54 protein-coding genes, 1 other RNA gene and 2 pseudogenes (2 of these 57 running past the window's edge) are annotated in these 54,819 nt (G+C 63.7%); 18 read left to right on the plus strand and 39 right to left on the minus strand.

Translation table 11 applies throughout. The features are described from left to right. Positions 1-797, minus strand: partial view of a PhzF family phenazine biosynthesis protein gene (locus ACVMIM_RS25610; RefSeq protein ID WP_476115293.1) — the 5' portion only. The gene continues 106 nt to the left of window position 1, outside the view; 797 of the gene's 903 nt are visible here — the first part of the coding sequence; its start codon is at positions 795-797; its stop codon lies beyond the left edge, outside the window. 132 nt (positions 798-929) lie between these two features. Between ACVMIM_RS25610 and ACVMIM_RS25615 the strand changes: the two genes are divergently transcribed. Genes ACVMIM_RS25615 through ACVMIM_RS25625 form a run of 3 tightly spaced genes read left to right on the plus strand, consistent with a single transcriptional unit; the run spans position 930 to position 4,142 of the window. Beyond that, on the plus strand, positions 930-2,216 hold the full coding sequence (locus ACVMIM_RS25615) for an efflux RND transporter periplasmic adaptor subunit (RefSeq protein ID WP_476115295.1): 1,287 nt from the start codon (positions 930-932) through the stop codon (positions 2,214-2,216). A gap of 4 nt (positions 2,217-2,220) precedes the next feature. Continuing rightward, positions 2,221-2,928 (plus strand): ABC transporter ATP-binding protein, encoded by a 708-nt coding sequence (locus tag ACVMIM_RS25620; protein WP_476115296.1) that lies wholly within the window; start codon positions 2,221-2,223, stop codon positions 2,926-2,928. Continuing rightward, positions 2,925-4,142 carry an ABC transporter permease gene (locus tag ACVMIM_RS25625; RefSeq protein ID WP_476115298.1) on the plus strand — a complete coding sequence of 406 codons (1,218 nt, stop codon included), beginning with the start codon at positions 2,925-2,927 and terminating at the stop codon, positions 4,140-4,142. The genes ACVMIM_RS25620 and ACVMIM_RS25625 overlap by 4 nt, the downstream gene beginning before the upstream one ends. A 73-nt stretch (positions 4,143-4,215) precedes the next feature. On the opposite strand, the gene ACVMIM_RS25630 is transcribed toward ACVMIM_RS25625, so the two are convergent. Further along, positions 4,216-4,932, minus strand: a complete 717-nt coding sequence (locus tag ACVMIM_RS25630; RefSeq protein WP_476117360.1) for a hypothetical protein — start codon at positions 4,930-4,932, stop codon at positions 4,216-4,218. A 5-nt stretch (positions 4,933-4,937) separates the two neighbouring features. Then, positions 4,938-6,050, minus strand: coding sequence for an endonuclease/exonuclease/phosphatase family protein (locus tag ACVMIM_RS25635; RefSeq protein WP_476115300.1), 1,113 nt, complete (start codon positions 6,048-6,050; stop codon positions 4,938-4,940). A gap of 164 nt (positions 6,051-6,214) precedes the next feature. Here ACVMIM_RS25635 and ACVMIM_RS25640 point away from each other — a divergent pair, with 164 nt between their 5' ends. Both ACVMIM_RS25640 and ACVMIM_RS25645 read left to right on the plus strand, forming a co-directional pair. Next, the gene (locus tag ACVMIM_RS25640; protein ID WP_476115301.1) at positions 6,215-6,802 is read left to right on the plus strand and encodes a BA14K family protein; all 588 of its coding nucleotides are present in this window, start codon (positions 6,215-6,217) and stop codon (positions 6,800-6,802) included. Positions 6,803-6,967: 165 nt separating this feature from the next. After that, a complete protein-coding gene (locus tag ACVMIM_RS25645) occupies positions 6,968-7,252 on the plus strand; it encodes a PilZ domain-containing protein (protein ID WP_476115302.1) in 285 nt (94 codons plus the stop codon). Positions 7,253-7,431: 179 nt separating this feature from the next. On the opposite strand, the gene ilvC is transcribed toward ACVMIM_RS25645, so the two are convergent. The 3 genes from ilvC to ACVMIM_RS25660 form a co-directional block, all read right to left on the minus strand. After that, on the minus strand, positions 7,432-8,451 hold the full coding sequence (gene ilvC / locus ACVMIM_RS25650; RefSeq protein WP_320289510.1) for a ketol-acid reductoisomerase: 1,020 nt from the start codon (positions 8,449-8,451) through the stop codon (positions 7,432-7,434). A 36-nt stretch (positions 8,452-8,487) separates the two neighbouring features. Further along, on the minus strand, positions 8,488-9,129 hold the full coding sequence (locus ACVMIM_RS25655) for a TetR/AcrR family transcriptional regulator (RefSeq protein ID WP_476117362.1): 642 nt from the start codon (positions 9,127-9,129) through the stop codon (positions 8,488-8,490). A gap of 131 nt (positions 9,130-9,260) precedes the next feature. Continuing rightward, positions 9,261-9,716 carry a MarR family winged helix-turn-helix transcriptional regulator gene (locus ACVMIM_RS25660; RefSeq protein ID WP_476115304.1) on the minus strand — a complete coding sequence of 152 codons (456 nt, stop codon included), beginning with the start codon at positions 9,714-9,716 and terminating at the stop codon, positions 9,261-9,263. Between the two features lie 96 nt (positions 9,717-9,812). Between ACVMIM_RS25660 and ACVMIM_RS25665 the strand changes: the two genes are divergently transcribed. Both ACVMIM_RS25665 and ACVMIM_RS25670 read left to right on the plus strand, forming a co-directional pair. Next, positions 9,813-10,118 (plus strand): Rieske (2Fe-2S) protein, encoded by a 306-nt coding sequence (locus ACVMIM_RS25665; protein ID WP_040999064.1) that lies wholly within the window; start codon positions 9,813-9,815, stop codon positions 10,116-10,118. Position 10,119: 1 nt separating this feature from the next. After that, a complete protein-coding gene (locus tag ACVMIM_RS25670) occupies positions 10,120-10,839 on the plus strand; it encodes a glutathione S-transferase family protein (RefSeq protein ID WP_476115305.1) in 720 nt (239 codons plus the stop codon). Here the strand turns inward: ACVMIM_RS25670 and ACVMIM_RS25675 are convergent. Both ACVMIM_RS25675 and ACVMIM_RS25680 read right to left on the minus strand, forming a co-directional pair. Then, a pseudogene (locus ACVMIM_RS25675) lies at positions 10,793-12,021 on the minus strand (FAD-dependent oxidoreductase). The gene ACVMIM_RS25670 and the pseudogene ACVMIM_RS25675 overlap by 47 nt on opposite strands. 83 nt (positions 12,022-12,104) lie before the next feature. Beyond that, positions 12,105-12,515 carry a winged helix-turn-helix transcriptional regulator gene (locus ACVMIM_RS25680; RefSeq protein ID WP_476115307.1) on the minus strand — a complete coding sequence of 137 codons (411 nt, stop codon included), beginning with the start codon at positions 12,513-12,515 and terminating at the stop codon, positions 12,105-12,107. A 259-nt stretch (positions 12,516-12,774) separates the two neighbouring features. On the opposite strand from ACVMIM_RS25680, the gene ACVMIM_RS25685 reads away from it, so the two are divergent. Beyond that, positions 12,775-13,668 carry an SDR family oxidoreductase gene (locus ACVMIM_RS25685; protein ID WP_476115308.1) on the plus strand — a complete coding sequence of 298 codons (894 nt, stop codon included), beginning with the start codon at positions 12,775-12,777 and terminating at the stop codon, positions 13,666-13,668. A 40-nt stretch (positions 13,669-13,708) separates the two neighbouring features. Here ACVMIM_RS25685 and ACVMIM_RS25690 read toward each other — a convergent pair whose 3' ends face one another. The 4 genes from ACVMIM_RS25690 to ACVMIM_RS25705 form a co-directional block, all read right to left on the minus strand. After that, on the minus strand, positions 13,709-14,749 hold the full coding sequence (locus tag ACVMIM_RS25690) for an SDR family oxidoreductase (RefSeq protein WP_476115309.1): 1,041 nt from the start codon (positions 14,747-14,749) through the stop codon (positions 13,709-13,711). Between the two features lie 83 nt (positions 14,750-14,832). Further along, positions 14,833-16,752 carry a potassium transporter Kup gene (locus tag ACVMIM_RS25695; RefSeq protein WP_278048104.1) on the minus strand — a complete coding sequence of 640 codons (1,920 nt, stop codon included), beginning with the start codon at positions 16,750-16,752 and terminating at the stop codon, positions 14,833-14,835. A gap of 148 nt (positions 16,753-16,900) precedes the next feature. Continuing rightward, positions 16,901-18,814 (minus strand): potassium transporter Kup, encoded by a 1,914-nt coding sequence (locus tag ACVMIM_RS25700; protein WP_040999050.1) that lies wholly within the window; start codon positions 18,812-18,814, stop codon positions 16,901-16,903. Between the two features lie 85 nt (positions 18,815-18,899). Continuing rightward, positions 18,900-19,640 carry a pyridoxine 5'-phosphate synthase gene (locus tag ACVMIM_RS25705; protein WP_040999048.1) on the minus strand — a complete coding sequence of 247 codons (741 nt, stop codon included), beginning with the start codon at positions 19,638-19,640 and terminating at the stop codon, positions 18,900-18,902. Positions 19,641-19,749: 109 nt separating this feature from the next. Between ACVMIM_RS25705 and ACVMIM_RS25710 the strand changes: the two genes are divergently transcribed. Then, entirely contained in the window at positions 19,750-20,145 is a 396-nt protein-coding gene (locus ACVMIM_RS25710) for a SpoIIAA family protein (protein WP_040999046.1), read from the plus strand. Positions 20,146-20,251: 106 nt separating this feature from the next. On the opposite strand, the gene ACVMIM_RS25715 is transcribed toward ACVMIM_RS25710, so the two are convergent. From ACVMIM_RS25715 to ACVMIM_RS25755, 9 genes and pseudogenes are all read right to left on the minus strand, one after another. After that, positions 20,252-21,379, minus strand: a complete 1,128-nt coding sequence (locus ACVMIM_RS25715) for an ATP-dependent DNA helicase (RefSeq protein WP_476115311.1) — start codon at positions 21,377-21,379, stop codon at positions 20,252-20,254. A 136-nt stretch (positions 21,380-21,515) separates the two neighbouring features. Further along, a complete protein-coding gene (locus tag ACVMIM_RS25720; RefSeq protein ID WP_476115312.1) occupies positions 21,516-21,866 on the minus strand; it encodes a nitrile hydratase accessory protein in 351 nt (116 codons plus the stop codon). Beyond that, on the minus strand, positions 21,853-22,512 hold the full coding sequence (nthB, locus tag ACVMIM_RS25725) for a nitrile hydratase subunit beta (protein ID WP_476115313.1): 660 nt from the start codon (positions 22,510-22,512) through the stop codon (positions 21,853-21,855). The genes ACVMIM_RS25720 and nthB overlap by 14 nt, the downstream gene beginning before the upstream one ends. Continuing rightward, entirely contained in the window at positions 22,509-23,126 is a 618-nt protein-coding gene (nthA, locus tag ACVMIM_RS25730) for a nitrile hydratase subunit alpha (RefSeq protein WP_040999041.1), read from the minus strand. The genes nthB and nthA overlap by 4 nt, the downstream gene beginning before the upstream one ends. 64 nt (positions 23,127-23,190) lie before the next feature. Beyond that, positions 23,191-26,343, minus strand: a complete 3,153-nt coding sequence (locus tag ACVMIM_RS25735) for an efflux RND transporter permease subunit (RefSeq protein WP_476115315.1) — start codon at positions 26,341-26,343, stop codon at positions 23,191-23,193. Further along, positions 26,340-27,645, minus strand: a pseudogene (locus ACVMIM_RS25740) (efflux RND transporter periplasmic adaptor subunit). The gene ACVMIM_RS25735 and the pseudogene ACVMIM_RS25740 overlap by 4 nt, the downstream one beginning before the upstream one ends. Positions 27,646-27,925: 280 nt before the next feature. Further along, a complete protein-coding gene (locus ACVMIM_RS25745; RefSeq protein WP_476115317.1) occupies positions 27,926-28,522 on the minus strand; it encodes a LysE family translocator in 597 nt (198 codons plus the stop codon). Between the two features lie 105 nt (positions 28,523-28,627). Next, positions 28,628-29,203 carry an acetolactate synthase small subunit gene (gene ilvN / locus ACVMIM_RS25750; RefSeq protein WP_041007722.1) on the minus strand — a complete coding sequence of 192 codons (576 nt, stop codon included), beginning with the start codon at positions 29,201-29,203 and terminating at the stop codon, positions 28,628-28,630. An 82-nt stretch (positions 29,204-29,285) separates the two neighbouring features. After that, positions 29,286-31,067, minus strand: a complete 1,782-nt coding sequence (locus ACVMIM_RS25755) for an acetolactate synthase 3 large subunit (RefSeq protein ID WP_476115318.1) — start codon at positions 31,065-31,067, stop codon at positions 29,286-29,288. A 375-nt stretch (positions 31,068-31,442) separates the two neighbouring features. Here ACVMIM_RS25755 and ACVMIM_RS25760 point away from each other — a divergent pair, with 375 nt between their 5' ends. Further along, positions 31,443-33,251 (plus strand): NAD(P)-binding domain-containing protein, encoded by a 1,809-nt coding sequence (locus ACVMIM_RS25760; RefSeq protein ID WP_476115320.1) that lies wholly within the window; start codon positions 31,443-31,445, stop codon positions 33,249-33,251. Positions 33,252-33,338: 87 nt separating this feature from the next. Here the strand turns inward: ACVMIM_RS25760 and ACVMIM_RS25765 are convergent, their stop codons facing one another. Genes ACVMIM_RS25765 through ACVMIM_RS25775 form a run of 3 tightly spaced genes read right to left on the minus strand, consistent with a single transcriptional unit; the run spans position 33,339 to position 34,800 of the window. Then, positions 33,339-33,887, minus strand: coding sequence for an N-acetyltransferase family protein (locus tag ACVMIM_RS25765; protein WP_476115321.1), 549 nt, complete (start codon positions 33,885-33,887; stop codon positions 33,339-33,341). 32 nt (positions 33,888-33,919) lie between these two features. Continuing rightward, complete coding sequence (locus ACVMIM_RS25770) at positions 33,920-34,228, minus strand: hypothetical protein (RefSeq protein WP_476115323.1); 309 nt, start codon at positions 34,226-34,228, stop codon at positions 33,920-33,922. Between the two features lie 5 nt (positions 34,229-34,233). After that, positions 34,234-34,800, minus strand: coding sequence for a helix-turn-helix domain-containing protein (locus tag ACVMIM_RS25775; RefSeq protein ID WP_476115324.1), 567 nt, complete (start codon positions 34,798-34,800; stop codon positions 34,234-34,236). A 153-nt stretch (positions 34,801-34,953) separates the two neighbouring features. Here ACVMIM_RS25775 and ACVMIM_RS25780 point away from each other — a divergent pair, with 153 nt between their 5' ends. Further along, positions 34,954-36,789 carry an ATP-binding protein gene (locus ACVMIM_RS25780; RefSeq protein ID WP_476115326.1) on the plus strand — a complete coding sequence of 612 codons (1,836 nt, stop codon included), beginning with the start codon at positions 34,954-34,956 and terminating at the stop codon, positions 36,787-36,789. A 166-nt stretch (positions 36,790-36,955) separates the two neighbouring features. On the opposite strand, the gene ACVMIM_RS25785 is transcribed toward ACVMIM_RS25780, so the two are convergent. Then, the gene (locus ACVMIM_RS25785; protein ID WP_476115327.1) at positions 36,956-37,747 is read right to left on the minus strand and encodes a GGDEF domain-containing protein; all 792 of its coding nucleotides are present in this window, start codon (positions 37,745-37,747) and stop codon (positions 36,956-36,958) included. Between the two features lie 126 nt (positions 37,748-37,873). Further along, a complete protein-coding gene (miaA, locus tag ACVMIM_RS25790) occupies positions 37,874-38,818 on the minus strand; it encodes a tRNA (adenosine(37)-N6)-dimethylallyltransferase MiaA (RefSeq protein WP_476117364.1) in 945 nt (314 codons plus the stop codon). On the opposite strand from miaA, the gene serB reads away from it, so the two are divergent. Both serB and ACVMIM_RS25800 read left to right on the plus strand, forming a co-directional pair. Then, positions 38,808-39,695: a phosphoserine phosphatase SerB gene (gene serB, locus ACVMIM_RS25795; protein WP_476115328.1), complete on the plus strand. Its 888-nt coding sequence runs from the start codon at positions 38,808-38,810 to the stop codon at positions 39,693-39,695. The genes miaA and serB overlap by 11 nt on opposite strands. 8 nt (positions 39,696-39,703) lie before the next feature. Beyond that, entirely contained in the window at positions 39,704-40,276 is a 573-nt protein-coding gene (locus tag ACVMIM_RS25800; protein WP_476115330.1) for a GNAT family N-acetyltransferase, read from the plus strand. Between the two features lie 31 nt (positions 40,277-40,307). Here ACVMIM_RS25800 and ACVMIM_RS25805 read toward each other — a convergent pair whose 3' ends face one another. The 6 genes from ACVMIM_RS25805 to ACVMIM_RS25830 form a co-directional block, all read right to left on the minus strand. Beyond that, complete coding sequence (locus ACVMIM_RS25805) at positions 40,308-41,828, minus strand: DegQ family serine endoprotease (RefSeq protein ID WP_476115331.1); 1,521 nt, start codon at positions 41,826-41,828, stop codon at positions 40,308-40,310. A 230-nt stretch (positions 41,829-42,058) separates the two neighbouring features. Next, a complete protein-coding gene (locus ACVMIM_RS25810; protein ID WP_040999016.1) occupies positions 42,059-42,244 on the minus strand; it encodes a DUF2065 domain-containing protein in 186 nt (61 codons plus the stop codon). Between the two features lie 6 nt (positions 42,245-42,250). After that, positions 42,251-43,243, minus strand: coding sequence for a protease modulator HflC (gene hflC, locus ACVMIM_RS25815; protein WP_476115333.1), 993 nt, complete (start codon positions 43,241-43,243; stop codon positions 42,251-42,253). Continuing rightward, complete coding sequence (gene hflK, locus ACVMIM_RS25820) at positions 43,243-44,355, minus strand: FtsH protease activity modulator HflK (RefSeq protein WP_278048125.1); 1,113 nt, start codon at positions 44,353-44,355, stop codon at positions 43,243-43,245. Before hflK ends, hflC begins: the two co-directional genes overlap by 1 nt. A gap of 248 nt (positions 44,356-44,603) precedes the next feature. Beyond that, the gene (locus tag ACVMIM_RS25825) at positions 44,604-45,122 is read right to left on the minus strand and encodes a dihydrofolate reductase (protein ID WP_476115334.1); all 519 of its coding nucleotides are present in this window, start codon (positions 45,120-45,122) and stop codon (positions 44,604-44,606) included. After that, positions 45,122-46,138, minus strand: a complete 1,017-nt coding sequence (locus ACVMIM_RS25830; protein WP_476115335.1) for a DUF4424 domain-containing protein — start codon at positions 46,136-46,138, stop codon at positions 45,122-45,124. Before ACVMIM_RS25830 ends, ACVMIM_RS25825 begins: the two co-directional genes overlap by 1 nt. A 121-nt stretch (positions 46,139-46,259) precedes the next feature. Here ACVMIM_RS25830 and cobF point away from each other — a divergent pair, with 121 nt between their 5' ends. Further along, positions 46,260-47,024, plus strand: coding sequence for a precorrin-6A synthase (deacetylating) (gene cobF / locus ACVMIM_RS25835; RefSeq protein ID WP_476115337.1), 765 nt, complete (start codon positions 46,260-46,262; stop codon positions 47,022-47,024). 135 nt (positions 47,025-47,159) lie between these two features. Here the strand turns inward: cobF and ACVMIM_RS25840 are convergent, their stop codons facing one another. The 4 genes from ACVMIM_RS25840 to modA all read right to left on the minus strand — a co-directional run bounded on the left by ACVMIM_RS25840 (position 47,160) and on the right by modA (position 50,218). Then, positions 47,160-47,501, minus strand: a complete 342-nt coding sequence (locus ACVMIM_RS25840; RefSeq protein WP_040995698.1) for a winged helix-turn-helix domain-containing protein — start codon at positions 47,499-47,501, stop codon at positions 47,160-47,162. A gap of 86 nt (positions 47,502-47,587) precedes the next feature. Further along, the gene (gene modC, locus ACVMIM_RS25845; RefSeq protein ID WP_476115338.1) at positions 47,588-48,700 is read right to left on the minus strand and encodes a molybdenum ABC transporter ATP-binding protein; all 1,113 of its coding nucleotides are present in this window, start codon (positions 48,698-48,700) and stop codon (positions 47,588-47,590) included. Next, positions 48,697-49,401, minus strand: a complete 705-nt coding sequence (modB, locus tag ACVMIM_RS25850) for a molybdate ABC transporter permease subunit (RefSeq protein WP_476115340.1) — start codon at positions 49,399-49,401, stop codon at positions 48,697-48,699. Before modB ends, modC begins: the two co-directional genes overlap by 4 nt. A gap of 22 nt (positions 49,402-49,423) precedes the next feature. Beyond that, positions 49,424-50,218, minus strand: coding sequence for a molybdate ABC transporter substrate-binding protein (gene modA, locus ACVMIM_RS25855; RefSeq protein WP_476115341.1), 795 nt, complete (start codon positions 50,216-50,218; stop codon positions 49,424-49,426). Between the two features lie 160 nt (positions 50,219-50,378). Between modA and ACVMIM_RS25860 the strand changes: the two genes are divergently transcribed. Beyond that, entirely contained in the window at positions 50,379-50,588 is a 210-nt protein-coding gene (locus ACVMIM_RS25860) for a TOBE domain-containing protein (protein ID WP_040995706.1), read from the plus strand. A gap of 3 nt (positions 50,589-50,591) precedes the next feature. On the opposite strand, the gene ACVMIM_RS25865 is transcribed toward ACVMIM_RS25860, so the two are convergent. Further along, entirely contained in the window at positions 50,592-51,386 is a 795-nt protein-coding gene (locus ACVMIM_RS25865) for a thymidylate synthase (RefSeq protein WP_476115343.1), read from the minus strand. A 143-nt stretch (positions 51,387-51,529) separates the two neighbouring features. Then, the gene (locus ACVMIM_RS25870; protein WP_278048133.1) at positions 51,530-51,841 is read right to left on the minus strand and encodes a DUF2853 family protein; all 312 of its coding nucleotides are present in this window, start codon (positions 51,839-51,841) and stop codon (positions 51,530-51,532) included. Between the two features lie 168 nt (positions 51,842-52,009). Here ACVMIM_RS25870 and ssrA point away from each other — a divergent pair. Further along, positions 52,010-52,370, plus strand: a transfer-messenger RNA (tmRNA) gene (gene ssrA / locus ACVMIM_RS25875). 103 nt (positions 52,371-52,473) lie between these two features. Next, the gene (locus ACVMIM_RS25880) at positions 52,474-53,025 is read left to right on the plus strand and encodes an AAA family ATPase (protein WP_476115344.1); all 552 of its coding nucleotides are present in this window, start codon (positions 52,474-52,476) and stop codon (positions 53,023-53,025) included. A 44-nt stretch (positions 53,026-53,069) separates the two neighbouring features. Here the strand turns inward: ACVMIM_RS25880 and ACVMIM_RS25885 are convergent, their stop codons facing one another. Next, positions 53,070-54,275, minus strand: a complete 1,206-nt coding sequence (locus ACVMIM_RS25885) for a multidrug effflux MFS transporter (protein WP_476115346.1) — start codon at positions 54,273-54,275, stop codon at positions 53,070-53,072. 204 nt (positions 54,276-54,479) lie between these two features. Between ACVMIM_RS25885 and ACVMIM_RS25890 the strand changes: the two genes are divergently transcribed. Beyond that, positions 54,480-54,819: the start of a TetR/AcrR family transcriptional regulator gene (locus ACVMIM_RS25890; RefSeq protein WP_476115347.1), read on the plus strand. It continues 344 nt past the right edge of the window; the window shows 340 of its 684 coding nt (coding positions 1-340); it begins with the start codon at positions 54,480-54,482; the stop codon falls past the right edge of the window.

Raw genomic sequence — 54,819 nt, forward strand, 5'->3', positions numbered from 1 at the left:
CGGCCCATTTCCAGCCCCTGTTCGATCCAAAGCTGCGAGACACCGTCGATCGGGGCGTCGAAATGCATGATGGCGCCGGCAAAGGCGGCCGCGGCCGAACCGGTCGCCGGGTCCTCATAGGAAGGCGTGCCGGGCACGATCATGCGCACATGGAAGGCGCTGTCGTGATGCACCGTCTCGCGGCAATAGACATATGGGCTGGCGAAGGCCCAGTCGCTCTTGCGGGGCGCCAATTCCGACCACGCCTGGTTGTCGAGCCTGATCTTGGCCGCCTCCTCCAACCCGGCAACGGGAATCGTCACATAAGGCACGCCGGCCGACCAGAAGGCAACGCGGTGATTCTCGAAGCCGATCTCGTGCGGGCCAAGGCCAAGCGCCGCGCCGATCGCTTCCGGATCGGCCTTGAGCTCCAACCGTTCCGGCAACTTCGCCAGGTCGAACTCGGCGAAGGTCGAGCCGTCATGCTTGCTTACCGCGCAACGCACCGGCCCGATGTTCTCCTCCAGCACGAAAATGCCGGCGGCCTCCCCGGCGAGTTCCGTCAGCGCAATCGCCGAGCCGACAGTCGGATGTCCTGCGAAAGGCATTTCATAGTCGGGCGTGAAGATGCGGATGCGGTTGCGATGCTTTGGATTGTCCGGAGGCAGCACGAACACCGTCTCGGAAAGATTGAACTCGCGGGCGATCGCCTGCATGCCGGCAGTGTCGAGCCCATCGCTGTCCAGCACCACCGCAAGCGGATTTCCGGCGAGCCTTTCGGTGGTAAACACATCGTAGAGCAAGTAATTGCGCGCCATTGAGAAAACCTTTCGCCTCACCCCGAATTTCTGCCTCAATCCCAACATGAGGGAAATTTAATTTGAAATTCGAACCTTAAGCCCTGATTTGTGCACGGATAGGGACATCGATTTTCAGCATAGGGGTCCGGCGTGGACCAGCTTGTCAATCCGCCAAATGCGGAATCCGGTACTTCCATAGAGGCAGCGCTCGGGCTCGACCGCAAGGGCATGGCCCGCAAACGACGGCGCTTCTGGCTCTACGGCCTGCTGGCGATCGCCATCGCCGCGGCTGGCGTAGGGGTTTACCAATGGTATGCGGGGGCGCCACCTAGGATCGAGTATACCACCGTGCCGGCGGCGATCGCCGACCTCACGGTCGAGGTATCGGCCACCGGCACGCTGCAGCCGCTGACCCAGGTCGATATCTCCAGCGAGCTTTCCGGCATCGTCCGCTCGGTCACGGTCAATGAAAACCAGCAGGTCAAGAAGGGCGACGTGCTAGCGACGCTCGACACCGCCAAGCTGGAGGTCCAGATCGAGCGCGCCACCGCTTCAGCGAAAGCGGCCGCCGCCGCCGTCGAGGACGCCAAGGTGACCTTGCAGGAGAACGAGAACGCGGTTGCGCGCGCCAGCGCGCTGACCAAGCGCGGCATGGCGACGGACCAGTCGCTCGAAGCGGCGACCGCGACGCGCGACCGCTCGAAGGCCGCTCTCGACAGCGCCGAAGCCAATCTCGCCATCGCCCAGGCTGATCTGAAGGCCCAGCAGACCGATCTCGCGAAAAGCACCATCTATGCGCCGATCGACGGCATCGTGCTGACGCGCTCGGTCGATCCCGGCCAGACCGTCGCGTCCTCGCTGCAGGCGCCGGTGCTCTTCGTCATCGCCGCCGACCTGAGGAACATGGAATTGCAGGCCGCGGTCGACGAGGCCGATATCGGCCAGGTCAAGCCCGGCCAGCACGCCCGCTTCACCGTCGACGCTTTCCCGGACCGGCCCTTCGACGCCGAGATCCGCGACATCTCCTACGCCTCGGTCACCACCGACGGCGTCGTCACCTACAATGCGCGCCTCGAAGTGGACAATGGCGAGATTCTCTTGCGGCCCGGCATGACGGCCACGGTTTCGGTCGTGACGCGACAGGCCAAGGGCGTGCTCACCGTTCCCTCGACGGCCTTCCGCTATCGTCCGATGCAGCAGCAGGCGCGCGGCTGGAGCTTCAACGACCTTTTCACCGGCCGCATGGGCCGCCCCAACCGGCAGCGCGAGGTGACGAAGGCGCCGACCGACGGCTCGCGCACGCTCTATGTGCTGGAGAACGGACGCCCGCATCCGGTCAACGTCAGGATCGGCTCGACCGACGGCGAGCTGACCGAGATCACGTCCGGCCTCGACGAGGGCGCTGCGGTCATCACCGGCGCGCAGCAGCGGAGCTGACGACATGTCGGCTTCCCGGCTCATCACCTTCGATAAGGTCTGGAAAAGCTATGGCGAGGGCGAGGCCCGCGTGCACGCGCTGGTCGGCGTCGATCTCGCCATTCGGCGCGGCGAGTTCGTCGCCATCATGGGCCCCTCGGGATCCGGCAAGTCGACGGCGATGAACATCATCGGCTGCCTCGATACGCCGACGGCCGGGACCTATTCCTTCATGGGTGTCGATGCGGGCCGCCTCGACCGCAACCGCCGCGCGCTTTTGCGCAACCTCTATGTCGGCTTCGTCTTCCAAGGCTACAATCTTCTGCCGCGCACCACGGCGGCGGAAAATGTCGAGCTGCCGCTGATCTATCGCGGCGTCGCCGCGCGCCAACGCCGCGATCTCGCCATGCAGGCGCTGGCGGAAGTCGGGCTTGTCGGGCGCGAGCACCACACCCCGGCCGAGCTTTCGGGCGGCCAGCAGCAGCGCGTGGCCATCGCCCGCGCCATCGTCACCAGGCCGACGCTGCTCGTCGCCGACGAGCCGACCGGCAATCTCGACACCGCGCGCACGCACGAGATCATGGAACTGCTGACCAGGCTCAACGCCGAACTCGGCCTTTCCATCGTCATGGTGACCCATGAGGCCGACGTCGCGGACTATGCCGGCCGCACCATCCGCTTCCTCGACGGCCATGTCGCCTCCGATGTGTTGAAAGCGGAGGAAGCGGCATGATCTGGGAGACCGTCCGCCTCTCGCTGCGTTCGATCCGCCGCAACGTATTGCGCTCCTTTCTGACATTGCTTGGCATCGTCATCGGCGTCGCGGCCGTCATCGCCATGCTTACCATCGGCTCCGGCACCACGGAGAAGGTGAAGGCCGATATTTCCAAGCTCGGCAGCAACCTGCTCGTCGTTCGCGCCGGCCGTCCTGCCGGCCCTGGCGGACCGGGAGGGCTCGACCAGGCGGTGCGGCCGCTGGCTGAAAAGGACGTCGCCGCGCTCGTTGCGCATCTCAGCGGTGCGCGCGCGATTTCGCCTGCGTCGCAAAAGCAGGTCCGCGTCATCTTCGGCACCGAAAGCCTGACCTCCGGCGTGACCGGCACCGACAGCGCCTATCTCGACGCCCGCGATTGGAAATTGGTGTCAGGCCGTCCGTTCAGCGACTCCGAAACGCGCGCCGGGGCAGGTGTGTGCCTGATCGGCGAAACCGTGCGCCAGCAGTTCTTCGGCGCCGGCGACCCGGAAGGCGAGATCATCCGCGTCAACCGCACCTCCTGCAAGATCATCGGTCTGCTCGAGCCCAAGGGCTATACCGGCTTCGGCCAGGACCAGGACAATGTCGTGCTGATGCCGCTGCACGCCTATCAGCGCCGCATCGCCGGCAACCACGACATCGACAACATCTATATCGCCGCCGACGACCGCACCCCGACCACCGAGCTGCAGCCGCGCGTCGAGGACATTTTGCGCGACACGCGCCGCATCACGCCGGACCGCGATCCCGATTTCGCCATCCGCGACATGACCCAGATCGCCGATGCGATGACCAGTGCCACCACCACAATGACCGGCATGCTCGGCGCCGTCGCCGGCGTCAGTCTTCTGGTCGGCGGCATCGGCATCATGAACATCATGCTGGTGTCCGTCACCGAGCGCACGCGCGAAATCGGCATCAGGCTGGCGATCGGCGCGCATGAAAAGCACATCCTTATCCAGTTCCTGGTCGAAGCGACGGTGCTGTCGCTCTTTGGCGGCATCATCGGCATCCTGATCGGCCTGTCGCTCGCCGGCCTCGCTTCGGTGACGTTGACGATACCCTTCGCGCCGAGCCCCGCCGTCATCCTGCTCGCCGTCGGCTTTTCGGCGCTGATCGGCATGGTGTTCGGCTTCTTCCCGGCGCTGCGCGGCGCCCGCCTCGACCCGATCGACGCGCTGCGGCACGAATAGTCGGAGGCAGCGTTCCGGCCTGCGCTCCGCTCCTGCGGTGACACGGCGCTGAAGCAGCAGGGTGGATTGGGTGCTAACGATCGCCGCCGAAATGCCACTCGATCAGCGGCTTCATGTGAGGCATCAAGCCATCCGGCAGATCGCCGGCGCTACGGATGATGACCGGCCCTTCGATTTCCGGATCGGTCTCGGCCGCGACGAAGGCGCTGATGCGCCGCGCCAGTTCGTCGGCGGATTCGTCCACACGGTAGCGGCGGAAGATCACGGTGCCGCTAGCCGTCGACAGCGCGTGATAGCGCAGTCCGCGTTCGGCCGCCGAAAGATCGAGCCCGGTCTCCTCGCCCACCTCGCGGATCATGTTGAAATCGACATCGACCAGCCCGTCGCGGAAATCGATCGGCTCGAACGAGCCGGCGGCGAAATAGACGCGGCCGGCATTGACCGTGTGACGGCCCATGCGGATCGCCACCAGCGCATTGTCGCCGGCAACCAGCACGGCATGCGCATAAGCATGCTCGGCGCCGGAATTCTCGCGTCGCTTGCGCCACAGCAGGAACGTCGAATAGTTGACCGCATGGCAGCGTCCGACAAGGCGGCCATCGCGGTACGCAAGCTCGGAAAGCAGCACTACGGCGCCGTCGAACAATGCCGGATTGGCCGCTGTTTCCTGCCGCCAGTTCTCGGCGATCGCCGCCGCATTGCTGAGCGCGAAGGGGTGCGGGCCGGGGTCGAGGCGGACATCGACCGCATCGACAGGCAGGATGACGTTGCGGGGCAGATCGAAGCTCAAGAGGGTCACGCCATATCCAGTGCGATCACCACCGGGCAGTGATCCGACGCTTTCGGCCGGTCCCAGCCGGCGCGCGGAAAACGCTCGACCTCCTGTCCGGGCGGAAAGATGGTGCGCCAGGGCTGGCCGTTGCGGACGATATCGGGAACGGCGGTGGCATTCTTCGCGGCCAGCGCCTTCGACAGCAGGATGTAATCGAGCTGGCACAGATGCCGCTCCTCCGGGCCGCGCGTATGATAAAAACTCCAGCGATCCATCTCCGGCCGCCGCTCGACGACATTCTCGCAAAAGCCGCATGCGGTAAGCACATCGATCGAGGATCGCGCTTCGTCGACGACCTCGAAACGATAGCCGTCGATGGAGTCGCCATCGATCTTCACGCGCTGCCGGTAGTCGTTCAGGTCGCCGCAGATCGCCCAGCGCTTGTCGGCGGCGTGAGCCTTGCCGAAACGCTCCTCGATGATGCGCCGCACCGCCTGCGCCTCAGCGATGCGCAGCGGCATCGACGCCTCGCGGCCGTCCAGCCCGTTGCGCGGCGGACCCATCGATTTGAAATGCACGAGATAAAGCGTCAGCGGCGCGCCGCCGATCCTCAGGTCTATCTCCAGGCAATCGCGGCGAAAGATACGTTCACTGGCGAGATGGCCGAGCGTGGCGAGTTCCGGTGTGAACAGCCCGAACTCCTCGAAGGTGACATAGGCGTGGCTGGTCATGCGCACGAATTCGATCGGCTGCCCTTGCGCGGTCTCGTTGCGCATCATCACGGCGACATCGATGCCGCGCGTGTCGTTGCCGGCGGCGGTGTATTTCTGCCGATAGCCCTCCCCGACCATCTTGAACAGGTAGCCATATTCGAACGCCTTCAGCGCCTCGATATTGTCGACCTCCTGCATGCAGATGATGTCGGCGCGGGTGGCCGCGATGGCGAGCGCCGTCAACTGGCGGGTGTCGTCGGATTGGGCGATCGTGCGGGCCTGTTCGAGGATCCGGTATTCGGCCTCGGTCTGTATGTCGAACAGCGCCAGCGTGCGGTCTTCATTGAGCTGGTTGCGATAGCCGGAGAAATCGAACCTGTTCATCAGGTTCTCGACATTGAAGGTGGCGAGGCGCAGCGACATGGCCGTGACTTTTGCCCGCAAGCGCGAGCGAAGACAAGGGCCAGGCCGATGCTCGTCATGGTTGACGGAACCTTTCTGTTCATCTTCCGTTCAGATGGAAAGTCCCATCAATAGGCCTATTCCCCAAGTGTTCTGGGCGTGGGGCCTTACTCGTGGAGAGTGAAATGAAACCGCTCTTGTCTTCCCTCGGATCCGGGCTTGTGGCTTTGGGTCTCTTTGCTGGGCTGACGGTGCCATCGATTGCCGGCCCGGTCCTCCAGCCCGATATGTCGACCGTGACCAGCACGGCCGCATCCAAGATCATCCCTGTTCGCGATAGCTGGGCCGGCGGCAACAATCGGCAGCAGATGTTTGATTGGCGCTGGCGGCGCGGTGGTGACTGGCGCGGCCGCGATTTCAGATGGCGCGACGGCGACTTCCGCGGTCGTCATTTCTCCCGCAACTGGGATGGCGACGACTGGCGCTGGCGACATCACCGCCATCATCGGCACTTCGACAATGGTGGCGCCGCCCTTCTGGGGCTGGGCCTAGGCCTGGGCCTGGGTAGCCTCGCCTATAACAACTACTACGATCCCTACTATTACGATCCCTATCCGCGCTACTATCAGCCGCGGCGCATTTACCGGACCGAGCGGCTTTCCAGGGCCCATGTCCGCTGGTGCTATGATCGCTACCGGTCGTATCGCGCTTGGGACAACACGTTCCAGCCCAACTACGGCCCGCGCCGGCAGTGCATTTCGCCTTATATCTGAGCCCGTCGGCAGGAGGATGAGACGGCGCCCGTCGCGGCGCCGTTTCTTTTTCGGCAAAAGCAACCGCGTGCGGGACAATAACCTTAAATTTAGCAGCGGCGTCTATCCGTGCTGCAGTGCCCCATATGACGATCGCCCTGCCGCGATCCGCTAGGACGAGCCGCCATGGCTGAACACGAGTTGAGAGGCAAGCACCGGCAACGCGTGCTCAAAGGCGCGGCGATCCTGACCGGCATTAACAATTCCGAGGTGAGATGCACGGTGCGCAACATGCATTCGAACGGCGCGGAGCTGAAAGTGCCGATCGATGCGCGCGTGCCGGACGAATTCCTGCTTTATGTGCCGGTCGACGGCATCGGCTACAAGGCAGTGGTGCGTTGGCGCCGCGAGGATCGCATCGGCGTCGAGTTCACCGGCACCGAGCCCAAGCCGCACTGGCACTACGGGTGAAGAGCGACGATCGGCATGCTGGCAAAGAAAAGGCCGGCGGATCGCACCGCCGGCCCCGTCGGGTAAACAAGGAAGTCGAGAATTAATTCTTCGTCTTGTCGACCAGCTTGTTCTTGGCGATTACCCGCGCGACCGCAGGGCAAAGCCCGAGGACGCGCAGACAAAAAACGTGGATCGCCTCAGTTCTTGGCCTTGTCGACCAGCTTGTTCTTGGCGATCCACGGCATCATGGCGCGCAGCTTGGCGCCAACCTCTTCGATCTGGTGGCCGTCATTCATGCGGCGGATGCCCTTGAAGCGCGATAGGCCGGCCCGGTATTCCTGCATCCACTCCGAGGTGAACTTGCCGGTCTGGATGTCCTTCAGGATGCGCTTCATCTCGGCCTTGGTGTCGGCGGTGATGATGCGCGGGCCCGAGACATATTCGCCCCATTCGGCGGTGTTCGAGATCGAGTAGTTCATGTTGGCGATGCCGCCTTCATAGATCAGGTCGACGATCAGCTTCACTTCGTGCAGGCATTCGAAATAGGCCATTTCCGGGGCGTAGCCGGCTTCCACCAGCGTCTCGAAGCCGGCGCGGATCAGTTCGACCAACCCGCCGCACAGCACAACCTGCTCGCCGAAGAGGTCGGTCTCGCACTCCTCGCGGAAATTGGTCTCGATGATGCCCGAACGGCCGCCGCCGACGCCGCAGGCATAGGAGAGCGCCAGATCAAGCGCATTGCCCGAAGCGTCCTGGTTGACGGCAACTAGGCACGGCACGCCGCCCCCCTTCTGGTATTCGCCGCGCACCGTGTGGCCCGGGCCTTTCGGCGCGATCATGACGACGTCGACCGAAGCCTTCGGCTCGATCAGGCCGAAATGCACGTTGAGACCGTGCGCGAAAGCGATCGCGGCGCCGTCGCGGATGTTCGGCGCAATCTCGTTCTTGTAGATGTCGGCCTGCAATTCGTCGGGCGTCGCCATCATCATCAGGTCGGCCCATTTGGCGGCGTCCGCCACGCTCATCACCTTGAGCCCGTCCGCCTCGACCTTCTTGGCGGTCGCCGAGCCGGCCTTGAGACCGATGGCGATCTCCTTGACGCCGGAATCCTTCAGGTTGAGCGCATGCGCCCGGCCTTGGCTGCCATAGCCGATGATAGCGACCTTCTTGCCCTTGATCAGATTGAGATCGGCGTCACGATCGTAATAGACACGCATTTTGGTGTTTCCTTCCCGTTTTGAACATCAGAAGCCTTACGGCCGGTTGTTTGCTCCGAAAAGAGCGAGAAACTGCCGCGTCGCGCGGCGGGCATCGCCGCCGATCGTCGCCTCAGTCAATTCCACTTGGTCGCCGAGCAGCAGACGGATCTGCACGTCGCGGCCGACCAAGCCGAAAAAAGTCCGGAACGCCGTCTCGGCGTCCTCGAAATCGAGCAGCCCGGCCTGCCGGCCGGCTTCAAGCACCGGCTTCAGCCGCCTGGCGAGCGCGAAGCGGCCATTCTGTAGCACGATGGCGCCGAGGTCATCCTTACCGGAGCCGGCATGGCCGACCGCCACCCGGTTGAGGGCAATCGACGTATCGCTGGAGATCACCTTGAGCCAGTCGGAGGCGAAGCGTTCGAGGCTTGCCGTCAGCGATGCGAGATCCAGACCCTTGCGATCGACCGGTGTCACACGCACCTTGGAGGCCTGCCACTGCACCGTCGCCGTCAGCAGGCCGTCGCGGTCGCCGAACCATTTGTAGAGCGTTTCCTTGGAACAACTGGCCCGCCGCGCCACTGCGGTCATGGTGAGGTTGTCCCCCTCCTCCACCAGCAGACGAAGCGCTGCATCGAGAACGGCCTGCTGGCGCTCGGTCAGCGTTTCGCTGTTGTCGATCTCGGCGCCTGCCTGCAGCACGTTCTTTTCCGCTTCTGCGGTCGCCCAATGGCGTACCGTACGTTACGGTTCGGCTTATTGCGCATTCCGGTTTCCGATGCAAGGGCCCTCGACGAAAATGAGCCAGCGGAACCGCGAAGGCTCGCCAGCTAATCGCTGGTCGGCGGATGCCGCAGCCGTCCGAGCAGTGCCGCCAGCGTCCTGAGTTCTTCGGCCGAGAGCCTCGCTCCCAACAGCTCGGCGATGGAAGCGCCATAGATCGCCCAGATGCGGCGGCGCATCTCTCGGCCGTTTGCGGTGATGCGAACGGTCTGCCCGCGGCCATCGTCGGAGACCGGCAGCTTTTCGACCAGGCCATCCGCTTCCAGCCGCGCCAGCAGCCGCGAGACATTGTACTGCGCCAGCAGCACGCGATCGATCAGCTCGAACGGCCTGAGCCCTCCCTCGCCCGCTTCGGCGAGTTCGTGGAGCACGTCATACCAGGCGAGCGGCGGCAGGGCGTTTGCCTTCAGCGCGTCCTCGGTCCTCTCGACCAGTTGGCGCGAGACGCGCACGAGACGCGCCCAGGCGGCGATAGCTTCCGGCGATGGGGATTTCTTGGTCATCGGCACAACCTAGCGGATAGATGCAATTGCATCAAGCTTGACGATCGATGCAGATGCATCTATATAGACGCAATTGCATCGATAAGGAGTTCTCCGATGAAACATGAAATCTGCAAGATCGCCGATATCCCGCAGATCGGCAGCCTGATCGCGCCCTTCTTCGGCCGCGAGGTCCATGTCTGGCGCAGCGGCGAGCGCATCCGCGCCGCAGCCAATGTCTGCCTGCATTTCGGCGGACCGCTGGAGTGCAAGGACGGCTCACTCGTCTGCCAATGGCATGGCGCGAAGTTCGACATGGATAACGGCGAGCGTCTCGAAGGGCCGGCGCCGAAGGGCTCGCGCCTGATGTTCCTGTCGACCCGCGTCGAAGATGGCGCGCTGAACTATGTCTGGGGAGAGTGAGATGACCGCCAGCCTCACCCTCGTCAGCCATCATTTGTGCCCCTACGTCCAGCGGGCGGCGATCTCGCTGGCCGAAAAAGCCGTGCCGTTCGAGCGGATCTATGTCGACCTTTCCGACAAGCCGGATTGGTTCAAAGCCATCTCGCCGCTCGGCAAGGTGCCGCTGCTCCGCGTCCGGCACGGCAGTGCGGAAGATGTGATTTTCGAGTCCGCCGTGATCCTCGAATTTCTCGAGGAGACCGAGGCCAATCCCTTGCACCCGACCGATCCGCTGGCGCGAGCCAGGCATCGCGCCTGGATCGAATTCGGCTCGGCCATCCTCAATGCCATCGGCCGCTGCTATTGCGCTCCCGACGAAGCCGCTTTCCTCCATGAAAGCAGAGGCTTGTCCGAGATGTTCGCGCGTGTGGAGGCGGAACTGTCCGCAAGGCAAAGCGGCCCGTGGTTCGCCGGCGAGCGCTTCTCGCTGGTCGATGCCGTCTATGGGCCGGTCTTCCGCTATATCGACACGTTCGACCGCATCGGCGATTTCGGCATTCTCGACGGCAAGCCGCTCGTTCAGGCATGGCGCGCGGCCTTGAGCAGGCGGCAATCAGTCAAGGAGGCGGTCGGCGCGGACTATCCGCAGCGTCTGCACGCCTTCCTTCGGGCAAAGGGATCTTACCTGTCCGGGATCATCCGGCGGCAGGCCATTGCAGCTCCGCAAGCCCTATCCGCCTGAACGGGTCGATCACGGTTCCGGTGACCATGGCGGCAAGGAATTGCGGCCCCGGCGGAATCCTCGCCAGCGCCGCCACCATGCGGTCCCGGACAAAAGGCAAGGCCGCGGAGTCGGACTGGTAGAACGGCGTCAGCGACAACGATAGCGCCTGGAAGACGCGCACATGCCAACGGCGTGCGCTGGCATAAGTCGCCAGCGCATCATCGATGCTGTTCGCCCGCGCCAGCGCGTGGCTGAGCGCTGCGGCGTCGAGCAGCGCCATATTCGCGCCTTGCCCCAGTTGCGGGCTGGTCGATGCGCGGCATCGCCGATGACGGCAAGCCTCCGGCTGGCAGGCAGCCTCATCGTGTGGTGGCCGTAGCGGGCGAGCGAGAGCTGCTCGAAACTGTCGATCTGGCCGGTGAAGGCTTCGCACTCAGGCCATACCGCAACCACTCTCGCCTTCCACGCTTCGAGCCCCTCGGCCTTTACCCGTTCGGCATCGGCCGGCTTGAGGCTCCAGAAGAAGGCCGCCATGTCTTCTGCGCCAGGCTCCGGCCGGCCGATCGGCAGCACGCCGACCATGATGCTTGCCTTGTCGTAGCGCTGCAGCAGTGCGCTCCTGTCAAAGCCGCCCCACCAGCCGAGCGACGCCCAGAAGGCGCCATAGGCGAGCGGCCGCGGCATGGCGGAACCGCCGAGATGGTGCCGCAGTTTCGAGTGTGCGCCGCTGGCATCGACGATGAGGTCGAACGGTCCGAGCCGCCTGCCGTTGCCGCAGACCAGCGTCGCGCGCTCGGCCGTCTCCGGGATCTCGACCTCGACATTGGTTTCGATGGCGATCGTCTCGCGCAAGGCGGCGCGGAAGAGCACGCCGAACAGCGCGGCCCGGTGGACCGCGAGGCCGAAACGGCGGCCGCGCCGGGCGTCGTAGCGGACCTCAAGCACCGTGCGCCCGCTCCTGGCGTCGGTGCCGTGCAGCCGCTCGATGCGGCTGCCAAGCGAAAGGATCTCATCGAGCAAGCCGAGATCAGCGAGCACGGTCAGCCCCGTCGGCTGCAGGATGAGGCCGGAACCGACCGGCTTCGGCTCGTCGAAGCGCTCGAAGATGGTGACCTTGTGCCCTGCCCGCCTGAGGTAAAGAGCTGCCGCCAGCCCGGCCGGACCAGCGCCGGCAATCGCGATCTCGTAAGACTTGCGCATCGTCCCCCAACCCGAACCGAGGGGGAGAATCCCGCCTGGAACGCGCCGGATCAAGCGGGCGCTTTGACGCTTATATCGAGAAATCAGCCTTGGGTGGCGTCGAAGGCAGCGCGCGCGTCCCGCACCGCGTCATGATTGAGTTCGGCCCATTGAATGAGTTGCTGCAGGGGCAGGAACATCGAGCGCCCAAGATCGGTCAAGCTGTATTCGACGCTTGGCGGCTTGGTCGGGAAAACCTCGCGATGCACATAGCCGTCGCGCTGCAGGTCATAGAGCGTCTGCGTCAGCATGCGCTGCGAGATGTCGGGAACCAGCCGGCGCAGCTCGCCGAAGCGGTAGGGCTTCTCGGCCAACGCCATCACCAGCAGCGAGCTCCATTTGCCGCTGATGCCCTGGATCACGTCGCGGACCGGACAGTCGGCGAAATTGGCGCCGTTCGTCATGGCCTTGTAGACCTCGAGCTTGGCTTTCAGGTTGAAGATTTTGCTGTCCATGCGACATCCGCTGATCGAAACTAAAGCATGTCTCCCGAGGGAACCGGTTTCGGGACATGCGTGAAGTCAAAACCTAAAGCGCATGGAGCGACGCTGAAAGATCGCGACGCGCTTTTAGGCCGGCCGGGGTGGTTCCCTGGCTGTGCCTACCTCCCGCAAAACTGCCTTCTTTACGGCTTGGGGTCAATTCTTATTTTAGTGCTGGTCTCTTTATGAGACCACTAAACTCGACCCGCCTCTTGCAATCAAGGGATTGCCAATGTCCGAAACCCTTCTCGTCACCGGCGCTTCCGGTCATCTTGGCCGCGCCGTTATCAATCACCTGCTGGGCGAACAGAAAATTGCGCCCTCAAGCATCATCGCCACCACGCGCAACCCCGAAAATCTCGCCGATCTGGCCGCCAAGGGCATCACGGTCAGGGTGGCCGACTTCGACGATCCGGCTTCGCTGGAAAAGGCGTTCAGCGGCGCCGACCGGGTGCTGATCATCTCGACCAGCGACCTCGACCTTAAGACAGGCCGGCGCCTGAAGCAGCATCAGACGGCGGTGGCCGCCGCCAAGGCGGCAGGCGTTTCGCACCTGCTTTACACTTCGATGCCAAATCCCGAGCCGGGCTCGCCGGTGCTGTTTGCCGGCGACCATTACGGCACCGAGCAGGCGATCGAGGCAAGCGGCATCCCCTACACCATCTTCCGCAACGGCTGGTATCAGGAGAACCTGTTCATGTCGCTGCCTCACGCCATTTCATCGGGCAAGTGGTACACGTCGGCCGCCGACGGGCGCGTCGCCCACGGCGCGCGCGACGATATGGCGGCCGCAATCGCCGCCGGCCTCGCATCCGGCTCCAAGGAAAGCCATATCTACACGCTGACCGGCCCGCAGGCCTACACCACGAACGAAATTGCAGCGCTGGTCAGCAAGGTGACCGGCAAGCCGCTGGAGGTCATCCAACTGCCGGACGAAGCGCTGACCGAGGGCGTCAAGGCGGCGGGCGTTCCCGAGGACTTCGCCCGCATCATCGTCTCCTTCGATGCCAATACCCGCGCCGGCCGCATAGGCGAGGTGACCGATGCCGTCGAAAGACTCTCGGGCCGCAAGCCGCGGACGCTGAGCCAGTTCCTCGAAGCGAACAAGTCTGCCCTGCTCGGCTGAAAACCGGCGCGCCCGAGAGCGCTTCTCTCCCAGGCGCGCCTCACCTCGACCGTTTGACCAACCCAAGCCGGATAAGACTCTCAGCGGTCGCGACAAGCGCGTCTTCCTGCGATCGGGGCGTCCAGCCGAGCAGGCGCATGGCCTTGGCGCTCGTTGCGTTTCTCGGCTTGCCCAGCTCGGTCACGATCTGGGCCGCCTGCCGGTCGACCAGCCCGACGATCCGGACCAGCCAGTCCGGCAGAACTCTGGTCGTGATGCGCGATCCTGCGTTGCCCAACCGCGCCTTCAGCGTCCGTGCGACCTCCCGCGTCGTCATGAAATCGCCGCTGACGGCCAGGAACCGCTCGCCCTTGGCGGCGGGATCGGTCATGGCGCGCAGATGCAGATCCGCCACGTCGCGCGCATCGACCACGCCGAACACCATGCGTGGCAGGCCAGGCATCTCGCCATCCATCAGGCGCCTGATGAAATCCGTTGAGGTCGAATGATCCGGTCCCAGAACCGGCCCGAAGATGCCGACCGGATTGACGACCGCCAACTCCAGTGACCCGCCTTCGCGATTGATGAAATCCCAGGCCCCGCGCTCGGCCAGCGTCTTCGACTTTACATAGGCGCTGACCTTTTCCGAAAGATTGGTCCAGTTCTCCTCCGTGAACGGCTGCCCGGCCACCGGTGTCTGGCCATAGCCGATGGCGGCAAAGGACGAGGTAAGCACGACGCGTTCGACGCCGGCATCGCGCGCTGCCGGCAGCACGCGCAACGCTCCTTCCCTGGCCGGAACGATCAGGTCGTCCTCGTGTTTCGGCACGCCGGGCGGGAAAGGCGAAGCGACATGAAGGACGTACCGGCATCCGGCCACCGCTTCGGGCCAGCCCGTATCGGTTACGAGATCGGCATGCGCGAAGGAAAGCGCATCGCTCGGCTCGGCACCACCGACCTTCAACATGGCAAGAACATCGGCCTCGCGGCTGGCCGAGCGGACGGTTGTGCGCACGCGGAAGCCCGCCTTCAAAAGCGCGAGGATGCAGTGAGCGCCGAGAAAGCCCGACCCGCCGGTCACAAGCACCAACTCGCCGCTCATGCCCGCCCTCTTCGAAAGCAACTGCTGGGAAACTGCGTCTTCCGTCCTGAATTGCGCGACGTCAGCCTGTGCGGCGTAGTCTGTCAGATCGCGACCTGCGTGCCAATCTCCACCACGCGCCCGGTGGGGATCTGGAAATACTCCGTCGCGTCCGCCGCCGTTTTCGCGAGGCCGATGAACAGCCGGTCCTGCCAGATCGGCATGCCGGAATTGGGCGAGGCCTTCAGCGAACGCCGCGACAGGAAGAAGGACGTCGTCATGATGTCGAACTTCCAGCCCTGCTTGCGGCAGATCGCCAGGGCGCGCGGGATGTTGGGCTGCTCCATATAGCCGAAAGTCAAAGTCACGCGCATGAACAGCTCGTTGACCGTCTCCAGCTTCACGCGCTCGCTGTCGGGCACAACGGGCTGCGGCGCCGTCACCACCGACAGGATGACGTTCTTTTCGTGCAGCACCTTGTAGTGCTTCAGGCTGTGCATCAGCGCGGTCGGCGCACTCAGTGGATCGCTGGTCAGGAACACGGCAGTGCCCGAGACCAGCTGCGGCTTCTTCTTCAGGAGATTTGCCGCCAGGAAATCGAGCGGGATCTCGTTGCGGCGGGTCTTGTCGAACAGGTAGCGGCTGCCGCGCACCCAGGTCCACATGCCGAGGATGATGGCGAAAGCGACCGCAAGCGACGCCCAGCCGCCCTCGAAAACCTTGACGATGTTGGAGGCGAAGAAGCCGATGTCGATGAAGGCGAACAGCACGGTTAGCGCCACGGCTCGCCACAGCGGCCATTTCCAGATGCGGGTCATGACCACGAAAAGCAGCACCGTCGTCACCAGCATGTTGCCGGTGACCGAGATGCCGTAAGCGGAAGCGAGCTTGCTGGATTCGCCGAAGCCGACCACCAGCAGCATCACAACCAGCGCGAGCAGCATGTTGACACGCGGCATATAAACCTGCCCGGACTGCTTTTCCGACGTATGCAGGATCTCGAGCCGCGGTAGCATGTTGAGCTGCACCGCCTGCCGCGTCAGCGAATAAGCGCCGGAGATCACCGCCTGGCTGGCGATGACGGTCGCCGCCGTCGCAAGCACCACCATGGGGACGAGCGCCCAGCCCTCGTTCATTTCGAAGAACGGATGGCCGACCGCGCCGCCCTTGGCGAGCACATAGGCGCCCTGCCCGGCATAGTTCAAAAGCAGGCAGGGAAACACGATCGCCAGCCATGCCAGCACGATCGGCTTGCGGCCGAAATGGCCGAGGTCGGCGTAGAGCGCCTCGGCGCCGGTGACCGCCAGGAAGATCGCGCCGATGGTGACGAAGGCGACATCGGGCGAGTGGATCAGGAAGGCGACGATATAATGCGGGCTGATCGCCCACAGGATCTCCGGATCGGCAATGATGTGATTGAGCCCGGAAAGGCCGATGGCCAGGAACCAGACGGCCGTGATCGGACCGAAGATCATTGCCACTCCCCCCGTGCCGAACCGCTGTACGGCAAACAGGATGGCGAGGATGAGCAGGGTCAGCGGAACGACATAGGGCTGGAAAGCCGGCGTGACGACATTCATGCCTTCGACCGCCGACAGCACGGAGATGGCCGGCGTGATGACGGCATCGCCAAAAAACAGCGACGCGCCGGCAATGCCGACGCCGAGGATGACTGCCGAGCGGGTCGAAAAGCTGCTGCGCGCCAGCGCCATCAGCGACAGCACGCCGCCCTCGCCGCGATTGTCGGCGCGCAGCACGAACATGATGTACTTGATCGTGACGATGATCGTCAGCGACCAGATGATCAGGGACAGCACGCCCAGAATGTCGCCGCGATCGGCGACGTCGCCGCGCGAGGACGCCACCAGCGCTTCGCGAAACGCATAGATCGGGCTCGTGCCGATATCGCCATAGACGACGCCCAGCGCGCCGAGCATCAGCACCTTGGTGCTGTGCTGCTCGATTTCCGCGTGGCTCGACAGGTCGGCGGGTTCTGCGTCTGCACCACCATTGGCAAGGGCCATGGACGACACTCCGATAAAACGCGCGGTGCTCTACGCTTGCTGCAGTGCAATATCAAGTGCCCTGACGTGAGGGCTCCTATGCCGCCGGCGCACGGCTTTTCAGGTTATGGAACGGCCGGGCCGCTTCATCCGGCAAAATCGGCTTTCGTCAGATCGCGACCTGCGTGCCGATTTCGACCACGCGTCCGGTGGGGATCTGGAAATACTCCGTCGCATCCGCCGCCGTTCGCGCCAGGCCGATGAAAAGCCGGTCCTGCCAGACCGGCATGCCCGAATTGGGCGAGGCCTTCAGCGAGCGCCGCGACAGGAAGAAGGACGTCGTCATGATGTCGAACTTCCAGCCTTGCTTGCGGCAGATCGCCAGGGCACGCGGAATGTTGGGTTGCTCCATATAGCCGAAGGTGAGCGTCACGCGCATGAACAGCTCGTTGACGGTCTCCAGCTTCACGCGCTCGCTGTCGGGCACAACGGGTTGCGGCGCCGTCACCACCGACAGGATGACGTTCTTTTCGTGCAGCACCTTGTAGTGCTTCAGGCTGTGCATCAGCGCGGTCGGCGCGCTCAGCGGATCGCTGGTCAGGAACACGGCGGTGCCCGAGACCAGCTGCGGCTTCTTCTTCAGGAGATTTGCCGCCAGGAAATCGAGCGGGATCTCGTTGCGGCGGGTCTTGTCGAACAAATAGCGGCTGCCGCGGATCCAGGTCCACATGATCAGGCCCATGATGGAGGCGACCGTGATCGACACCCAGCCGCCCTCGACGATCTTGACGACATTGGCCGAGAAGAAGCCGAGATCGATGACGCCGAACAGCATCGCCAGCGCCAATGCCAGCGCCAGCTGCCATTTCCAGAGCCAGCGCATGACGACGAACAGAAGCACCGTCGTCATCAGCATCTCGCCGGTCACCGAAATGCCGTAAGCGGAGGCAAGCGCGCTCGAGCTGCCGAAGCCTACGACCAGGAGCATCACGCCGAGCGCGACCAATAGGTTGACCCTGGGCATATAGATCTGACCGCTCTGCATCTCGGAAGTGTGCTGCACCTCGATGCGGGGCAGAAGATTGAGCTGCACCGCCTGCCTTGTCAGCGAGAAGGCGCCGGAAATGACGGCCTGGCTGGCGATGACTGTGGCCGCGGTCGCGAGGCCCACCATCGGCATCAGCGCCCATTCTGGCAGCATCTGGAAGAACGGGTTGGTGGGCTTGCCGCCATGCGAGAGCACGAAGGCGCCCTGCCCGAAATAATTCAAGAGCAGGCAAGGGAAGACGATTGCGAACCAGGCCAGCACGATCGGCTTGCGGCCGAAATGGCCGAGGTCGACATAGAGCGCCTCGGCGCCGGTCACCGCCAGGAACACGGCACCGACGGTGACGAAGGCACCCGTCGGCGTGGTGGCCAGGTAATAGATCGCGTAATAGGGATTGATCGCCAGGAAAACGGACGGGTCGTCGACGATATGATAGAGGCCGGCCGCGCCGATCGCCACGAACCATGTCGCAGTTACAGGTCCGAACACCGCCGCCACCTTGCCTGTGCCGAAGCGCTGCACGGCAAAGAGCACCGCGAGGATCATCAGGGTGATCGGCACCACATAGGCATCCAGCGCCGGCGTGACGACTTCCAGGCCCTCGACCGCCGACAGCACCGAGATCGCCGGCGTGATGATCGAATCGCCGAAGAACAGTGCGGCGCCGCAAAGGCCGATCACCAGGATGAGGCGTGAGCCGGGCGGATAGGCGCTGCGCGCCAGCGACATCAGCGACAGTGTGCCGCCCTCGCCCTTGTTGTCGGCCCTAAGCACGAAGGCGACATATTTGATCGTGACGATGATGGTGAGCGCCCAGACGATCAGCGAGAGCACGCCCAGCACGTCATGGCGGGCGACCGAGCTGGACGAGGCATGCAGCGCCTCGCGGAACGCGTAGATCGGGCTTGTGCCGATGTCGCCATAGACGACGCCCAGCGCGCCAAGCATCAGCACCTTGGTGCTGTGCTGCCGCTCGGTTTCGGCATGGCCCGAACGTTCGAGGGATTCCGTTTCGCCGGCGTTGGCTAGCACCATGAACCCCACTTCACCGGATCGTCACGCTCCACGGTCGCCGCGACAGGCGGGACGCACCAAGACTGCCGAAACTACTCAAAATCTCCTACCATCCGCAGGCCTTCAAGAACCGCCCGACAGTCCCGGCCATGCCATACTCCAGCGCATCCGCTGTCAACCCATGTCCGATCGATACTTCGGCCAATGCCGGGATGCGTTTGGCCAACGCCGGCAGGTTCTTCACCGTCAGATCGTGGCCGGCATTGACGCCGAGCCCGGCCTTGAATGCGGCGTCGGCGGTTTTTCCCAGTCTTTCCAATTCTTTCGCCGCCTTTGCGGAATCGGAATGGAAACCTCCATATGGCCCGGTATAGAGCTCGATGCGATCGGCGCCGGTATCGCGAGCCGCATTGACCCCGTCCGGATCAGCGTCGGAAAACAGCGACACGCGGAAGCCGCCTTTCTTCAACCGCTTGACGATCGGAGTGAGGAACGCCGCCTGGGCAACGAAGTTCCAGCCATGGTCAGAAGTCGCCTGCGCCGGGTCGTCCGGCACCAGCGTTACCTGCTCGGGCTGGTTCTTCTCGACAAGCGACAGGAAATCCTCGGTCGGATAGCCCTCGATGTTGAACTCCGCGCCCGGAAACTCGTCATCGATCAGCGCCCTGATCTCGGGCAGATCGGAATGCCTGGTGTGCCGCTCGTCGGGCCTGGGATGCACCGTCAGCCCATGCGCGCCGGCGGCAAGCGCGATGCGGCCAAGTCCGGTGACACTCGGCCATGGCAGGTCGCGGCGGTTGCGCAGCATGGCGATGGCGTTGAGGTTGACCGAGAGCTTGGCGGGCATGAAAGGGCGTCCAGTGGATCGGCGGGCATCTATACCGCCTTTGACGGGAACAGATAGAGGGTTTCGCGTGTTCCAGGGATCGATGGAGATTTAACATGAGGATTTGCCAGTGAATTTCCTCGAAGCCGTGCCGGCGATCCGCCGCATCGAGACGAATCGCGACGCGCTTTTCGCCATCGACGTCGTCGGCGATGTCACGCCGGCCGATGCGGAAAACCTCTTCGGCCTGCTGGAGGCCGCCTACGCGCTGCATCCGAGGATCGACGTGCTGGTCAGGTTGACCGACGAGGAAAGCGTGGACTGGGCTAATATTTCGAAAGACACGCTTCGCCAGGGGGTTGCCGACGCGATGCAACATGTCGTGCGCTGCGCGGTCATCGGCGAGCCAAGCTGGGCCTCCCTCGTCGCCGGCGTCTTCCCGAAAACGCTGCCTTTCGAATTCAGACGCTTCGATGTCGACGATGAGGAAGCCGCCTGGCGGTGGCTTGGCGCAAGGCCGACATGACATTGCTGGAGCAGGAAAGTGCGTAGCGATTTTCCGTCCGGAATTGCGTCAAAACAAGGAGATAGAGGGTTCGCCGTTTCCGTGAAACGGTGAAACGCTTTAAGCGTCAGCGCACCACCGTCAGCCGCTCGGCGGCACGGGTGATCGCCGTATAAAGCCAGCGCTGCCTTGTCTCCTTGAAGGCCCAGCTCTCGTCGAACAGCACCACGTCGTTCCACTGCGAGCCCTGCGCCTTGTGGACCGTCAGCGCATAGCCATAGTCGAAATCGTCGAAGCGCTTCTTTTGCTGCCAAGGGATCTCCGCGTCGGGATCCTCGAACGCAGCCTTGAGCAACTTGATCTTGGCGACGCCGCGGTCGGGATCGTCCTCTTCGGGCGAAACCAGCAGGTTGATGCCGGGCTTCACCGTCTCGCGCGATGAGGTCATCACCTTCCACAGCGAACCGTTGAGCAGCCCCTTGGCCGGGTCGTTGCGCAGGCAGACCAGCTTGTCGCCGGCTTGCGGAAAGTCGGCATTGAACCCCTTCAGCTCGCGCAGCCTTTGATTGTAGCGGCGGCGCGTGCGATTGGTGCCGACCAGCACCTGGTCGGCCTTGAGCACCAGGTCCTGGTTGACTGCTTCCCTGCCGATCACCTGCGCAGTGCCATAGTCGCCATGCATGAACTCCCGGCCTTCGCGAACGTCGAGCGCCAGCCGGATGATCGGATTGTCGCGCGCCTGGCGATGGATTTCCGTCAACAGCACGTCCGGCTCGTGTTCGGTGAAGAAGCCGCCACCAGAGATCGGCGGCAGCTGCGCCGGATCGCCGAGCACCAGGATCGGCGTGCCGAAACTCATGAGGTCGCGGCCGAGCTGCTCGTCGACCATCGAGCATTCGTCGATAACGACGAGCTTGGCGCGCGCGATCGGACTTTGCCGGTTGAGCGAGAAGGTCGGCGACATCGAGGTCTTGCCGGTCACCTCGTCCTCGACCGATTCCTCGCCCTTCGGCCTATAGATCAGCGAATGGATGGTGCGGGCGTTGACAGCGCCCTTGGAGCGCAGCACCTGTGCCGCCTTGCCGGTGAAGGCGGCGAACTGCACCTGGCCGTCGACATGCTCGGCGAAATAGCGCGCCAGCGTCGTCTTGCCGGTGCCGGCATAGCCGAACAGGCGAAAAACCTGCGGCCGGCCCTCCTTGAGCCAGCGCCCGACCGCCTTCAAGGCCTCATCCTGTTGGGGAGAAAATTCCATCAGTGCGACAGACCGGATTCGCTGACGAAAGACAAGATTGGCCGCCATACCGACCGTTGTCGGCAGCAATCTTTAGCGCCTTCCGACAACTCAGGCTATCAGCCGCAAATCGGAACGTAAAGAGAACAAAGCCGCTCTAGCTGCCCGCGCCGGGATCGTTTTCCAGCAAGATCGGCTTGCCATGTGGCGTCGCATGCGCGGCGCGTTCCCAGGCGGCGGCGAGTTCGTCCACCTCGCTTTTGCCGGCGATCCCCTTTCGAGACAAAAGCTTCTCCAGGGCCGCCAGCCAATGCTCGTAATAGTCATGCCCGTCGCTTGCCGCGCCGGGCTGCTTGACCTCGGCGGACAAGGCCTCCGCCCACTCGTTCCACGAAAACAGGCCCCGGTCGTGCAGCGCGACAGTCATCGCGAAGGCTTCGGCCTGCCAGGGCTCGGCGAAGACCGGCTCGTCGAAACCAGCCGGCAACGCGCCTTCATGCCGGTTCAAGATAGCTCTCCCAGGCGTCGATCGAGACGCTGAGCGTCGGATCGGCGCCCTCGCCCCAGATTTCGGCCCCGTCGAACACCACGGTATAAACCCATTGCGGGTTCTCACCCTTGCCATGCGCGTTGCTGTCGGGGAAGACGAAGCCGTCCCGCGCCGCCTCGATCGTCCCCGTCTTGTCGCGCGCATAGCGCGGCAGGCGCGTATGGCCGGTCGGGTTGAAATTCTTCGTGCGCACCCGGTCGCCCGCTTGGAACCGCGCCGGCGTGGCGACCGGCCGGTCACACGGACCGCCCTTGGCGAGTACGGCCGGCACATCCGCCGCCTTCAGCACTCTTTTCGGTGTCGCAGCCGCATCGACCGCCTTGCCGGCGGCAAGGTCGCGCTCGGTGACGAAGCCGTGGCGCTTCAGCAGCGTCTCCAGCGCCTTGATCCAGATCTGGTAGTAGCTCGACGAATAATAATCGGCGGGATGCAGCGATTCCCGTGCATGCCGGCTCTCGTCGATGTTCCAGGCGCCCATGGCGCCGGCTGTCAGCGTCACGCCCAAGGCCCGCTTTTCCCATGCCGCATGGAAATAAGGCTCGTCCTTTTCGGGCGCGACCGGTCCGAAACCCATCTGCCCGCCGAGATCCTGCGGCCCGTTCATGCCGGCTCCCCTTCCGGCTCTTTGGCAAGCGCGGTGCCGATCATCGCGTCACGGCTGACCAGCCCTGCAAGCTGCTCCTCGCTCCAGCCCTCCGTGCCTTTCGGCCGCATCGGCACCACCAGATACCGAAGCTCGGCGGTCGAATCCCAGACGCGAATCTTCTTCTCCGCCGGCAGCGTCAGCCCGAATTCTTCGAGCACGCCGCGCGGATCGATCACCGCCCGCGACCTGTAAGGCGGCGCCTTGTACCAGACCGGCGGCAGGCCGAGCACGGACCATGGATAGCAGGAACAGAGCGTGCAGACGACGAGGTTGTGCGTCTCCTCGGTGTTGAACACGGCCTGCATGTGCTCGCCCTGGCGGCCGGTATAGGAGAGCGATGCGATCGCAGCGGTCGCGTCGCGCTTGAGCCATTCGGCATAGGCCGGATCGTTCCAGGCTTTCGCCACCACCCGCGCGCCGTTGCGCGGGCCGATCTTCGTCTCATAGGTATCGACGATGACGTCGATGGCCGCAGGGTCGATCAGGCCCTTTTGGGTCAGGATCGTCTCCAGCGCGCGCACGCGCGCCGCGAACGGATCGAGTTCGTTGTCGTGGTCATGATCATGGGACATGGCCACAGATTAGGATCGGCCGCGGCCGGCCGCAAGCGCCGGGGCTTGGGCCAGCCGGAGCGATCTACTCGGCTGCCGTCTTGTGCGGCTCGGGTTCGCCATCGAACAGCGAGCGTTGCTCGCCGCTTTCCACCACATGCAGCGCCGGCCGGCTCTTCTTTGACGAGAAGCTGAGCAGCCAGCCCGAGAAATTCTCGAAATAGACATAGATCACCGGCGTCACGAACAGCGTCAGCGCCTGCGAGGCGAGCAGACCGCCGACCACGGCAACGCCGAGCGGCTGGCGCAATTCGGCGCTGGCGCCGGTGCCGAGCGCGATCGGGAACGTACCCATCAACGCGGCAAGCGTCGTCATCATGATCGGCCGGAAACGCATCAGGCAGGCCTTGTGGATGGAGTCCTTCGCCGACATGCCTTGTCGCCTGAGTTCCAGCGCGACGTCGACCATCATGATGCCGTTCTTCTTGACGATGCCGATCAGCATCAGGATGCCGATCACTGCGATCACCGACAGGTCCATGCCGGCGAAGTGCAGCGCCACCACGGCGCCGAGCACTGCCGACGGCAAGCCGGTGAGAATGGTGAGCGGGTGGATGAAGCTCTCATAGAGCATGCCGAGCACGATATAGATCGTCAGGATCGCGCCGCCGATCAGGAAGCCCTGGTTGGCCAGCGAATCCTGGAAGGTCTTGGCCGTGCCGGCAAAGCTCGTCGATATCTCCTTCGGCATGCCGATCTGCTCTTTGAGCTGATCGATGCGGGTCACCGTGTCGCCGAGCGATACGCCCTGCGGCAGATTGTAGGAGATCGTCACCGCCGGAAGCTGGCCGAGCTGATTGACCGTCAGCGCGCCGGCTGTGCGATCGACATGGGCGAAGGCGCCGAGAGGCACCAGGCTGCCGCTCGCCGTCCGCATCTGGATGGCGAGCATCCGCTCCGGCGACCATTCGATCTTGGGATCGAGCTCGGTGATGACCTCATAGCTGTCGGCCGAACCGAAGATCGTCGAAACCTGGTCGGTGCCGAAGCCGCCATAGAGGGCGGAACGAAGCGTGTCGGTATCGATGCCGAGCTGGGCGGCCTTGTCGCGGTCGATCACCAGCGACGCCTGCAACGCGTTGTTCTGCAAGTCGCTGGTGACGTCGGTGAACATCGTGTGGTCGGCGGCCATCGCGTCGTTCAGCTTCTGCGCCCAGATGTCCGTCTGGCCGGTATCCAGGCCCTGCACCACGAGCTGATAGGCGCTGGCGGATGACCGCGAGCCCAGCCGCAGGTTCTGCACAGGCTGCATATAGGTCTCGATACCCGCCACGCCGGCCAATTGGCGTCTCAGATCCGAAAGCACCTTCTCGATGTTGGGTCGCTGATCCTTGCCCTTGAGCTGGACGAAGAGCTGGCCCTGGTTGAGCGCGTTGTTGCCGCTACCCGCCGACCAGGCCACATGGTCGACATAGGGCGACTTCGAAAACACGCTGGCCACCTGCCCCTGCAGCTTGACCATGGCGTCGAAAGAGATGTCTTGACGCGCAAGGGTGGTCACCGAGATCTGGCTGATATCCTCCTGCGGGAAGAAGCCTTTCGGCGAAACCTGGATCAGCCACACCGACGCTGCCGCGGTGGCAACGAAGACGAGGAACACCAGGAAAGTGTTTCGCAGGCAAAAGCCCAGGATCCGGTCGTAGCCGCGCGTGATGAGGTCCGGCCTGTGACCGGGGGCGTGCTTTTCGCGATCGGCCTTGGTCACCGACAGCAGGCGCGAGCAGAGCATCGGCGTCAGCGTCAGCGACACGAACATCGAGGCCAGTATGGCGACGGTCACCACCACGGCGAATTCGTTGAAGATGCGGCCGATGACGCCGCCCATCAGAAGCACCGGAATGAACACGGCCACCAAAGAGATCGAGATCGAGATGATGGTGAAGCCGATTTCGCGCGCGCCCTTCAGTGCGGCGTCGAAGGCCGACAACCCGTCTTCTTCCATGTGGCGGAAGATATTTTCCAGCATGACGATGGCGTCGTCGACGACAAGGCCGACGGCTAAAGTCAATCCCATCAGCGAGATGTTGTCGATCGAGAAGCCGAACAGGAACATCGCGCCGAGCGTGGCGATCAGCGAGATCGGCACCGCCACGGCCGGGATGATGGTTGCCGTCACCCTGCGCAGGAACACGAAGATCACCATCACCACCAGGGCAATGGTCAGGAGCAGCGTGAACTGGACGTCGTCGACGGCTTGCCGGATCGAGGTCGACCGGTCGTTGAGCAGCTTGATGCTGGCTGCCGCCGGCATCTGGTCCTGGAAGGACGGCAGCATCGCCTTGACCTTGTCGACCACCTCGACAGTGTTTGCGTCGGGCTGGCGCTGGACCGCGAGGATGATCGCGCGCGTGCCGTCGTACCAGCTCGCCGTCGTCGTGGTCTGCACGGAATCGACGACGCGCGTCACCTCGCCCAGCCGTACCGGATGGCCGTTCTTGGTGGCGATGATGAGGTTGGAAAAGGCGGCGGCATTGCCGAGCTGGGTGTTAGCGGTGATGGTCAGCTGCTGCTTGTTGTTCTGCAGCACGCCGAGCGGCGTGTTGCTGTTGGCCGAGGTGATCGCGGCCTGCAGCTGATCGATCGAGATGCCGCGCGCGGCAAGCGCCGTCGGGTCGATCTGGATGCGCACGGCATATTTCTGCTGGCCGAAGATCGAGACTTGCGCCACGCCGTCGATGGTCGACAGCGACGGTGAGATGACATTTTCGGCAAAGGCGTCCAGATCCGTCAGCGGGACCGTGTCGCTGACCAGCGACATCAAAAGGATCGGCGCGTCGGCCGGATTGACCTTGCGATAGCTCGGCGGCGCCGTCATTTCCGGCGGCAGCGATTTTTGCGTGCGCGCTATCGCCGCCTGGACATCCGCGGCCGCCGCGTCGATGTCGCGGTTGAGCACGAATTGGATGGCGATCGAGGTCTGGCCGAGGGAATTGGTGGTCGAGATCGAGTCGATGCCGGCGATAGTGGCGAACTGCTTGATCAGCGGCGTCGCAACGGAAGTCGCCATTGTCTCCGGCGACGCGCCGGGCAACTGCGCCGAGACGTTGACCACCGGAAATTCCGCGCTCGGCAGTGCCGCGACCGGCAGGAATTTGTAGGCAAAGATTCCGCCCAGAATCAGGGCGAACGACATCAAAAGGGTGGCGACGGGCTTGCGGATGCAGAATTCGGAGATCATTGGCTCGCCCCGCCGGCCTTGTCGGCCTCCGCGACCTTGGACGATGCCTGATCGCCGGATCCGGCCGCGGCTTTGCCTTCATGCACTGCCGCGCCGTTCTTCAATCGCGTCTGGCCCTCGACGACGACCTTCTCGCCGCTCTTGAGACCATCGCTGATGGCGCTGTTTTGGCCCTCCGTCAGCGCCACCTTCACCGGCCGCATCTCGACGGTGTTGTCCGGCTTGACCACGTAAACGAAGGGTCCCTTCTGGCTGGGCTGAACCGCGACCGTGGGAACCGAGGTCATCTGCGGCATCGTGCCGGCCTCGAGCACCACGTTGACGTATTGCCCGGGCCACAGCGAAAGATCCGGATTGGGGATGCTCGCGCGCGTCGCGATGGTGCCTGAAGCCGTATCGACGCTGGAATCGACAAAATCGAGCGTGCCCTTGCCGATCGGCGTGGGATCACCGTCCTTGGTCAGCGTCACGTCGCCTTGCTGTGGGTCGGCGAGCGCCTTGTGCAGCAAGGCAAGGTTGCTCTCCGGCAGCGTGAAGTTCACCTGCAGCGGATCCATCTGCGTGATGGTGACCAGTGGCGTCGAACTGCCTGAGCTGCCGTTGCTGGTGGTGACGAGATCGCCGACCGAGACGTTGATGGCGCCGAGCCGGCCCGAGATCGGCGCCGTAATCGTCGCGTAGCTCAATTGCACGGTGTCGGCATCGATGGTCGCCTTGTCGGCGTCGATGGTGGCGGCCGCGGCCTTCTGCGCCGCCAGCGCCTGATCGTAGGTCTGCTGCGTGCCGGCCTGCTTGGCGACGAGGTCCTTGGCGCGCTGCAGATCGGCCTGGGCGCTCACCAGCATCGCCTGGTCCTTGGCCAGCGTCGCCTGGTCCTTGGCGAGCTGCGCCTTCAGCGCGCGGTCATCGAGCGAAATGAGCAGATCGCCGGCCTTGACCATCTGCCCGTCCTTGACCGCGATCGACACGATCTGGCTGGAAACGCGGGCATTGATATTGACCACCTCCGGCGACGAGACGAAGCCGATGGCATAGCGGCGTATCGGGAAATCCGCGGTCGTCGCGGTGGCGGAGACGATTGAGGCCGAACGCGGCCCGCCGCCTTTCGCATTGCCGCCTTTTGCATTGTCAGAGGCGGCGGCCGCTTTATCGCCGCTCGCCGTCTTGTCCGCGGCGGCCACGCTGGCCTGCTTGCCCGAAATCAGCTGCTGGACCTTGGCCAGCGTCGCGGGCGAATAATAGAGCCCCGGCACCCGCCAGACAGGCGACCGCAACAACTGCAAAGGCGATTTTTCCGCGCATCGACAAACAAGCCCTCTACTCGCGACACGCCGATCTCGGTGGTCCATTGTAGCTCGATTCACGGCTCTTCGCCGCGATTTTCGCCGAATAGATAGGACAAGGCTCGGGCGGAAAAGGGTCAAAACACGGCATTACGAAGATTTAATGTGCAGTGCACAAATGTTGGGCAGCCGGCTAAGAGGCAGCGAAGGCCGCTGCGGCCGGTCCGAAGAAGCTGCCTAAATGAGTTGAGATTCAGCGCAGAGAGCCGGCGTTTGCAGGCACCTGGATGCTGATACACCTAACGGAGCATGGGCCAAAGCGTCGCCGCCAACAGCATACCCATGGCGATGTTGAACCATTTCAGCCGCACCGGATCCGACAGGAACCCGCGCAGCGCTGTGCCGAAGCCGGCCCATACCGACACGCTGGGCAGGTTGACGATGGTGAAGGCGATCGAGATCAGCGCCACCGAGACGAACGGGTGATCGGCATTGGTGTAGACGGCCATCGCGGTGATCGCCATCACCCATGCCTTTGGGTTGACCCACTGGAAGGCAGCGGCGTCGATGAAGCGCATCGGCCGCCCCTCCAGCCCTTTTCCGTCGCTCATCGAGCGCGACATGGCGATCTTCCAGGCGAGGTAGAGCAGATAGGCCGCGCCGGCGATCTTCAACGCCGTATGCAGCACAGGCAACGCCGTCAGCACCGCGCCGAGCCCGAAGCCGACCGCCAAAAGCAGGACCAAAAACCCGATGCTGATGCCCAGCATGTGCGGAACCGTCCTGGCGATACCGAAATTCACGCCGGAAGCGAGCAGCATGAGGTTGTTCGGCCCCGGTGTGATCGACGTCACGAAGGCATAGACCAGCAGGGCAAGGAATGCGTCGAGCGACATGTTATCCTCCCGGATATGTCAGCCTTACTGTCCTTTTAGCAAGTGTGCAAAAGCCAGAAACGGGCAAATCGCCGGGCCAAAGCTGGAACAGGATGGTCGTCCTGATTACATGCCCTGCGGGCCGCGGTTCATCGCGGCGACGCCGGTGCGGCAGATCTCGACCAGGCCGAGCGGCTTCATGATGGCGATGAACTGGTCGAGCTTCGAGCCTTTGCCGGTGATCTCGAAGATGAAATGCTCGGTGTTGGCATCGATGACCGAGGCGCGGAAAGCATCCGCAAGGCGAAGCGCCTCGACCCGGGCGTCGCCGGTGCCGGCGACCTTGACCAGCGCGAGTTCCCGTTCCAGCGGCCGTTCCTGGCCAAGCTGATGCGAGCGCACGGTCAGGTCGACCACCCGATGCACCGGCACGATGCGCTCGAGCTGGTTCTTGATCTGCTCCATCACATGCGGCGTGCCGCGCGTCACGATGGTGATGCGCGACAGATGCTTCTCGTGCTCGGTCTCGGAAACGGTCAGGCTTTCGATGTTGTAGCCGCGCCCGGAAAACAGGCCGATGACGCGGGCAAGCACGCCCGGCTCGTTGTCGACCAGCACGGAGAGCGTATGCGTTTCCGGCTTCTCGGTTTCCTTGGCGATGAAATAGGCGGAGCCAGTCGGTTGAAGGTGTTGTGCGTTCATAAGATGAATCTCGATTTCAGACCTTTGAGCTAATTCTCTGTTTGCGCACGGCTTCTCACGACAGCCCTGCCCCAGCGGCTGCCTAAACCAGTTCCCTGCCCTTGGCGTCGATGGCGTTGGCCACCGCCTCGTCGGTCGCCTCGTCCGGCAGGAGCATCTCGTTATGCGCCTTGCCCGACGGGATCATCGGGAAGCAATTGGCAAGCGTCGCCACGCGGCAGTCGAACAGCACCGGCTTCTTCACCGAGATCATTTCGCGGATCGCGTCGTCGAGCTCATCCGGCTTATCGCAGCGTATGCCGTGGCCGCCATAGGCTTCCGCCAGCTTGACGAAATCGGGCATTGCCTCGGTATAGGAATGCGACAGCCGGTTGCCATGAAGCAGCTGCTGCCACTGGCGCACCATGCCCATATACTGGTTGTTGAGGATGAAGATCTTGATCGGCGCCTCATACTGCACCGCCGAGCTCATCTCCTGCATGGTCATCTGCACCGAGGCGTCGCCGGCGATGTCGATGACGAGCGCGTCGGGATGCGCGATCTGCACGCCGAGCGCCGCCGGCAGTCCGTACCCCATCGTGCCCAGGCCGCCCGAGGTCATCCAGCGGTTCGGCTTGTCGAAATGGTAATGCTGCGCCGCCCACATCTGGTGCTGGCCGACCTCGGTGGTGATGTAGGTGTCCATGTCCTTGGTCAGCGCATAGAGCCGCTGGATCGCATATTGCGGCATGATGACGTCATTGTTCATCTTGTAAGCAAGCGAATCCCGCGCCCGCCATTTCGCGATCTGCTCCCACCACGGATAGAGCGCCTTCTTGTCGGTCTTGGCGGTCGCCCGCCACAGCCGCACCATATCTTCCAGCACGCGGCCGACATCGCCGAGAATCCCGACATCGGCATGGACGTTCTTGTTGATCGAGGACGGATCGATGTCGATGTGGATCTTCTTCGAATTCGGCGAGAAGGCGTTGAGCCGGCCGGTGATGCGGTCGTCGAAGCGCGCGCCGATGCAGACCATCACGTCGCAGTCATGCATGGCCATGTTGGCTTCGTAGGTGCCGTGCATGCCGAGCATGCCGACCCAGTTCTTGCCTGATGCCGGATAGGCGCCGAGCCCCATTAGCGTCGAGGTAATCGGAAAGCCGGTCAGGTCGACCAGCTCGCGCAGCAAATGACTGGCTTCCGGTCCCGAATTGATGACGCCGCCGCCCGAATAGATGATCGGCTTCTTCGCGCCGGCCATCAGCTCGACGGCAGCTTTCACCTTTTCCAGGTCGCCCTGGACCTTCGGCTGGTAGCTGGTGCGCGGCGCGGTCTGCGGCGGCACATAGATGCCCTTGGCGAACTGCACGTCCTTCGGGATGTCGACCACGACGGGACCGGGCCGCCCGGTCGTCGCGACATGGAATGCCTCATGGATGGTGGCGGCGAGCTCGTTCACGTCCTTCACCAGCCAGTTGTGCTTGGTACATGGCCGCGTGATGCCGACCGTGTCGCATTCCTGGAAGGCGTCGGAACCGATCAGCGAGGTCGGCACCTGGCCGGTGAGGCAGACCAGGGGAATGGAATCCATCAGCGCATCCTGCAGCGGCGTCACCGCATTGGTGGCGCCGGGGCCGGACGTCACCAGGAGCACGCCGGCCTTGCCGGTCGAGCGCGCATAGCCTTCCGCCGCGTGGCCGGCGCCCTGCTCGTGCCGGACCAGGATATGCTCGACCTCGTCCTGCTGGAATATCTCGTCATAGATCGGAAGGACCGCGCCGCCCGGATAGCCGAAGACGTGCTTGACGCCGTTGTCCTTCAGCGCCTGCACCACCATCTCCGCGCCCGTCATTTCGCGCCGCTCGTTCTGTCCGTTGCTCATCGGTCTGGTCCCGTACTGTCCGCCGTCTGGCGATTTGCTGGTCGTTTAGTTCGGTTGAAGGCAATAAAAAAGGCCCCCGAGGGAGCCTGTGGGATGCGCATGGGAGGTTTTCGCCCGGCGGTTACACCGCCTTGCCCACGCGCCAGCCTACGAGAATGAGTGCCGTTTTCATGGGCGCGGACACTAGAGGCGGGTACGGCAGCCTGTCAACGGGTAAAATGGCGCCTTTAACGCGGCTTCCCCATCAAGCCATTGAAAACGCGCCAAACTATTGGAGGGCGTGACGCCTCTCAGGTTTTGCCGAAATAATTCGCGGATGCCGGAAAGCCCAATCCGGCGGCGCGCTTACCCAAGAAGCAAACCGGAGGAGAACAAATGCTCGAGAGAACACCCACCACCAAAGCGCAGGCGCTGCTCGACAAGTTCGGCAAGGCACTGGAAGCCGGCGACATCGACAGCGCCGTCAACTGCTTCCAGGCCGATTGCTACTGGCGCGACCTCGTCACCTTCACCTGGAACTTGAAGACGATGGAGGGTCAGGACCAGATCCGCGACATGCTGCATGCGACGCTGGCCGACATCAAGCCGACCGGCTGGTCGGTGGCCAAGGGCGAGGAAGCGAGCGAGGATGGCGGCGTCATAACCGCCTGGATCACCTTCGAGACGAATGTGGCGCGCGGCTTTGGCCTTGTGCGGTTCAAGGGCGACCTGATCTGGACTTTGCTCACCACGATGGCGGAGCTGAAAGGGCATGAGGAGAAAGCGGGCTTCACCCGTCCCCTCGGCGCCAAGCACGGACACGGCAAGGGCCGCAAGACATGGCGCGAGGAGCGCGACGACGAGATCGCCGAGCTCGGCCATACCAGGCAACCCTATGTCGTCATCATCGGCGGCGGCCAGGGCGGAATTGCGCTCGGCGCAAGGCTGAAACAGCTCGGCGTGCCGGCCATCATCATCGAGAAGAACGAGCGTCCGGGCGATTCCTGGCGAAAGCGCTACAAGTCGCTCTGCCTGCATGACCCGGTCTGGTATGATCACCTGCCCTATATCGACTTTCCGAAGAACTGGCCGGTCTTCGCGCCGAAGGACAAGATCGGCGACTGGCTGGAGATGTACACCAAGGTGATGGAGCTGAACTATTGGAGCTCCACCACCGCGAAATCCGCCAAATACGACGAGAAGGCCAAGGAATGGACCGTCGTCGTCGAGCGCGACGGAAAGGAAATCGTTCTGAAACCGAAGCAACTGGTGCTGGCGACCGGCATGTCCGGCAAGGCGAACTGGCCGAAATACAAAGGCCAGGACATCTTCAAGGGCGAGCAGCAGCATTCCTCGACCCATCCCGGCCCGGACAAATATCGCGGCAAGAAGGTGGTGGTCATCGGCTCGAACAATTCGGCGCACGACATCTGCGCGGCGCTGTGGGAAGGCGGCGCCGACGTGACCATGGTGCAGCGGTCATCCACTCATATCGTCAAGTCGGATACGCTGATGGATATCGGCCTTGGGGCGCTCTATTCCGAGCAGGCGGTCGAGAACGGCATGACGACGCGCAAGGCCGACATGATCTTCGCTTCGCTCCCCTACCGCATCCTGCACGAATTCCAGATTCCGCTTTACCAGCAGATGAAGGAGCGCGACGCGAAATTCTATGAGGATCTGGAAAAGGCCGGCTTCATGCTCGACTGGGGCGACGACGGCTCCGGCCTGTTCATGAAATATCTGCGCCGCGGCTCCGGCTACTATATCGATGTCGGCGCCTGCGACCTCGTCATCGACGGCTCGATCAAATTGAAAAGCGGACCTGGCGCCGCGGTCCAGGAACTCACCGAAACCGGCGTCAAATTCGTCGACGGCACCGAGTTGCCGGCCGATCTCATCATCTATGCCACCGGCTACGGCTCGATGAATGGCTGGGCCGCGGACCTCATCTCCCAGGAGGTGGCGGATAAGGTCGGCAAGGTCTGGGGTCTGGGTTCCAACACCACAAAGGATCCCGGCCCCTGGGAAGGCGAGCAGCGCAATATGTGGAAGCCGACGCAGCAGGAAGCGCTCTGGTTCCACGGCGGCAACCTGCACCAGTCGCGCCACTATTCGCAGTATCTGTCGCTGCAGCTCAAGGCGAGGCAGGTCGGCCTGCCGACGCCTGTCTATGGGCTGCAGGAAGTCTACCACAAGGCTTGAAGCCGAACGCTTGCAACAGGATGGAAGCCCGGCAACGAGCTTCCATCATCATGCGCTTAGAATTTCGCGCTGCCCGTCAGGGCAGCCTTATATTGGCGCAACTTGTGGGCGTCGATCTCGCCCTATCCGCTTCCAATAGACCAACGTGCCGGTCAGGCCGCCATGCGGCTTGAGCGCAAAATCGGGGATTTCGCCGGTCAGCGTGAAACCAAGCTTCTCATAGAGGCCTGCTGCGCCCTCTTCGCTTGCCGTGTCCAGCACGAGCAGCGTGCGGCCTTTCTCGACGGCCAGTTCCTCTGCCGCGCGCATCAGGCGGGTCGCGACGCCCTTGCCGCGATGGCCGCGGCCGGTCATCAGCTTGGCGATCTCGGCGCGGTGCGGTTGATTGGGGGGAAAGTCGAGGAGCAGGGTGACGGTGCCGGCAAGCGCCCCGCCCCGCCATGCGCCCAGCACCGCCCTTTCCCCGCGCGCGGCCGCCGCAAGCGACTTGCGCCAGAAATCCCGCGCGGCCTCCGCCGACAATGGATGCATGAAGCTCACCGATCCGCCGGCGGCGACCGTCTCGATCAACAGATCGGCGAGCATCGCGATGGTCGCCGCATCGTCGCTCAACGCCTGGATTTCAAGGGAGTCCATGCTGGTGCTCTCCAGAGGTATCGGGGATAAGGTCATTCGAAATGGCTGGTCCGCTTGCGCCGGCGCGTCCGCCGGATTTCGGCGATACGGTCGGAGTCATCCTCGCTGAGATGGCGGCCACGCTCCAGAATCTCGAGCGTATATTCCTCATAGGTCAGTCCGAGCCGCTCGGCCCTCTCCAGCCGCATCAGCATGACGGCATGGCTTGGTGCCTTCCAGGCCTTGTCGTGGGCGGCGCGCCAGGCGAGGAAAATGTAGGGATCACCCTTGCCCCAGGGCGGGCCGTCATAGTCGTCGAGCGGCGGCCCGCCATTGTGCGAGCGCTTTAGCCTGCGAGACATCGGAGTCAGTCCCTGACCAGCGCCACGAGATACTCCGCCGCATCCGGTCCGGGAGCATGAAAGACGCAATCCGAGGGCGCGCCGAGCGCCAGGCAGTCGCCGGGCTCTAGCCTGTGCACCACATGGCCTTCGGTGAAATCCAGCCTTCCATCGATCAGCCATATCTGCTGCTTGATAAAGGCGTAGGATGCGGCCGGAAGGCTTACCCTGGCGCCTGCCGGCAGGCTGACCCTGACCAGTTCCAATGGCATGTGCGATGCCGGCGACAGATGCCGCCGGACGTAGCCCGTTGCCGGGTCCTGCCAGACCGGCTGCTCGTCCCTTCGTGAAACGCCGCCGCCTTGCATCTCGGCCCGTGCGATCAGCGTCGACAGCGTCATGCCGAAGGCGGCCGCGATGCGCACCAGGAGCGCCGCGGTCGGACTGGTCGTACCGCGTTCGATGGCGCTCAGCATCGCCTTCGAGACAGCCGAGCGCTGGGCCAATTCGGCCAGCGACCAGTGCCTCACCGTCCTTTCGGAGTGTAGGCGCTTTCCGATCGTGGCTGTGATGTTATTCGATATATCGTCCATTCGTCCAATATATAGGAATTGCGCAGATTGGGAAGAGACCGTTCGATCGAATTGTCGCGGCTGGCTTAACGCGGCCTACACCATCCGACCTCACGTGACTTTAACCCCGATTGGATAGGGTTCCCGCTCCAGGGGAATGGAACCGGGACAGCCATGTTTGTCGAACGCGAAGCCTCCGTTGGCGAACCGATCTCGCAGGAGCGCCGCAACATCCAACAGAACGACAAGCGCATTCTGGGCAATGTCGTGCAATGCGACGGCGCGCGCGCCACCATCAGCGCGCATGCCGAGGACGCCGAAGGCACGGTCACCGGCCTCTGGACTGTCGGCAGGATGATCTCCATCAATCTCGGCGCGACGAGAACGGTCGGCCTTGTCTACGCTATCGGCAAGTCGGACCTTCACTGGAACCATGATGGGCAGAATCTGATCGAGGTCAGCGTCGAGCTGGTCGGCGAAGTGCGCGACGGTGCCGAGCCCGGCGCCAAGCCGGTGTTCGACCGTGGCATCACCACCTATCCGCATATCGGCGCCATCGCCCATCGCATCCGCAACCGCGACCTGCAGGCGGTCTACGATCTGGCCGGGCGCCATTCGGTGACCATCGGCACGCTGTCGCAGGATGAGTCGATCGATGCCAACATCGCCATCGACGACACGCTGGCGCGCCATTTCGCCATCGTCGGCACGACCGGCGTCGGCAAATCGACGGCGGTCTCGCTGCTCTTGCGCAAGACGATCGAGGCGCGTCCGGATCTGCGCGTGCTCATCCTCGACCCTCACAACGAGTTTGCCGCCTCGCTGCCGGAATATTGCGTCAAGGTCGATTCCAAGACGCTCGACCTGCCGTTCTGGATGTTCAGGCTCGAGGAGTTCGCCGAAGTGCTGTTTCGCGGCCGCGAGACGGTGCCCGAGGAAGTGGATGTCCTGCGCGACCTGATCCCGGCCGCCAAGAACCTCTACCGCAACCCGAATTCCGGCACCTATATCAGGCGCGGCAGCGACGCGCTGACGGCGGACACGCCGGTGCCCTACCGCATTGCCGATCTCATCAAGCAGATCGACGAGCGCATGGGCATGCTCGAAGCCAAGAACGACCGCCCGATCCTGAAATCGCTGAAGACGCGCATCGAATCGGCCGCCGCCGACCCGCGCTACCGCTTCATGTTCAATTCGCGCCTGATCGAGGACACGATCCACGAAACGATCGGCAATATTTTCCGCGTCCCAAGCCACGGCCGCCCGGTCACCTGCTTCGAGATGGCCGGCATGCCTTCGGAAGTCGTCAATTCGGTCTGCTCGGTGCTGGCACGCCTGGCCTTCGACCTGGCGTTGTGGAGCGAGGGACGGCTGAGGCTGCTCCTGCTTTGCGAGGAAGCCCACCGCTACATGCCGGCCGATCCGCGTCTCGGCTTCGCGCCGACCAGGCACGCGCTGTCGCGCATCGCCAAGGAGGGCCGCAAATATGGTTGTTATCTTGGCGTGGTCACCCAGCGCCCGGGCGAGCTCGATCCGACCATCCTGTCGCAGTGCTCGACGTTCTTCGCCATGCGGCTTGCCAACGAGCAGGACCAGGCGATCATCCGTTCGGCCATCGCCGACTCCTCCGCCTCGACCCTGGCGTTCCTGTCCTCGATGGGGCAGCGCGAGGCCATCGCTTTCGGCGAAGGCGTGGCGACGACCATGCGGCTGAAATTCGAGAAGCTGCCGCAGCAATTCATCCCCGGCACCGCGAAAGGCGAGCACATCGAGCCCTCCGTGGACGGCAGCGACGTCGATCTGGCCATGATCGTCGAGCGGCTTCGCAACGTGCCGAAGCCGCAGCAGTCCATGGCTTTCGCCGAGACCGTGGACTCGACCCGCCAGGCCGGCGACCCGGACTACAAGAAGCCGGCCACCGCCGCGCCCCGCGTCCAGCCCGACGACGACTTCGACACCCGCTACGGCCTGAAGCCATCGACCTTCGGCATGCGCCAATTCAATGATTGAACAACCAGCCTCGTAAGCACAGCCAAATTCCGAACAGGAATTCATCAGGCCGGATCGAATGGCGTGGCTTTCGAGAAGCCGGAGCGGAGCGGACATTTAGTCCGTGAGCACCGGAAGTCGAGAAAGGCGCGGCAGTCGACCGGCCTCGTGAATTCATGTCGGAATTTTAGGCGCAGACGCGGTTGCGGCCTTGCTTCTTTGCCTCATAGAGCTGGCGGTCGGCGCGGCGGTAGAAATCCTCCGCGCTTTCCTTGTGGTCCCAGACGGCAAGGCCGACGCTGGTGGTGACCTTGAGCCGCACATTGCCCGACATGATCGACAAATTGGCGATCGCCTTGCGGATGCGCTCGGCAAACCTGGCGAGCAGCTCGACATCCATGTTTGGGGTAACGACGGCAAACTCCTCGCCGCCCAACCGCGCCACCACATCGTGATAGCGCGTCATGCCTCTCAGGCAGGTGGCGACGGCTCTCAGCACCTCGTCGCCGACATCGTGACCATGCGTGTCGTTGACCTGCTTGAAATGGTCGAGATCGAGGATCATCAGCCCGACCGGCCTGTCGATGCGGCGAAACTCATGCAGATATTCGCGCAGCGCATCGTCGAAATAGCGGCGGTTCTGCATGCCGGTCAGACCGTCGGTGAGCGCCGCCTGCTCGAGCGTTTGCGAACGGGCGCTGAGCGAGACCGTCATGGCCCTGAGCTTGCCCTCCTCCCGCACCTGGCCGCGGATCAGCGGGTAGATGAAGAAGGTGCCGAAGAACAGCGCCGTCGCCAGAAGCGCTCCGGTAACGAACAGCGATTTGTTGAGATAGACAATTTTATCGACGCGCGATGCGGCATCGAGGTCGGCGGCTATTTCCTGCAATTGACCATAGGCATGGAAGGTCACCAGGCCCGCGGCCAGGATCACAAAAATAAACACGAAAAATGCGGATTCCGCCTTATGGAAACGCATCTGCTCCCCGCGGCACTGCAGCCCACTGAGGTTATGGCATGGGGGGCCTTACGGACGGTTAATCCGGACAACCTTGGCGAGAATTAGAACCGGGGACTTTAAGGTACTGATTGAAAAAGCTTTTGGTCAGTCCAGGGCAGCCGGTTCATCGCCCGGCCGCAGCCTGCGCCACTCCGCGCCCAGCTGGTGCCTGAACCAGGTGGACTGGCGCTTGGCATATTGCCGCGTCGCGATCTTGGCGCGTTCGATCGCTTCGGGAAAACCCGACTGTCCGGCCATTACCGCCTGCAGCTCGCGCACGCCGATCGCTTTCATCGCCGGCAGGTCGGGGTCAAGGCCGAGCGCGATGAGCTGACGCACCTCGTCGAGCGCGCCCTTGTCGAGCATCTGGTCGAAGCGCGCCTCGATGCGCCGGACCAGCTGTTGCCGATCCGGCTCGATGACCAGGAAGCGCGCGCTGTCGCGATCGATCAGCGGCCGGCCGCGCGCCGCCTGCCATTCGAGGATCGAGCGCCCCGAAGCATCGAGCACCTCGAGCGCCCGCACGATGCGCTGGCCGTCCGTCGGCCTGAGTTGCATGGCCATGGCCGAGTCCTCGTGCATCAGCAGGCGATGCAGCCTTTCGGCCCCTTGTTCCTTGAGCTCGTAACGCCAGCGCTCGCGGACGGCCGCCGGAATATCCGGCATATCCGAAATGCCTTCGGCCAGCGCCCGGAAATAAAGCCCGGTGCCGCCGACGAAAACGACCGGTCGGCCCGACAGGACGCCATCGTCGATCAGCTTCGTCACGTCGCGCAGCCAGGCGCCGGTGGAATAGGCCGTGGATGGATGCACATGGCCGTAAAGGAAATGCGGAACGCGCGCCATTTCGGCGGCGCTCGGCCGCGCCGTCAGGACGTCGAGCACGGAATAGCCCTGCATGGAATCGGTGTTGACGATGACGCCGCCATTGCGTTCGGCAACATCAAGCGCCAGCGCCGACTTGCCGCTGGCGGTCGGCCCGGCTATCAGGATCGCGTTCTTGATGCGGCCTTCGCCCGCCTGCCTGCCGGAATGTTCGATGCCGCTGATCGCCACTTTAGTGTCCCGTCCAGAAGCCCGCGCCGTGCCGGCCTCGCTTGCGAATATGGCCTTGCGGGCCGCCGGCGCAAGCGCCGTTCACTGGCTGGCCGAGGACGTCGCCTGCGATCTCGTTTTGCCGCAGACGCCGGATATCGGCGAAATGACCGCCAATCTGCGGGCCGCGCTGGCGTCCGAACCGGTCGACATCGTCGTCCAGCCCCCCGAAGGCAGGCGCAAGAAGATCCTGCTTGCCGATATGGATTCGACCATGATCGACCAGGAATGCATCGACGAGCTTGCCGACGAGATCGGCGTCAAGGATCATGTTGCGGCGATCACCGCGCGCTCGATGAATGGCGAAATCGCCTTCGAGCCCGCGCTGCGCGAGCGCGTCGCCCTGCTGAGGGGCCTCGACACCGCCGTGGTCGACCGCATCATCGCCAAACGGCTGACGCTCGCAGCCGGCGGCCGCGCGCTGGTGCAGACGATGCGCGCCCATGGCGCCTGGACGGCGCTGGTCTCGGGCGGCTTCGACGTCTTCACCAGCCGCATCGCCACCAAGCTGGGGTTCCAGGAAAACCGGGCCAACCGCCTGATCGAGAAGGACGGGAAATTCACCGGCATGGTGGCCGAGCCGATCCTCGGCCGCGCCGCAAAGGCCGAAGCGCTGCTCGACATCGCCAAGAGGCTCGGGCTGACGACCGAGGATGCCATCGCGGTCGGGGACGGCGCCAACGATCTCGATATGATCCGTCTTGCCGGCACCGGCGTCGCCCTCCACGCCAAGCCGGCGGTGGCGGAGCAGGCGCGCATCCGCATCGATCACGGCGACCTGACTGCGCTGCTCTATCTACAGGGCTATCGCCGGGACGAGTTCGTCCTTTGAGGTCTCCGATGACGCCGATCCGCACCGAACGGCTGATCCTGCGCAACTGGGAAGAGCGCGACCGCGAGCTTTTCCACCGCATCAACTCCGACGAGCGCGTGATGGAGTTCTTCCCGTTCCGCCGCGACCGCGCTACCGCCGACGCCATAATGGATGAGTTCCGCTCCTGGATCGCCGAGGACGGCTATGGTTTTGCCGCCGCCGAGATCGCGGCCACCGGCGAGTGCATCGGCTTCGTCGGCCTCCTCGAAACCGATCATGTGCCCTCCCTGCCGGCCGGCACGATCGAGATCGGCTGGCGGCTGGCACCGGAATACTGGGGCAAGGGCTATGTCTCCGAGGCGGCGGAGGCCTGGCTCGCCTACGGCTTCGACACGCTGGGCGTCAACGAGATCGTCTCCTTCGCCGTGGCCGACAATCATCGCTCCACCGCCGTCATGAAACGCCTCGGCATGAGCGCCGACCCGGCCAGCGACTTCGACCATCCCGACATTCCGGACAGCCATCCCGCGCTCAAGCGGCACGTGCTCTACAGGCTTTCGGCCGAGGAGTGGCACGCAAGAAAAAAGGCGGCTGGTTAGCCGCCTTTTTTGATTTCGCCGAATCGAAAGCTCAATCCATCCGGATCGTGACGAAGCGCAGTTCGCCGGTCTTCGAGGCCAGCATCAGGAGCGCGTTCTTGCGGCCCTGTTCCTTCAGCGCGCCGATCCGGTCCATCACGTCCTTCGGCGTGCCGACCGATTCCTGCGCGATCTCGGTGATCACCTCGCCGGGCTGGATGCCGCGCTCGGCCGCCGCCGAATCCTTGGCGACGTCGGTGATGACCACGCCGGACACGTCGGCCGCGATGCCGAATTTTTGCCGCGTCTGGTCGTTGAGCTCGCCGACCGTCATGCCAAGCACCGAGGCCGTCGATACCGGAGGCGCCGTCTTGTCGCCCTTGTCCTGGTCGGTGTTGCCGTTCTCGCCGCCGCTGGCGAGCTTCTCGCCGTCCTCGAGCCGGCCGAGCGTCACCTTGACAGTCTGCTCGACGCCCTTGCGCACGATGACCACGTCCACCGCCTTGCCGACAGGGCTTTCGGCGACGACGCGCGGCAGGTCCCGCATTTCATGGATATCCTTGCCGTCGAACTTGATGATGACGTCGCCGGCCTGCACCGAACCGTTGTCGACCGGCCCGCCCTTGATGACGCCGGCTACCAGCGCGCCCTTAGCGGTCGCCATGCCGAGGCTTTCGGCGATGTCGTCCGTCACCGGCTGGATCCGCACGCCAAGCCAGCCGCGCCGCGTCTCGCCATACTGGCGAAGCTGGTCGACGACGCCCGCGGCAAGCTGCGAGGGGATGGAGAAGCCGATGCCGATCGAGCCGCCCGACGGCGAGATGATCGCCGTGTTGATGCCGATGACCTCGCCGGCGGCGTTGAACAGCGGACCGCCGGAATTGCCGCGGTTGATGGCGGCGTCGGTCTGGATGAAGTCGTCATAGGGGCCGGAATTGATGTCGCGATTGCGTGCCGAGACGATGCCGACCGTCACCGTGCCGCCCAGGCCGAACGGGTTGCCGATCGCCATCACCCAGTCGCCCACGCGCATCTTGGTGGAATCGCCGAATTTCACCGCCGTCAGCTTGTGGCCTTTGGGGTCGACTTTCAGCACCGCGACATCGGTCTTGGTGTCGGTTCCGACAAGCGTCGCCTTCAGCGTGATGCCGTCGGAGAAATTGACCTCGATATCGTCGGCGTCGGCGATGACGTGGTTGTTGGTCACCACAATGCCCTGCTCGGCGTCGATGACGAAACCGGAGCCGAGCGACTGCACTTTCTGCCCGCCGCTGCCCTTCTCGCCGCCGCGGTTCTTGAAGAAGTCGTCGAAGAAGTCCTGGAACGGCGAACCCTCGGGCAGTTGCGGCATCGGCACCGCGCCCGGTCCTTCCGTGCCCTTCACCGTCTGCGAGGTCGAGATATTGACCACCGCGCCGAGTAGGCGCTCGGCGAGATCGGCGACCGAAGGCGGTCCGTCGGAGGCGATCGTCGGCGTGACGAAGGACGGGACGGCGACAATGCCGACCGCGAATGCCGTGGCGCCGGCGAAAACCATGCGCCGCGCCGCGCGCAACAGGGTGTCGGATATCATCGTGGCCTCCAGGTGGTTCTGAAAAGGAAAAGCGCATCCGCAAAGGCGCCTGTCCTGTTCATGTTGGCAAGAAATAAGGCACGTTTGCGGCTATAGCTATCGGCGAAAGATAAATCGTCAATCGCTGCGGCACCAAGGAATTTTCATTCGAGCAATTCCAGGAAGTGCTTAGCGGTTGGGCTCGGCGCCTTCGCCATAGGTTCCGCCCGGAATTGCATAAAAACAAACAACTAGCCGCGGACCAGCCAGACTATGCAGACACCGATGGCGATCGCGGCCAGTCCGCCGATCCGCAGCATATTTTCCGGCATCGACAGCACCTCGGCGGCGAGTTTCCGGGCCAAAGCCGGAAACCCTCCATAGACCAGCCCTTCGATCACCAGGACCAGGCCGATTGCCGCCAGAAAATCCTGCACCGCCCGCTACTGGGTGGCGCCGGGTTGCGTCACGGGCGCGGCAGGTGCAGTCGCAGGCGCGGCGGGAGCCGTCGCAGGCGCAGCGGATGCAGCCGGTGGCGCGGCAGGTGCCGGCACGGGCTTGCTGTCCGGATCGCGGAAGTAGCGGAAGAACTCGGACTGTGGCGAGAGCACCATCGTCGTTCCGGTGTTGTCCAGCGCCGTGCCGTAGGCGTTCATCGAGCGATAGAAATCGAAGAAGGCCGGATCGCGCTTATAGGCATCCGCGAAAGTCGCGCTGCGCTGCGCCTCGCCCTCGCCGCGCAGGATTTCCGATTCCTTCTGCGCCTCGGCGACGATCTCGACGACCTCGCGGTCGGCTCGCGCCCTGATGCGCTGCGCCGCCTCGTTGCCGCGCGCCCTCAGACGCTCGGCCTCGGCCAGGCGCTCGGCCTTCATGCGGTCATAGGTCTGCTGCGAGACCTCCGCCGTCAGATCGGTCCGGCGGATGCGCACATCCTCGATGTCGAGGCCGAGCGACGTCGCGTCCGGGCGCAGCTGATCGCGCACTTCGCGCATCATGTTGCCGCGCTCTTCCGAAAGAGCTGCCTCGAAGTCGCGCAGGCCATAGACACGGCGCAGCGCCGCGTCGAGACGCGTCTTCAGACGCGCCTCGGCCAGTTCGACCTGCCCGGACACCGCCGCGCGGAACGTGCGCGGATCCGAGATGCGATAGGCGATGAAGGCATCGACCTCGTAGAACTTGCCGCCCGAGACCTGCACGCGGATGTTGTCGAGGTCGAAGCGCATCACCCGCTTCTCGACCATCTGCACGCTGTCGGCGTCGAAGAAGGCGAACGGCGCCTTGAAGTAGATGCCGGGTTCGTTCTTGACGTCGATGATCTCGCCGAACCTCAGCACGATCGCCTGCTGGCCGGCATTGACCACGAACACCGAGGAATAGAGCAGAAACAGAAGGACTGCCGCGATGACGGCGATAATGGGAAGACGGTTGGCCATCACTGGTTACCTCCCGTGGTGGCGCCCATGGTGGGCGGCGCGGGCTGCGCCTTGGGCTGCAAGGCGGGTAGCGGCAGATAGGGCAGCACACCCTGCCCGTTGCCCTGCTCGACGACGACCTTGTTCGAGTCCTTCAGGATTCTCTCCATCGTTTCCAGATAAAGGCGCTTGCGCGTGACATCGGGCGCCTTGGCGTATTCATTATAGACGGAGATGAAGCGCTGCGCCTCGCCTTCCGCCTCCTGAACGACCCGGTTCTTGTAGGCCGCCGCATCTTCGCGAATCTGCGCCGCCTCGCCGCGCGCCTGCCCGAGCTTCTGGTTGGAATACTGGTTGGCCTGCTCGACGAACTTGTCTTCGTCCTGCTCGGCGCGCTGTACCTCGTCGAATGCATCCGCCACCTCGCGCGGGGGTGCTGCGTCCTCAATCGAGACCGCGTTGACCTGGAGGCCGGTCTTGTAGCCGTCGAGCGTGCCCTGGATGATCTCGCGCACCGCCGTTGCGATGCCCTGGCGATCGTCGCGGAAGATGTCCTGCGCCGGACGCCGGCCGACGACTTCGCGCATGGCGCTCTCGGCCACCTGGGTCAGCATGCCGTCGGGATCTGAGACGTCGAACAGATAGGCTTTGGGATCGGAGACCTGGTAGGCGACCGAAAACTGCACGTTGACGATGTTCTGGTCGCCGGAGAGCATCAGCCCGGAGCCGCTGGTCGCGCCGCCGCCGATGCTGACGAGCTGTTCGGAGATCTTGGCGGTCTCGACCGTTTCGACCGGCCACCAGTGGAAATGCAGGCCAGGCTGCGAGAGCTCGGCCTTCGGCTGGCCGAAACGCAATTCGACGGCAACCTCGTCGGGCTGCACGGTGTAGATCGCCTTGAAGGCCCATAGCACGATAAGGGCCAGCGCGATCAGCCCGAGCACGGCCGGGCTGGCACCGCCGCCGCCCGGAAGCGCGCGCCGCAGCCTGTCCTGGCCGCGGCGGATGATGTCCTCGAGATCGGGAGGCGAACCCTGCGGGCCGCTTGGCCCTTTCGGTCCCTGCCCCCAGGGCCCCTGATTGCCGCCGCCGCCCCACGGGCCGCCGCCACCGCTCTTGTCGTTCCAGGGCATGAATGTCCTTTCGCTTCGGTTCCCTCAAGCCTTGCGGCGCAATCCTAGCGCATGACCCCGAAAACCGAAATTCGGTTTTCGGAAAGGAATCATGCGCCAAAATCAAAGTTTTACCGCGTCCTTTTGCGCGTCCGGCTGGACGCGCGGCGCTGTAACACCGTTCTTCTATAGGGACGCCTTGGCACGCTTTCAACGCGATGTGCCACCGCCACCGTCCGATTTGGGCCGGTAGCGACCGTTTGTCGTCGTCAATGACCGTCGCGACGGCGTTGATAGACGGTGTAGCGCGTCGCGTGGCTGTCCTTCTCGCCGGCGGGAAAATCCTCGGCGCTGACGACTTGCCAGATGCTTGGGTCGATCGGCGGAAAATGCGCATCGCCGTCGACGCTGGCCAGCACATGGGTCACATGCAGCCGGTCGGCAAGCGGCAAGGCCTGGGCATAGATCTCGCCGCCACCGACCACGCAGATCTCCTCCGCCCCCGCCATGCAGCGGCCGCGCACCTTGGCCAGCGCGATCGCGTCATCCAGCGAGTGGGCCACCTCGATGCCTTCGCCGCGCCAGGCTTTGTCGCGTGTCACCACGATGTTGAGCCGGCCGGGAAGCGGCCGGCCGATGCCTTCGTAGGTCTTGCGGCCCATGATGATCGGCTTGCCCATCGTGTCGGCCTTAAAGCGCTTGAGATCGGTGGAAAGCCGCCAAGGCAGGCCGCCTTCGCGGCCGATCACGCCGTTTGCGGCAATGGCGACATAGATCGCGATGTCCATCAGCCGCCGCTCCCGCCATTGTCCGACGGCTCCAGCAGCAGGATGTCGATGTCTCGCTCGGGATAAAAATCCTTCGCGGTGATCTCGAATGTCGTCGGCCCGACCTTTTTGACATTGTCGCCACAGAAGGAGACGAGGTTTTTGGGGCTGCCCTTGTCGATGGTCAGCTTGAAATTGCCGATAGTGCCGGATGCCCAATTGCCTCCCGTGGTGAGGATGTAGGCGATCCGGCTCTCGTAATATTTCGGATAGCCGTCCGGATTCGCCTTGGCCGCCTTGCGCACCGCGTTGTCGAACGTCTCGTCCATGCAATAGCGGCTCTTGTAGCTTTGATATTGCGGGTTCTGGAACTGGCCGTCGGAGAAGAAGCTGACCGAGGAGGTGCCGCCGACGCTGGGCTTGTAGCGGTGCGAGACATGGACCTCCTTGTTGGCTGGGAAGGTCGAGCGCCACCAATAAGTCGAGCGCAATTGCCAGAAGGGCACATAGGCGGTCTGCATGCCCGAGCCGTCATCGGCGGTATCCTCGATGATGATGCCGCGGTCTTCCCAGTCCTTGGTGACATCCTTGGGCAGCTTTGCCAGCGCCGCCTTGGCGGCGTCGCCGAAGGGATAGAGCGGCACGTTCTGCGCCTTGAGGTCGGCGGTGATGTCGATGCCCAGCGCGAACGCCCTTTGCTCGAGCTGCGGCTTCGCGTCGACGCCGTCGATCGTCACCTCGAAGCCGAGGAAATTGTCGCTCTGCGCCTCCGGGATGGCCGGCATCTCGTTGGGATCGCCCTCGATGTCGGGCATCGGGAAGGCGACGATGGAGCTGACATCCTTGTCGGTGTTGTTGCGGAAGACATAGTCGACCGTCACTTTTTCCGGCGAGATGAAAAGATCCTCGCTCTGCATGGCGACGGCGTCGCTGCGCGACAGGATCAGGCCGCCGGTGCCAAGCTCGGCGACGGAATCATTGGCGAAGGCCGGCGCGGCCAGGACTGCCAGCGCTGCGGTCAGTACGATGCGTAGCATGGACCCCTCTTCGACGGCGATAACGGGTATCTTTTCATCTACCGTCTCGGTGCGGCGTTTCAAAGCACTTCGTCACCGGGTACTTCTGGACACCGCGCCGCCGATCGGGCAGGAGATCGGCATGCGCAAGCTTCTCGTCATCGGCATCGGCGCCGGCAACCCCGACCACATGACGGTACAGGCCATCGAAGGCCTGAACCGCGCCGACGTGCTGTTCATTCCCGACAAGGGAGCGAAGAAGAACGATCTTGCGGATTTGCGCCGGCATATCTGCGACCGCTTCGTCAACAACCCGAAATCGCGCCGGGTCGAGTTCGATGTGCCGGTTCGGGCCGAGCCGACATCTTCCTATCGCGCGACGGTCGACGACTGGCACGAAGCGATCGCCGAGATCTACGAAGCCTTGATCCGCGACGAGCTCGCCGAACACGGCTGCGGCGCCTTCCTGATCTGGGGTGACCCGTCGCTCTATGACAGCGCACTGCGCATCCTCGAACGCGTTCGCCTGAGGGGCAATGTCGGGTTCGAGCTCGAAGTCATCCCCGGCATCACCGCGATCCAGGCGTTGGCCGCCGCCCATGCGACCGCGCTCAACCGCATCGGCGATTCGATCCTGGTGACGACTGGCCGCCGGCTGACCGAAGAAGGACTGCCCGTGAATGCCGGTTCCACGGTCGTCATGCTCGACGGCAAATGCGCCTTCAACACGCTTGCCGACAAGGACGTCATCATCCAGTGGGGCGCCTATCTCGGCACGCCGGACGAGATCGTCATTTCCGGCCGCCTGGGTGATGTCGGCGCCGAGATCGAGAAAATGCGCGAAGAAGCCCGGCGCAAGAAGGGCTGGATCATGGATACCTACCTGCTGAGGAAGCCGGAGAAGTAGGCAATAGGCAGTAGGCAGTAGGGAATAGGCGGTAGGGAGTGGCGAACTTGCCGGTATCGCATCAAGCCGCTCCAGAACATGACACCTACTGCCTACTGCCTACTGCCTACTGCCTACTGCCTACTGCCTACTGCCTCATCCCGCATCGATCTCCGCCTGCAGAGCCCGCATATGCACGGCGGCCGCCGATGAAGCGGCTCGCTCTATGGCGCGGAAGCGGCTGACGACCGCCAGCCCCACCGATGTCAGTTGCGCGCCGCCGCCTTTGCGGCCGCCGGTCTGCGCCGCGACCAGCGGCTTGCCGAACACGCGGTTCATGTCCTCGACCAGGTCCCAGGCATGCTTGTAGGACATCTCCATCCCGCGCGCCGCGGCCGAGATCGAGCCGAAGGCGGCGATCTGTTCCAGCAATTCGATCTTGCCTGGGCCGATCCGGCCGTCGGGGTCGAGATTTATCCGCAGGCTCAATGATGGCATGTCCTGTCCTCCGCGATCATGCCGAAAATTACATTCTCCGCCGCCAGATCGCTATTCCAAGTCAACATAGCGATATTGCTCTTTCGTCAACCATCCGCCTCAGCCGGCAGCCCTGCCCCGGTCGTCGCGCTGTCGAAGCTCACTGTCTTGATCACCGCGAACACCTGGCGGCCAAGCGCCAGACGAAGGGTGTGTTTGGATTGTTCGGTGATACGCGCCAGCACGATCGCGCCATTGCAGTCGATGGCGATTTCCACCGTCGGCCCGATGCCCGGTCTGACGGCTGTGATCGTTCCCGCCAGAATGTTGAGCGCGCTGAGGCCCGCGGGCTGCTCGGTGGCGATCATGACGTCGCGGGCGCGGATGCGAATGCGCACCGGAGCGCCCGCCGCCTGCGCCAGTTTCGGCACGCGGATTTCGCCGGCCTGCGAGGCAAGCACCGTCATACCGAAAGCCTCGTCATGGCGCAGGACTTTGGTGTCGAGCACCGCTCCGCCTTCGCCGCGCTCCTCCGCCGGCAAAAGATCCAGCCGCTGCATGATGGCCTCGGTCGGCCCCGCGGCCGCCACCTTGCCTTGCGAAAGCACCACGACGTCGCTTGCCAGCCGCGCCACCTCGGCGACGGAATGGCTGACATAGGCGATCGGGATCTTCGTCTCGTCGCGCAGCCGTTCGATATAAGGCAGGATCTCGGCCTTGCGCGCCTCGTCGAGGGAGGCGAGCGGCTCGTCCATCAGAAGCAGTTTCGGGCTGGCAAGCAGCGCGCGGCCGATGGCGACACGCTGCTTCTCGCCGCCCGACAGTTTCGTCGGCCGCCGGTCGAGCAGATGGCCGATGCCGAGCAGGTCGACCACCGCATCCATCTTGGCGTAGCGCTCGGACGACGGCGTGAACCAGCGGCCGTAGCGCAGATTGCCGGCGACGCTCATATGCGGGAACAGCCGCGCATCCTGGAACACCATGCCGATCCGCCGCTTGTGCATCGGCACGAAGATCCGCGCTTCGGTGTCGACCAGCGCCCGCCCGTCGACGCCGATGCGGCCCTTGTCCGGGCGGATCAGGCCTGCGATCAGATTGATCAGCGTCGACTTGCCGGAGCCTGACGGCCCGAACAGTGCCGTCAGCCGGCCGGCGCTCTCGAAACGCGCTTCCAGGGCGAAATCACCCAGCTGATGGTCGATATCGACGGAGAGCGTCATTCGATGTCCATCCGCCGGCCGACGCGCCGCGCCAGCACTTCCGAGGCGATGAGCGCGACCATCGAGATGGCGATCGAGATCAGCGTCAGCCGGAGCGCGCCCTCGTCGCCGCCGGGCACCTGCGTGAAGGTGTAGATCGCCGAAGGCAGCGTCTGCGTTTCGTTGGGGATGTTGGAGACGAAGGTGATGGTGGCGCCGAATTCGCCCATCGCCTTGGCGAAGGAAAGGATCGCGCCGGCGATCAGGCCGGGAAGGATCAGCGGCAGCGTGATGGTGGCGAACACCCAGAGCGGATTGGCGCCGAGCGTGCCGGCGGCGGCCTCCATCTTGCGGTCGACCGCCTCGATCGAGAGCCTGATCGCCCGCACCATCAGCGGAAAACCCATGACCCCGCAGGCCAGTGCCGCGCCCGTCCAGCGGAAGGAAAAGACGATGCCGAAATGCTCGGCTAGGAAGGCGCCGGCCGGGCCGCGCTGGCCGAAGGTGAGCAGGAGCAGATAGCCGGTCACCACCGGCGGCAGGATCAACGGCAGATGCACCAGCCCGTTGAGCAGCGTCTTGCCCCAGAAACGCCCCCGCGCAAGCAGGAGCGCCAGCAGAATGCCGGGCGGCAGGCTGGCGATCATCGCCACCGACGCCACCTTGATCGACAGGCGGACCGCATTCCATTCGTCGGGAGTGAGGTCCAGCAGCCAGTTCATAGTTGCGTTTGCGCGGTCTTTCTCAGTTGCTCGGCGCGAGCACCGTGAAACCCTGCTCCCTGAAGAGCTCGGCGGCCTTGACCGACTGGACGCATTTCAGGAATGCAGCCGTATCCTTGTGCTTCGAATCGGCGGTCTGGGCAATCGGGTAGATGATCGGCGGGTGCGAATCTTCAGGGAAGGTGCCGACGACCTTGACGCCCTTTTCGGCATGCGCGTCAGTAGCGTAGACGATACCCAGCGCCGCCTCGCCCGTCGACACCAGCTTCAATGCTGCACGCACATTCTCGGCCTGCGCGACCTTGCCCTCGACCGACGACCAGACGCCCAGCGATTCCAGCGCCGCCTTGCCGTATTTGCCAGCCGGCACGGCCTTGAAATCGCCCATGGCAAGCTTGCCGTCGCCGATCAGCTTGGCAAGGTCGAAGCCCTTCTCCACCTTGGCCTCGACCATGGAATCCTTCGGCGCCACCAGCACGATCTGGTTGCCGAGCAGCTTCACCTCGGTGTCAGGCTTGGTCAGCTTCTTGTCGGAGAGATATTTCATCCAGTCGAGATCGGCCGATACGAACACGTCGGCCGGTGCGCCGCCTTCAATCTGCTTGGCCAGCGCCGAGCTTGCCGCGTAGGAGATAGTGGCGGCTTCACCGACTTCCGGCTCGCAGGCCTTGTTGACGGCGTCGAGCGCGTCCTTGAGGCTCGCCGCGGCAAAGACGACCACCTTGTCGTCGGCATGGGCCGCCGGTGCCGCCGCCATCAGCATTGCCGTCAGGCCGCCCACAGCGGCCGCCTTCAGCCTGAAACCCTTGCCCGTCATGAAGTCTCTCCCTGGTTTCAAATCCGTTCGGCCAAAAGCCTCCGATCGATATATCCGGATGAACATAACAAGGAAAGGTTTTTCGCCTGCCATGGCATTGTGCGCCGGTGCGGCCTACGCTGAATGCGAAACGGGACGGTGAAGCTCGAAGGAGAGACGTATGAAGATCAGCGCCCGCAATATCCTGAAGGGAAAGGTCACGGAGATCGTCAAGGGAGCCACCACCTCGCATGTCCGGATCGACATCGGCGGCGGCGTCATCGTCACCTCCTCGATCACCAACGAGGCGGTCGCCGATCTTGCGCTCGAAAAAGGCAAGCAGGCCTATGCGGTGATCAAGGCCTCGGACGTCATGGTTGGCATCGACTGAGAGTTAAACGGCGATCGGCGCCTTGATGTTTGCATCCGCAAAATAGTTCTCAAGGCGGAAATCCTCGAAGCGGAAAGCGAAGAGGTCCTTCACCTCCGGGTTGATCCACATCGTCGGCAGGGCCTTGGGCGTGCGCCGCATCTGCTCGCGCGCCTGCTCGAAATGGTTCGAATAAAGATGCGCGTCGCCCAGCGTATGGACGAAGTCGCCGGGCTCCAGCCCGGTCACCTGCGCCACCATCATGGTGAGCAGGGCATAGGAAGCGATGTTGAACGGCACGCCGAGGAAGATATCGCCGGAGCGCTGGTAAAGCTGGCAGGAGAGCCGGCCCTCTGAAACATAGAACTGGAACAGGCAGTGACAGGGCGGCAGCGCCATCGCCTCGACTTCGGCCGGATTCCAGGCCGACACGATCAGCCGGCGCGAGTTAGGATTCTTGCGTATCTCCTTCAAAAGATTCGCGATCTGGTCGATCTCGCCGCCATGCCCATCCGGCCATGAGCGCCACTGCTTGCCATAGACCGGGCCGAGATCGCCGTTCTCGTCGGCCCATTCGTCCCAGATGGTGACCCCGTTGTCGTTGAGATATTTGATGTTGGTGTCGCCGGCCAGGAACCACAGAAGCTCGTGGATGATCGACTTCAGATGCAGCTTCTTGGTGGTCGTGACGGGAAAGCCGCGCGAAAGGTCGAAGCGCATCTGATAGCCGAACACCGAGCGCGTGCCGGTGCCCGTACGGTCGCCGCGGTCGACGCCGTTCTCCAGCACATGCTTCAACAGGTCGAGATATTGGCGCATCGGCTCTGCCTCGATTCGGGTGACAGGCAATCATACCCGACCGACAGCCGGTCGAACACCGCAAAGCAGGCTCCGGATGCGGATCGCACCCAAAAATCCAGGGTGCCGGCACGGTTTCGTGCCGGCCGCCGGGTGCCTGTGGTTTACAGAGAGCCGAGTTTGCCGAGGTCCTTCGCGACCAGATAGTAGAAGGTCACGCGGCTCTTGGTGTTGTCGGCATGCATCGCCTTGCAGGTTTTCTCGATCGAGGCGTTGGCCTTTGCGGCATCGGCAACGCCGAGCTTCTTGCCGATCCAGTTCTCCCGCACGCGGTCGAGTTCCTTCGGGTCGGTGCAGGACACCAGCGAGGAATCGCGGTTCCTCAGCGCAATACCCAGATGCTTGACGATCTTATCGACCGCCTCGGCGCTGGCGCCGGCATCGTATTTCTTCACATCCGCAAGATAGTCGGCCATCAAACTTCCCCTCGTCGGCGCCACCGATCCGATCGGTGAGGGTTGTGGCGCGCCGCGCAACCTGTGCGCTAGATCGGAGACTCCTCACCGGGAGCGAGATTTGATTGAGCAGGCGCGCAAGTCAACCCTTGGCTGCACAGTTTGGCATAACCGGATAAGCGCCGGTTTGGCCTTTATTTTTCCCTCATCGCTCCCTATATTCGCTTCGTCGGCTTGACCGACTATGGCGATAAACAGGCGATGAAATAAGCCGTTCGGACCCGGGGGCGGTACCCGGCGCCTCCACCAAAAACCGCTCTGGCTGACGGAGCGGCTTTTGCTGGGGGCGAAATAGGATCGACGAAGGTGTAAAGATCGTACTTTCGCCCGGCATTGTACCACCGTCATCGGGCTAAACTTATAGTTGCCAACGACAACTATGCGGAAGCTCGTCTCGCTGCTTAATGCGGCGCGAACGCTTCAAATCAAGTCCTAGCGGTTCGCACTTCTAGGCGGGGTTCGGAGGTACCTGGCAACAGAAACCTCCACCTTCCCCCTCCTTTTGCTTCTTACCAATCGACCGAACGGCAAAGGCTTGTCGGGCGCTCGATGCGCGGCGCACAGCCTTGCCGCTCATCACCCATGGACAAGCGATGCAAAACGATTGCGATCGATTCTTCGTGCTGACCGGCGGCCCAGGCTCGGGCAAGACCACGCTGATCGAGGCGCTGCGGACCCAAGGCTTTGCGACGGCTCCCGAGGCCGGGCGCGGCATCATCCGCGACCAGATGGCGATCGGCGGCCATGCCCTTCCCTGGCAGGACCGCGCGCTTTTCGCCGAGCTGATGCTGGCATGGGAGCTGCGTTCCTGGCACGCCGCGCATACCGAACCCGGCCCGGTCTTCTTCGATCGCGGCGCCCCCGACACGGTCGGCTATCTCAGGCTCTGCGGCCTGCCGGTCCCGGATCACGTCACAAGCGCGGCGCGAAAATTCCGCTACGCGCCCCGCGTCTTCGTCGCGCCGCCATGGCCGGAGATCTTCACCCAGGACGAGGAGCGCAAGCAGACGCTCGAGGAGGCCGAGCGCACGTTCCGTTTCGTCACCGGTGCCTACGCGGAGCTCGGCTACGAATTGGCCACCTTGCCCCTTGCTTCGCTCGAAGAGCGGGTGCGCTTCGTTATCGATCAAACAGGCCTGAAATAAAAAAGGCCGGACGAGCCGGCCTTTGGGGGTTGTTTCGAGGCGCTCTACTCCGCCGGCGCTTCCACCGCTTCGCGTGAGCGGCCGAGCGTGAGCTTGGCCAGGGTGAACGAGATCACGGCGCAGAGCGTGATGCCCGCCACCATCGGCAGCGGCGTGCCGTCGAAGAAGATGCCGGCGACGCCCATCGCCAGCGCGCCGATGGCGAAATGCAGCGTGCCCATCAGCGCCGAGGCCGTGCCGGCGATCTCGCCATGTTCTTCCATCGCCAACACCGAGGTGGTCGGGATGACAAGGCCGAGGAAGCCGTAGCCGACGAAGAGCAGCGCGGCCATGACGTCGAGCCGGTCGACGCCCGAGGCCATGATCGCGAACAGCGCGACCATAACCGTGGCATAGCCGGTGACCGCCACCCAGACGACGCGCCTCAACCCGAAGCGGTCGGCGAGCATCCCGGTCAGTTGCGACATGCCGATGAAGGCGACCGCGTTGATCGAGAAGAACACGCTGTAGACCGACGGCGACAGGCCGTAATGGTCGATCAGGATGAACGACGAGCTCGACAGGTAAACGAAGAAGCTCGCAATGCCGAAGCCGGCGATCGCCACAAGGCCGAGGAAGTTGCGGTCGCCCATCAGGTAGCGGTAGCCGGCAAGCGCCGTGCCGAAGGATGAGCCGGCGCGCTCTTCGACCGGCCGCGTCTCCTTGAGCGAGGTGGCCAGCAGGATCGTTGCAAGCGCCGCGGCGCCCGTGACGGTCCAGAACACGGCGCGCCAGCCGAAACTTTCGATGATCTGGCTGCCGGTCAGCGGCGCCAGGATCGGCGAAACCGAGAACACCAGCATCAGAAGCGACATCAGCTTGGCGGCCTCATTGCCGGTGTGCAGGTCCCGCACGATGGCGCGCGGCACCGCCATGCCAGCGCTGGCGCCGAGGCCTTGCAGGAAGCGGAAAGCGATCAGCCACTCGATGTTAGGTGCCATCGCCGAGCCGACGCCGCCGACCATGAACAGCGCGAGGCCGGCATAAAGCGGCGCCTTGCGGCCGACCATGTCGGAGATCGGCCCGACGACGATCTGACCGAAACCCATCGACAGGAAGAAGATCAACAGGCTCATCTGCACGGCGGCAGTGCCGGCATGCAGGTCCTGGCCGATCGAAGGCAGCGCGGGAAGATACATATCAATCGCGAACGGCCCGATCGCGGACAACAAGCCGAGCACGACCGCGATGCGGAGGAATTTGGGACTCATGATAAGGCTCTTTTCGGATCTGGTTGCCGCCGCGAATACCGGCGTCTGAACCCAGGACGTTCCATCCCGCGGAAATCCTACATTCAGAGCGAATTCATTCGCCTGTCAGGGCGAACGTATTCATCTTCAGCGGATTCCCCTTTGTTGTGTCCACAAATTTAGACAGGCTTGTCCAATTCGTCAATCACCGCTATATAGATTTTCATGAAGCACGGCGTTTCTCCTGACACCTTCCCGCCACGCAGCCACGAGGCCAAACGCGTGTCGGTGGTGGACGCCGCCGCTTCCGTCTTCTGCCGCGAAGGTTATGCCGGCGCCAATATCGACCTGATCGCGGCCGAGGCCGGCGTCTCGCGCCAGACCGTCTACAACCATCACGGCGACAAGGAAAAGCTCTTCGTGGCCGTCGTGCGCGACCTCACGGAGCGCTGCAATGCCGGCATCTTCGCCACCATCGCCAGCTTCCCCGACCAGCCCACGGACCTGGAAGCCGACCTGATCACCTTTGCCGTGCGCATGAACCGCAATTGCATCTGCAACCGCG

The sequence above is a fragment of the Mesorhizobium sp. USDA 4413 genome (assembly GCF_056280365.1).

Excerpts from the sequence above, each read along its gene's own strand:
- ACVMIM_RS25620 (WP_476115296.1), top strand. The coding sequence starts at position 2,221 with ATGTCGGCTTCCCGGCTCATCACCTTCGATAAGGTCTGGAAAAGCTAT.
- ACVMIM_RS25625 (WP_476115298.1), top strand. The coding sequence starts at position 2,925 with ATGATCTGGGAGACCGTCCGCCTCTCGCTGCGTTCGATCCGCCGCAAC.
- ACVMIM_RS25635 (WP_476115300.1), bottom strand. The coding sequence starts at position 6,050 with ATGTCGCTGCGCCTCGCCACCTTCAATGTCGAGAACCTGATGAACAGG.
- ACVMIM_RS25640 (WP_476115301.1), top strand. The coding sequence starts at position 6,215 with ATGAAACCGCTCTTGTCTTCCCTCGGATCCGGGCTTGTGGCTTTGGGT.
- ACVMIM_RS25645 (WP_476115302.1), top strand. The coding sequence starts at position 6,968 with ATGGCTGAACACGAGTTGAGAGGCAAGCACCGGCAACGCGTGCTCAAA.
- ilvC (WP_320289510.1), bottom strand. The coding sequence starts at position 8,451 with ATGCGTGTCTATTACGATCGTGACGCCGATCTCAATCTGATCAAGGGC.
- ACVMIM_RS25660 (WP_476115304.1), bottom strand. The coding sequence starts at position 9,716 with ATGACCAAGAAATCCCCATCGCCGGAAGCTATCGCCGCCTGGGCGCGT.
- ACVMIM_RS25665 (WP_040999064.1), top strand. The coding sequence starts at position 9,813 with ATGAAACATGAAATCTGCAAGATCGCCGATATCCCGCAGATCGGCAGC.
- ACVMIM_RS25670 (WP_476115305.1), top strand. The coding sequence starts at position 10,120 with ATGACCGCCAGCCTCACCCTCGTCAGCCATCATTTGTGCCCCTACGTC.
- ACVMIM_RS25680 (WP_476115307.1), bottom strand. The coding sequence starts at position 12,515 with ATGGACAGCAAAATCTTCAACCTGAAAGCCAAGCTCGAGGTCTACAAG.
- ACVMIM_RS25685 (WP_476115308.1), top strand. The coding sequence starts at position 12,775 with ATGTCCGAAACCCTTCTCGTCACCGGCGCTTCCGGTCATCTTGGCCGC.
- ACVMIM_RS25690 (WP_476115309.1), bottom strand. The coding sequence starts at position 14,749 with ATGAGCGGCGAGTTGGTGCTTGTGACCGGCGGGTCGGGCTTTCTCGGC.
- ACVMIM_RS25695 (WP_278048104.1), bottom strand. The coding sequence starts at position 16,752 with ATGGCCCTTGCCAATGGTGGTGCAGACGCAGAACCCGCCGACCTGTCG.
- ACVMIM_RS25700 (WP_040999050.1), bottom strand. The coding sequence starts at position 18,814 with ATGGTGCTAGCCAACGCCGGCGAAACGGAATCCCTCGAACGTTCGGGC.
- ACVMIM_RS25705 (WP_040999048.1), bottom strand. The coding sequence starts at position 19,640 with ATGCCCGCCAAGCTCTCGGTCAACCTCAACGCCATCGCCATGCTGCGC.
- ACVMIM_RS25715 (WP_476115311.1), bottom strand. The coding sequence starts at position 21,379 with ATGGAATTTTCTCCCCAACAGGATGAGGCCTTGAAGGCGGTCGGGCGC.
- nthB (WP_476115313.1), bottom strand. The coding sequence starts at position 22,512 with ATGAACGGGCCGCAGGATCTCGGCGGGCAGATGGGTTTCGGACCGGTC.
- nthA (WP_040999041.1), bottom strand. The coding sequence starts at position 23,126 with ATGTCCCATGATCATGACCACGACAACGAACTCGATCCGTTCGCGGCG.
- ACVMIM_RS25735 (WP_476115315.1), bottom strand. The coding sequence starts at position 26,343 with ATGATCTCCGAATTCTGCATCCGCAAGCCCGTCGCCACCCTTTTGATG.
- ACVMIM_RS25745 (WP_476115317.1), bottom strand. The coding sequence starts at position 28,522 with ATGTCGCTCGACGCATTCCTTGCCCTGCTGGTCTATGCCTTCGTGACG.
- ilvN (WP_041007722.1), bottom strand. The coding sequence starts at position 29,203 with ATGAACGCACAACACCTTCAACCGACTGGCTCCGCCTATTTCATCGCC.
- ACVMIM_RS25755 (WP_476115318.1), bottom strand. The coding sequence starts at position 31,067 with ATGAGCAACGGACAGAACGAGCGGCGCGAAATGACGGGCGCGGAGATG.
- ACVMIM_RS25760 (WP_476115320.1), top strand. The coding sequence starts at position 31,443 with ATGCTCGAGAGAACACCCACCACCAAAGCGCAGGCGCTGCTCGACAAG.
- ACVMIM_RS25765 (WP_476115321.1), bottom strand. The coding sequence starts at position 33,887 with ATGGACTCCCTTGAAATCCAGGCGTTGAGCGACGATGCGGCGACCATC.
- ACVMIM_RS25770 (WP_476115323.1), bottom strand. The coding sequence starts at position 34,228 with ATGTCTCGCAGGCTAAAGCGCTCGCACAATGGCGGGCCGCCGCTCGAC.
- ACVMIM_RS25775 (WP_476115324.1), bottom strand. The coding sequence starts at position 34,800 with ATGGACGATATATCGAATAACATCACAGCCACGATCGGAAAGCGCCTA.
- ACVMIM_RS25780 (WP_476115326.1), top strand. The coding sequence starts at position 34,954 with ATGTTTGTCGAACGCGAAGCCTCCGTTGGCGAACCGATCTCGCAGGAG.
- ACVMIM_RS25785 (WP_476115327.1), bottom strand. The coding sequence starts at position 37,747 with ATGCGTTTCCATAAGGCGGAATCCGCATTTTTCGTGTTTATTTTTGTG.
- serB (WP_476115328.1), top strand. The coding sequence starts at position 38,808 with ATGCCGCTGATCGCCACTTTAGTGTCCCGTCCAGAAGCCCGCGCCGTG.
- ACVMIM_RS25800 (WP_476115330.1), top strand. The coding sequence starts at position 39,704 with ATGACGCCGATCCGCACCGAACGGCTGATCCTGCGCAACTGGGAAGAG.
- ACVMIM_RS25805 (WP_476115331.1), bottom strand. The coding sequence starts at position 41,828 with ATGATATCCGACACCCTGTTGCGCGCGGCGCGGCGCATGGTTTTCGCC.
- hflC (WP_476115333.1), bottom strand. The coding sequence starts at position 43,243 with ATGGCCAACCGTCTTCCCATTATCGCCGTCATCGCGGCAGTCCTTCTG.
- hflK (WP_278048125.1), bottom strand. The coding sequence starts at position 44,355 with ATGCCCTGGAACGACAAGAGCGGTGGCGGCGGCCCGTGGGGCGGCGGC.
- ACVMIM_RS25825 (WP_476115334.1), bottom strand. The coding sequence starts at position 45,122 with ATGGACATCGCGATCTATGTCGCCATTGCCGCAAACGGCGTGATCGGC.
- ACVMIM_RS25830 (WP_476115335.1), bottom strand. The coding sequence starts at position 46,138 with ATGCTACGCATCGTACTGACCGCAGCGCTGGCAGTCCTGGCCGCGCCG.
- cobF (WP_476115337.1), top strand. The coding sequence starts at position 46,260 with ATGCGCAAGCTTCTCGTCATCGGCATCGGCGCCGGCAACCCCGACCAC.
- ACVMIM_RS25840 (WP_040995698.1), bottom strand. The coding sequence starts at position 47,501 with ATGCCATCATTGAGCCTGCGGATAAATCTCGACCCCGACGGCCGGATC.
- modC (WP_476115338.1), bottom strand. The coding sequence starts at position 48,700 with ATGACGCTCTCCGTCGATATCGACCATCAGCTGGGTGATTTCGCCCTG.
- modB (WP_476115340.1), bottom strand. The coding sequence starts at position 49,401 with ATGAACTGGCTGCTGGACCTCACTCCCGACGAATGGAATGCGGTCCGC.
- modA (WP_476115341.1), bottom strand. The coding sequence starts at position 50,218 with ATGACGGGCAAGGGTTTCAGGCTGAAGGCGGCCGCTGTGGGCGGCCTG.
- ACVMIM_RS25860 (WP_040995706.1), top strand. The coding sequence starts at position 50,379 with ATGAAGATCAGCGCCCGCAATATCCTGAAGGGAAAGGTCACGGAGATC.
- ACVMIM_RS25865 (WP_476115343.1), bottom strand. The coding sequence starts at position 51,386 with ATGCGCCAATATCTCGACCTGTTGAAGCATGTGCTGGAGAACGGCGTC.
- ACVMIM_RS25870 (WP_278048133.1), bottom strand. The coding sequence starts at position 51,841 with ATGGCCGACTATCTTGCGGATGTGAAGAAATACGATGCCGGCGCCAGC.
- ACVMIM_RS25880 (WP_476115344.1), top strand. The coding sequence starts at position 52,474 with ATGCAAAACGATTGCGATCGATTCTTCGTGCTGACCGGCGGCCCAGGC.
- ACVMIM_RS25885 (WP_476115346.1), bottom strand. The coding sequence starts at position 54,275 with ATGAGTCCCAAATTCCTCCGCATCGCGGTCGTGCTCGGCTTGTTGTCC.